This window comes from Actinopolyspora sabaoui (assembly GCF_051225635.1).
Lineage (GTDB): Bacteria > Actinomycetota > Actinomycetes > Mycobacteriales > Pseudonocardiaceae > Actinopolyspora.
This window is the reverse complement of record NZ_JBMIHH010000013.1, coordinates 1-56,449: the sequence shown is the minus strand read 5'-3', so window position 1 is coordinate 56,449 and position 56,449 is coordinate 1. Positions and strand designations below refer to the sequence as shown.

Here is a 56,449-nt window from a genome sequence, read left to right as displayed (position 1 = left end):
CTGTCGGCAGCCCCCTGTTGGTAGCCCCTGTTGGTAGCCCCTGTCGGCAGCCCCCTGTTGGCGTGATGGGCGTCGAGGGCTACCCTACTGCGCGGAAGCGTGGCAGAGCGGCCTAATGCACTCGCCTTGAAAGCGAGCGGTCCGAGAGGGCCCGGGGGTTCGAATCCCCCCGCTTCCGCCAGTGTGGGTGGCGGCACCCGGTTCGGGTAGCATAGTCGCGGCGGTGCGGCGTGTGTCGTACGACGAGCGTCCCGAACGCCCGCCTCGCCGCCGATCGGCCCCAGCAAGCTTCTCGTTGTACTTCTCCTCGTCGCTGCGGCTCCTCTTCGTTTCTCCGGCACGTGCCCGTGAAAAGCCACGGTTTCCCGATCACACTCGCTCGTTCGGAACGGTCCGGTCGCGCGTACGGCCGCCCACATTGTGATCAACTTTCGCCGATCGGGCGAGAACCGCTTTCAATCGAGAACTTGCTTCGCTCTTTCGGGTGAAAATTCAATCGAATCAAAGTGAAAAATTATTCGCGTAACCGCTTTCGAGATCGCCCCGCTCGGTCGTTTGGCCAGGTGATCGGCTTTTTGTCGGGAATTTCCCGCGATGCGTGAACAGTCGCCTGGCGATTGCTATACCTCGATGATCGGTTAGCGTTCGCTCGGAATCCGACCGTGCAGTCGAGTCGGTTTCACCACTGATCGTGCTCGCGGGGTCGGTGTAGACCACCTCCGAGGAGATCGGTGCGCACAGCGAAGGCAGCCACGGCCGCAAGGACGTTCGCAATGGAGTTCTCGGGAGTCGAGTTCCGTAGCGCGGGCGGCGGGACATCCAGGTCCCGCCGCACCGTCGTGATGGTGCTCGGCGTCCTGCTGGCCGTATCGGTCACCGGCTGTTCGGCGGCCACGTCCGAGTCGCGTCAGGTCGACGGAACCCCGTCGTCGACCCGGCGTGCGAAGGTGGATCTCTCCACGCTTCCGGACGCGACCACTTTCGGAACCACGTCCGACGCCCCTTCCGATCCGGCACCGCGCTCCGGTACCGACGGCGTGGTGCTGCGTGTGAAGCGGGACATCGCGGTACACGATTCCGTGGGTGGGGAAGCGATCGCGCGGCTACCGGCTACCCAGTTCGAATCGCCGACCTGGGTTCCGGTGGTCGCCGAACGCGACGGCTGGGCACGAGTTCTGTTGCCTTCGCGTCCGAACGGTTCGACCGGTTGGGTTCGGTTGGGAACCGAGAAAGTGCACAAAGCGCACTCCCCGTACGTCGTGAACGTCGACGTGGGGAACCGCCGGCTGGTGGTGCTCGAAAATGGTCGGGAACTCGGTTCCTGGAGCGTCGGGGTCGGTTCCGTGGATACGCCGACACCGAGGGGGCGCACTTTCATCCTCGCCTCCATCCGGGAGACGGTCAGCGATTTCAGCCCGATCATTCTGCCGCTCGGGACGCACTCCGAGACCTACACCACGTACGGCGGTGGTCCCGGAACCGTCGCGTTGCACGGCTGGCCGGAGCCCGAGGTCTTCGGTACGGCGAGCAGCGACGGATGTGTCCGAGTTCCCGGTGATGCGCTGCGGTTACTGCGGTCGCTGCCGTTGGGCACGCTTGTCCGGCTGCGCTGAGTGGGCGGGCGGTGAGGCGTTTTCATCGGCTCACCGTGCGAAATCCGCAGGTATTCGACGAAGGAAGTGTGACAGTGGCCAAGAAGACATACTTCGCGGGAAGCGTGGCCGCGACGGCGGGTCTGCTGCTCGCGGGCACCCCCGCGCTGGCTGACAGTGCCGACAACGACGGCATCAACATCGGCAACGACAACAACGCCAGCGTGCTGCCGGTACAGCTCTGCGGTAACAATGTCGCTGTGCTGGGTGTGGTCGCCAACGTCCTCTCGAGCCAGTCCACCGAGTGCGTCAACGCACCGGTGGTCGATCATCCCAAGACCGGCGACGAGGGGCCCGAGAAGCCGGAAGAGCCCAAGGAGCCGGAGAAGCCGGAAGAGCCCAAGGAGCCGGAGAAGCCGGAAGAGCCCAAGAAGCCGGAAGAGCCCAAGGAGCCCGAGAAGCCCGACAACCCGGAGAAGCCGGGCAAGCCCAAGGAGGAGCTGCCTTCGGCCCCCACTCCGGTGAGCCACGAGGGACACGCGGCCGTCACCGGCTGACGCTCATCGAACGGGACCCCGTGTTCGTTCCCGAAAGGCCCGCGCCTCCGAAGGGGTGCGACCGGCCCGGCCGGAGCGGTACGGGGTCCCGTTTCGTCGGGAGGGTGCGGATGCTGTCCGCGCTCACCCCCGGAACGAGGTGGCCGCCTTGAGCAGCGCGTCGTTCTCCTCGGGGGCGCCGATGGTGATGCGCACGCCGTCCCCGGCGAAGGCCCGTACCACCACCCGGTGCTCCGCGCAGTGCTCGTCGAAGGCCGTACTGCGCTCCCCGAGCGGCAACCACACGAAGTTCGCCTGGCTGGGAGGAACCTCGTAGCCGAGTTCGAGCAGCGCTTCGCGTACCCGCGTTCGTTCAGTGGCGATCTCGGCGCAGCGCCGCTCCAGTTCCGTGGTGGCGCTCAGCGAGGCCACCGCCGCCTGCTGGGCCACCGCGTTCACGCTGAACGGGATGTAGACCTTGCGCAGCGCCGTGATGATCTCGGGGGTGCCCACCGCGTAGCCCACACGCAGTCCCGCCAGGCCGTATGCCTTGGAGAAGGTCCGCAGCGATACCACGTTGTCCCACTGCCGAGTGAGTTCCACGCCGTCCGGCGCTTCGGGGTCGGTCACGAACTCCCGGTACGCCTCGTCCAGCACCACCACCACTTCTGGGGGAACGCGCCGCAGGAAAGCCTCCAGGGCCTCCCGCCGCAGCGAGGTCCCCGTCGGGTTGTTGGGAGTGCAGACGAATACCACCCGGGTAGCCGGGGTGATCGCGTTCAGTAGCCCTTCCAGGTCCAGCTCGTGTTCCGGAGTGAGCGGAACACGGACCTCCTCGGCACCCGCCACGCGGGTGAGGATCGGGTAGGCCTCGAACGAACGCCACGGGAAGACGACCTCGTCCCCGGGCTCGCAGGTGGCCTGCACGATCTGCTGACACAGCGCCACCGAACCACAGCCCACCGCGATACGGTCGGTGGTGACCTCCAGCCGCTCGGCCAACGTTGCCACGAGTTCGGTCGCGGCCATGTCGGGGTAGCGGTGCACCTCGTGCGCCGCTCGTGTGATGGCATCCACCACACTCGGCAGCGGTCCGGCGGAGACCTCGTTGCTGGCCAACTTGACCGAACCCGGCACCGTTCTGCCGGCGACATAAGCGGGCAGTTTCTCGAGGTCGGAACGGATGCGCACGCTCATTGACCACTCCTTGCTCTGCTTGTTGCGGCTCGTAGGGGCCGCGGGGCGACAGTATCCCGCCGTGTGTCCGCGGTAGAACCTTCGGTCGATTCGTTCATCGTTTCTACTCCGGAAAGAGCAATGATGGGATGACTCCTCCGAAGTAATGTCGACATTCCCACGGCTCTTTTCCGTCGCAGCACGTTGACGGGAGTTCACCCCCGCGTGGTTACCTGCGCGTATGATCCAAACCAGGACCGAGACGATCGCGCTCACCGATGACACCCGACTCAGGCTGACGGTCGCCGAACCAGACAACGTGGTTCGAGGTGGGGTCGTGGTCCTGCACGAGGCAAGAGGGGTCACGGACTACACGAGAATCCTGGTCGCAGCGCTCGCCGAGGAGGGCTGGCTCACGGTGGCGCCGCACCTGTACCACCGGGACGGCACCGACGAGCTCTCCCCCGAGGAAACCCCGCACCGGGTGGCGGAGCAGGTGAGCAGGCTCTCCGGTGAAGCCGTGCTCGCCGACACCGACGCCGCCTTCGTCTGGCTGGCGGATCGGGGCGTTTCCAGCGACCGGCAGGGCATCATCGGATTCGACATCGGTGGCAGCGCCGCTCTCATGGTGGCCTCCAGCAGGCGACTGGGAGCTGCTGTCACCGTGGGCGGTGACGGCATCGTCACCCCGCTTTCGGAGGGCTTTTCACCGCTGGTCGACATCGTGGGGGAGTTGAGCTGCCCGTGGCTCGGGTTGTACGGCGAACAGGACAACCGGACACCCGCCGCGGAGATCGACAAGCTGCGTGCCGCCGCGACCGCCGCCGAGTCCGTTACCGACGTGGTGCGCTACCCGAACGCCGATCACCGCTTCGACACCGATCCGGAGGCCGCGGCGGAGGCGTGGCAACGTGCCCGCAACTGGTTCGATCTGCACCTGCGCTGAGCGGAGCTCCGTTCTCCCGGGGGAGGATCCCTCCGGCGCGGGCGGTGACTTCGCGGGAAATTTCCGGTCGAACTGTGCGGGTGTCACCTGTGGCCCCGGGAGGTGGTGGTGGGTTAGGAAGCTGTTATGACTTCAAGCACCACACCCGAGCTGCTCTGGCAACCTTCACCCGAGTGGGTTCGGCAGACCCGCATCGGCAGGTTCCGCGACTGGCTGTGGAAACACCGGGAGCTGGACCTGCCCGACTACCGCGCGCTCTGGCGATGGTCGGTCGAGGACCTGGACGGGTTCTGGTCGGCCGTGGCCGAGTTCTTCGGGGTCTCCTTCCGCGAATCCCCGGAGCGGGTGCTGAGTGCCGAGACGATGCCGGGAGCCGAGTGGTTTCCCGGGGCACGGTTGAACTACGCGGAACACGCGCTGTGCGTGGGACCGGGCAAGGACGACGCGCGCACCGCCGTGATCTTCGAACGCGAGGACGGCCACGGCGAGACGATCACTTTCGGCGAGCTGCGCTCGCGAGTGGCCGTGGCCAGGGCGGGCCTGGTCGAGCTGGGAGTCCGCAGCGGTGACCGAGTGGCGGCGCTGGTGCCGAACAGCCCCGAGACCCTGGTGGCGTTCCTCGCGACCGCCAGCCTGGGCGCCGTCTGGTCCTCCTGCTCCCCGGACTTCGGGTTGCGCGCGGTGGCGGACCGCTTCGTGCAGATCGAACCCAAGGTGCTGCTGACCGTCAACGGGTACCGCTACGGCGGCAGGGAGTTCGACATCACCGGGACCGTCCACGAGCTCCGGGGACAGTTGCCCGGCCTCGGGGCCACGGTCTCGATCGACTACGTGACGGGTGCGGAGTCGCTGTCGGACACCGTCGACTGGCGGGACATGGTGGAACGACACGCCGGTGCGGAGCTCTCCTTTGAACCGGTGCCGTTCGACCACCCGCTGTGGGTGCTCTACTCCTCCGGGACCACCGGGCTGCCCAAGGGCATCGTGCACGGGCACGGCGGGATCCTCCTGGAGCACCTCAAGACGCTCGGGCTGCACTGCGATCTGGGGCCGGGGGACAGGTTCTGCTGGTTCACCACCACCGGGTGGATGATGTGGAACTTCCTGGTCGGCGGACTGCTGACCGGCTCGGCCGTCGTGCTGTTCGACGGAAGTCCCGTGCATCCCGCGACGGACACGCTGTGGGAACTGTCCGCGCGGCACGGCGTGAGCTACTTCGGCACTTCCGCGCCGTTCATCCAGACCTGCCGCAAGCGGGGGCTGCGTCCGGCCACGGACCACGATCTCTCCCGGCTGCGGACCGTCGGCTCCACCGGGGCACCGCTGACCGCCGACGGGTTCGGCTGGATCGCCGAGGAGGTCGGACACGACGTGCAGATCGCCAGTGTCTCCGGCGGCACCGATCTGTGTACCGCGTTCGTCGGGGCCTCGCCCGACGTGCCGGTGTGGTTGGGCGAGATCTCCTGTCCCATGCTGGGCGCCTCGGTCGCCGCCTACGACGAGCACGGGGACGAGAAGCACGACGAGGTCGGCGAGTTGGTGCTGACCAAGCCGATGCCGAGCATGCCGGTGTACTTCTGGAACGACCCGGACGGCAGCAGGCTGTTGGAGGCGTACTTCGACACTTATCCCGGAATCTGGCGGCACGGGGACTGGGTGCGGATCACCGACCGGGGATCACTGGTCATCTACGGGCGCAGTGACTCCACCCTCAACCGCGGTGGCATCCGCATGGGCACGGCGGAGTTCTACCGCGTGGTCGAGGGGTTCGACGAGGTGTCCGACTCGCTGGTCATCGACACTTCCGGTGCCGGGGAAACCGACGGGGAGCTGCTGTGCTTCCTGGTGCTGGCCGAAGGGGTCGAGCTGGAGACGCTGGAGCCGGCGCTGCGGGAGCGGTTGCGCAACGAACTCTCACCCCGACACGTGCCGAACCGCTTCGTGGTGATCGGTGAGGTACCGCACACCCTCAACGGCAAGAAGCTCGAAGTGCCCGTCAAGAAGATCCTGGCGGGGGCCGCGCCGGAGAGCGCGGTCAGCATGGACGCCTTGCGGAACCCCGGGTCACTGCGACCTTTCATCGAGATGACCAGCGGTTGAGGTGACACGCCCGCCGTGTGGCCGCGGGGGGTCGGTGCCGATGATGGTCAATACCGACCCCCGTTGTAACTCGGCTCGCGGGAGTGTGTATGGTTTACATCAGTGGCCGAGAGGAACTACCCGGAGGCTTCGCCTAGTCTGGTCTATGGCGCCGCACTGCTAATGCGGTAAGGGGCAACCCCCCTTCCCGGGTTCGAATCCCGGAGCCTCCGCCAGGACTCCCACCCCGGTGGGAGTTCACAACTGAACACGCGCCCGTAGCTCAACGGATAGAGCATCTGACTACGGATCAGAAGGTTTGGGGTTCGAATCCCTACGGGCGCACTCAAAGCCCCAGGTCGAAGGCCTGGGGCTTTTGATTTCTCGGGGTGGTTGCCAATTCGTCGCCAGCTTTCGCTAGCCCCGCGGGCCACCGGCTTCAAGACGTCGATGTTCGAACTGGATGCTTGACCATCATGCGGTCGTTGAGCGTCGTCGATGGGTGTGAGTGTCCCACCCCCTCACCGCTGTGATCCGGCGGGCACTCGACCCGTCCTCGTCGTCCGGAGCGCCAACCGGCGGCGGAAGGGTGAAACGTCCCCCACTACTTCATGTAGTTGTGCACCGGCCAGATCTGGGGCTGCGGAGGAGGTGGGACACCTGCCGCTTGGAAAGCGGGCCTGAGACGCTCTTCGACGAATCGATGCGCATCTTCTTCGGATTCCCACACTTCGATGACGAGCCAGCCGCCGTTGGGGCTCGGCCCGGCGGCATGAAAGATTCCACCCGCGGGTCGCTGCGTGAGCTCCAGGTGCTCGATTACCTTGTCGTAGATTTCCTGTGAACCTTCGGGATTGTCCACCATCATCGCCACAGCCATGATGCCCCCTTGTCAGCTTTCGCCGGAGGTGACTGCACCCCGGGGGCGAGTATGTGTCCGCCCGGTGCCGCACGCATCTCGATCGAGGTTCCCACCCATTCCCCACCCCCGGGCGCACTCAAAGCCCCAGATCGAAGTCCTGGGGCTTATGGTTTCGCGGGGCGGTCGTCGATTTACCGCCAACTTTCGCGAGCGCCGGGCCATCACCGAGTTCAGCGCTTCGGCACTCGCGCGGCAAGTGCGACCGCCTCCCGTGCGGCTGTGCTAGCCCGGGCAACCACCTCGCTGCGCCTCTTCGTGTGAAGCGCTCGGATTTTCGAGTGGTAGAGCGGTCGGTCCGGTGGGACCGTGCTGTCCGAAAGCTCTCCGAGACGGAGGTGGACGTCATGGAAATGCCCATCGTGAACGAGTGCGACGCCACGGACTGCGCTTACAACCAGCATCATGCCTGCCACGCCCTCGCGATCACCGTGGGAGAGCCGGCCAACCCACGGTGTGACACCTTCACCACCGCCACTTCTCCCGCGGGCGATCCCGGGACGGTCGGCCACGTCGGGGCCTGCAAGATGTCCGACTGCGGGCACAACGTCAATCTCGAATGCCAGGCCCCCGGTATCACGGTGGGTTACCAGGAGAACATCGTCGACTGCCTGACCTACGCACCCGCGTAAATTTCGTGGGAAATCGTCACCCCGTGGGGCCCGCGGTCCCCCGAGGCTCCGTCAATTTCCCGCGAAATCGCCGGGACCGCGGTGCTCCGAGGGGCGGTCAGGCCGCTCCTCAGCACACCGGCTTCGTCGGCCCCTCCGCTCCAAACCCGACTGATGCGGTGCGAAGCCGCGGCTGTACCGTCTGTCGTCGGTCGTATTCTTCGTTCCGGCCCGGCCGGGGGGAACAGTCTCGGCGTGGGGGAGAGTTGGTTTCGCTCGTGATCGCGGTGCTCGTGTTGCGTAAGGTCCGTTCCTACTGGACGCACCGCAGACGCGCGCGCAGCCTCTCCGAGGATCTCGTGCGGCCTCGCTGAGGACGAGGCCCGAAGACGGTGCCGCGCGTTTCGTGATCCTTCAACCGGTGTGCCTGGGTGATATCCCGGCTCGTCTTCCTCGGGGAATTCTCGGGAAGAATCGTTCGGCCGCGTATTTTTCGGGAGCGAATGCGCGTGACGAAAACGAGGATAGTCCGCGAATTCAGCGAAATTTCGGAACGTTTTTTCGGGTAAGATTTCGTGTGTCGGGCTCCCGGGAACGGAGCCCGACAACGAACATCGGTCAGCTCACTGGATGCCGACGTTGATGTTGCTCTTCTCGACCTCGATGTCCTGCTTCTTCCAGTTCCAGCTCCAGAGCCAGAGCTTCTTCTGCTTCTTGTCAACGTCGATCTTGCAGGACTTGTAGAAGCACTTGTAGGCGTCGGCCTTCTTGCCCTTGTGCTTGCCCTTGTGCTTGTCCTTGTCCTTGTGCTCGTCCTTCTGGCTGTGGCTGTGGTTGTGGTTGGCCTCCGGCCTCATGTCGTCGGCCGAGGCGACACCCGCACCGCCGATGGCCAGCGGCAGGGCCATGGCGCCGACAACTACTGCCCGCGTGAACGAACGCATGCTCGCGCCCTTTCCTTTCGGATTATGGGAATTCTTGTCGGCCGAGTCCGTATGAGTCGGTCCGTGGATCGATCCCATTGGTTCGCCGACAACTCATTTTTACCCCGGTGGCTTTCCCCGTGCCGGGCGACACGCGCGGCATTCACCGTATTGAGTGTTGTGGATTTTCTCGTGAGCCAACTCTCGGAAAAACGGTGGAACTCGATGAATCGATGATTGTTCACATTTCCGGTTGCGCTCGTACGGCGACAGCGGTTGCCTGGCCGACTCCCACTCCGGTGGCCGCGATTCCGAATCCGCCGCCGCGATGGTTCAGGTGTCGGCACAGGTCGACGACGACCCGCGACATGGACGCGCCGAGCGGATGCCCGTAGGCCAGTGCACCACCGTGCACATTCACTCGATCGTGGGGAGCTTCCGGGAGTTGCCGCAGTACCGCGAGCACCAGCGCGGCGAATGCCTCGTTGATCTCCCACAGGTCGACTTCCTCGGCGCTCATGTCCAGCCTGTCCAGCAACTTGCGTATCGCCGTAACGGTCGCGAGGACGAACCGCTGGGGTGCGCAGGCCACCGTCGCCGTTCCGACCAGCTCGCCGAGGGGTGTGACAGCCAATCGCTCGGCCTGTCGTTGGGAGCCGATGAGCGCCGCTACCGACCCGTCGCCGAGTGGCGCGGAATTGCCCACCGTTACGGTCCCGTCGGGCGAGAAGGCGGGTGGAAACTCCGCCAGCTTGGCCGCGCCGATCTCCGTGCTCAGTGGTTCGTCGCTGCGCATCGGGATGCCGCCCACGCCGCGGACGGGGAAGACGAAGCCGTCGTGCATTCCGGCGTCCCAGGCTGCCGCCGCGCGGCGGTGCGAGCGCAGTGCGTACTCGTCCATCGCGGCCCGGCCCACACCCAGTTCCGTGGCGATACGTTCGGCGATCAGCCCCAGCGGAGCCGTCCACTCGGGATTCATGCGTGGATTGACCAGCCGCCAACCGACAGCCGTCGAGACGGCCTCCAGGCGGTCGGGCAGCGCGCGTTCCGGGCGGGGGACGATGAACGGTGCCCGGCTCATGCCCTCCACGCCGCCCGCGACGACCAGTTCCGCGTCCTCGGTGCGTACCGCCCGTCCCGCCTGCACGAACGCCTCGCACCCCGATCCGCACAACCGGTTGACGGTCACGCCGGGCACGCTCTCGGGCAACCCGGCCAGCAATACGGCCATGCGCGCCACGTCGCGGTTCTCCTCCCCCGCTCCGTTGGTGTTGCCGTAGATCACCTCGTCGATCGTGCCGGGATCCAACGGACGTTCGTTCCGGTCGGCGTGTCGTCGCACCAGCTCGGCCAGCGGCATGGCGGCGAGGTCGTCCACTCGGATACCGGAGAGCTCGCCCCGGTACCTGCCGAACGGAGTTCGGGTGGCGTCGAGCAGCATCGCACGGGCCATGGGGCCATGATGCCGCAATCGGGGGTAATTACCTTAGTTCTTTCGGGTGAGTTCGGCGAATATCCGCCGGGCCCGCCGGCGTCGCCGCCACAGCCGGCGTGTCCGGATCGCCTGTTCACTCTTTTGAGGAGTTCTGCTCGTTTGTCGTCTCGGGCGCCGGGCGATGTTCGGCCACCGCCGTTTCCTCGGCCAGCGAAACCACGTGAGCCCCGCTCTCCCCGAGCTCACGCAGCCTGCGCAATGCGTGCCCGGCATCGAGTCGCACGGTCGTCCGCACCGGTTCGGTGCGCTCCGTGGGGTAGAACCCGGCACGTGCTCGGTGGCCGGAGCGCAGGGTGGCGTCCAGTGAGCCGGTGGAGGCCAGTGCTCCCCGCGCGGCTCCGAGTCGTCCCAGGGTGTCGTCCAGCGCGTCCAGCAGCGCCGCCCGGTTCCCCTCCGTCATGGCCCGCACCAGATCCGGGTCGGTGGCGATCACCCTCGTACCGTCCCGAAAGGAGCCCGCCGCCAGCGATTCGGCCAACGGTCCACCGTCACCACCCACGGAGGCGAGCACGGCAGCCAGCAGGTGGGGCAGATGCGATACCCGAGCCACCGCGGCGTCGTGCTCGGCGGGGGAGGCGGGCACCACCCGCGCACCGCAGTCCAGGGCCAACAGCGCGGCTTCCCGCCAGGCGTCGAGGCCGGTGTCACCGTCGATCGTCACCGCCCAGAGCGCCCCGTCGAACAGTTCCGCGCTGCCCGCCCCCCAGCCGGAGCGGTCGGTGCCCGCCATCGGGTGCCCGCCCGCGTAACGCGCGGCAGGCGCGGACTCCCGCACCGAGTCGTGGACCGGCTCCTGCACGCTGACCACGTCGGTCAGCCACGCCGTGGGCGCGTGTCGGTTCACCTGCCGCAGGACCGTGCCGACAGCGGGCAGCGGGATCGCCAGCACCACCAGCGCGTCTCGTTCCTCCGCACGCTCCAGTGCCTGCTCGGTGCTCGACAGCACCTCGTAGCCCGCCGCCCGAGCGGCGGCGGCGTCCTCCGCCGAAGTGGTCGCTCCCCAGGCCGGCCTGCCCGAGCGCGCCGTCGCCCGAAGCACGGATCCGCCGATCAGTCCCAGCCCGATCACACACACGGCTCGCATGGGCTCATCCTGCCCTACCCGCGACGACTCGTACCGGAGTGGTGACCCGGTGAACACACCGAGCGTGAATCATTGACTCGGTTGGTGAGCTGTTCGCAATCGTGCTTTCGGGTGGCGTTCGCACGCTTTACCGTGGCGTCATGACGCTCCAGGAGCCGGTCGCGGGGTTCGCAGTGGCCGCCGTTCGTGAGGACGGCCGGTGGCGATGCGACATGTTGGACGGTTCGGTACTGACCGGACTCGACGCGATCATCACCGCATTACGCGAACTGCGCTCCAGCGGAGCCGTGGTGGGCATGTGCAACGTGGATGACGAATTCTTCGTGCTGGTGCGTCCGGTACCGGGCGGGGTGGAGCTGGCGTTGTCCGACGCGGCAGCGGCACTCGACTACGACGTGGCCGCCGATGTGCTGGACCTGCTGCGTACGGAGCCACCCGACGAGGAGGACGAGGAGATCTGGCCGGAGGGCAACCTCGCGTTGCTCTCCGATCTGGGACTTCCGGAGGAGGAACTGCTGCTGATCACCGAAGAGGTCGACCTGTACCCGGACGAGCAGCTCGAGATGATCGCGCAGCGCTGCGGATTCGGTGAACAGTTCACCGCGGTGCTGGAGCGGTTGTAGTGGCCGGAGTGGTTGTGGGGGCCGGAGCGGTCGCGGTGCCCGGCGTCGAACGGAATGGCGGTTCGGGACGAGAGCCGGGCCGGCCGGAATGATCGAGGCTTCCGGGGATCGGGAACTGGTCCGTTCCGCGCTCGCCGTGGCGACGGACGCCACGGCGGCGGGGGACGTGCCGATCGGCGCGGTGGTGGCGGCCTCCGACGGTCGGATACTGGCGCGGGCGCACAACCGTCGTGAGGAGCTGTCCGATCCCACGGCCCATGCCGAGTTGCTGGCGTTGCGCGCCGCGGCGGCCGCTTACGGGGACGGTTGGCGGCTGGGGGGATGCACCCTGGCCGTGACCGTGGAGCCGTGCACTATGTGTGCCGGGGCGCTGGTGCTGTCCCGGGTTTCCAGGTTGGTCTTCGGCAGCTGGGAGCCCCGTACCGGGGCGGTCGGTTCGCTGTGGGACGTCGTCCGGGACGGCAGGCTCAACCATCGGCCCGAGGTCGTCGGCGGGGTGCTCGACAGCGAGTGTGCCGCGTTGCTGGCGGAGTTCTTCGGCGAGCACCGATTGTGACTTGAGTCACTATTGGGTGATTCGACGGAGTTGCCGGGTATGTAGCGGGAGCAGTCGGCAACAGGAGGTCGCGATGAGTACGTTCGACAAGGTCAAGCACCAGGCCCAGCAGCTCGCGGGCAAGGCCAAGGAGGCGACCGGCCGCGCGACCGGCAACCGGGACATGAAGGACGCGGGCAAGCGGGACCGCCTCGAGGGCGAGGCCAAGGAGTCCGGCCAGGACATGAAGGACCGTGCGGCGGGAGCGGCCGAGGACGTCAAGGACAAGCTGCGCGGTGACCAGGGCGGTAACCAGGGTGGAAACCGGGAAGGCGGCGAAGGCCAGCGCTGACGGAAACACCTTCGGGGTGGGGCCTCGGTTTCGGTCGCTCGTGGGGGCCACGGAAGAAGGGTGGAGCCGCCCGCTTCGAATCCTCCGGGTTCCCCCGCCCCAGGGCGCCAACGGCGCGCTGTGCGGGAGAAACCGACTTCCTCGACCCCCGTGCTCGATTCGTGAGGGCCGTTCGTTACGCTTGTTCGCGGTAGCGTGTCCGAGCGGCCTAAGGAGCGCGACTCGAAATCGCGTGAGGTGAGAGCCTCCGTGGGTTCGAATCCCACCGCTACCGCGCGTTGACGAGAGCGGCGCCGGATCCCCCGCGGGGCCCGGCGCCGCTTTCTCGTGCCCGGCCCATTTCGCTCCGGGGACTGCCCGGCGAGCGCCGGTTCGACCCTGCCGGTGTCGCGGAGCCCTGCTGGTGGCGGAGCCCTGCTGGTGGCGGAGCCCTGCCGGTGGCCGACCTGTGAGTGTCGGTCCTGCCTGCCGCAACCGGGTCAGCAGTTGGCGGGCTTCGACTCCACCCTGGTCTCCCAAGCGGGGTTTTCCTGCGGACCGTCCACCGTCACGTCGTTCACGTACCAGTAGTAGTGCCCGTAGTAGGGGTCACCGAAGTGCAGCTCGTAGGTCCCGGTGACTTTCTGCCGCATCGGAGCGGCGTAGATGTTCACGGCCTGGTCCGGTCCCAGCTCGTGGCGGATCTCGTCGGACTTGGTGGTGCTCCAGCTCCACTGCCGTTCGTAACTGGCCTCGAAGCCCGCCTCGAACACCTCGCCCAGCGTGACGCCGGCGCTGATGGTCACACTCACGTTGGTGGTGGTGCTCCTGCTCGACTGCCAGCCGATGATTCGGGTGGAGGTTCCCTCGGAGCAGTTCGTGGCCCCACCGACCAGTTCGTAGGCGCCGCGGTACGTTTCCGGCGGCCCGGACGGGTGAAACTCGCAGAGATCGGTGTTGCCGTTCTCGCACTGCTCCAGCAGCTGCCGCACGGTGGGTTCGGCTTCGGTCGTGGCACTCGCGGGCGCGGCCAGTCCGGTCATTGCCAGCGCGGCGGCGCTCAGGCCGACGGCCAGTCGATTACGCGACTTCATTCCTAGTCCTCGCTCAGCTCAGTCCGACGGTCACTGTTCGGTCGTTGATGTAGCTGCCCACGTCGGGGTGGTTCTCCTTGTAGGGGCCCGCGCGATCGCCGGAGTCCGGGTACAGCCAGACCCAACAGGTGGACCAGGCCTGTACCGAGGAGATCCGGTTCTGCCAGTAGTCGTCCAGATCGAGCCAGAAGTCCACTTTGTCGTTCTTGGGACACGGTTCCGGTACAGTGATCGTCAGCGAGGAGCCGCCGTACTCGGCGTCCTCGAAGACGGTGGCGCCGATGAGCTCACCGGTGGTGTCGGCGATTCGTTGCCCCTGCTGTCGGGCTTCGGCCAACGTCTCGTAGCAGGTGTGGTTCCGGGTGGAGACGTCCAGCACGCAGTGTTCGTCGGTTTCGGACACCTGGGCCGCCTGTGCGGTGGTCGCCGTCAATCCCGCGGCCATCGCGCAGCTCGTCAGAGCCACCGCGGCGGTCCTGGTGCGGAGCCGTCCGGTTCCGGTCTTGGCTCTTGCCAATTCCGTTCTCCTCTCCTCTTCCGGCGGGCGGGTTCGCCGCCTCGGCGGAATCGGTTTAGCGGATTGCACGCGCACTATCGGGGGACGCGGGAGACGAGATCCAGAGCCGCGAGGCGATTGCCTACGAATGCTGAAGTGCCGGGAGTAACGCGTTACGACTTTCGTGCTCGCGCCGTACCCCCGATGGGCCCAAGCGCCCTCCGGTGGTGCCTGCGAGGAGGTGGCAACGCGATCCGGGCAAAGCGGTAACGCTGTCGGGGAGAGCGGACGAGAGTCCGCCGACAGGGCGTCGAAAAGCCGTCGAGGGGGCGATCACGAACGCCGAGGCGGCAGCGCACCGCATGACGGCTCGGTGGGAAGGCCCGGAAACGAGAACAGCCCCGTGAACGAGAACGGGCCCCGGAAACGAGAACGGGTCGGACGAACGAAGACGGGCCCGCGAACGAGAACGGGCCGGGCGTGGAGTCCACGCCCGGCCCGTCGATCGGCGGAGGATGCGGGATTCGAACCCGCGAGGGCTGTTAACCCAACACGAATTCCAGTCGTGCGCCTTAGGCCGCTCGGCCAATCCTCCGCGAAAGAGTGTACGTGACGGGTTCCGCCGATCTCGCGACCCCCCTCCGGAACCGCTCGATCGGCGGGCAACGTCGCGCTGTCCCCCTGTGGCCCCGCTGCTACCCCCGGAGAGCCCCGCACTGTTCTCCGGGCGGCACCGCGCTTGTCCTCCGGGTCCCGCGCTGTGTCCCGGACGGTGCCGGGGGGTCGGTTCACCGTGGCGGCGGCCCGTTACACTGAACGCGGACTCCGCGCGGCGTCATCCTGTGAACTCCCCCAGGGCCGGAAGGCAGCAAGGGTAAGCGGGCTCTGGCGGGTGCGCGGGGTCCCCTTTTGTTTCGGGGGCCGGCCACAGAACTCGCGTAGCCGGTGGTTGACACCCACTTCGTCGTCCTCCCGCCACGCTGTGGCGCGCCTCGATCGGCGATCCACACCACCTTCCAGTGATGGTCGCTCCCGATGCCGAACTCGTCGGTGGTGGCACGTATCGTTGCCGGTGTGGCGCTCGCGCTCTATCGCAAGTATCGACCGGCGACCTTCGGCGAGGTCGTGGGACAGTCACACGTTACGCAACCGCTGCGAACCGCGCTGGCCGCACAGCGGATCAACCACGCCTACCTGTTCTCCGGGCCCCGTGGGTGCGGCAAGACCTCCAGTGCGCGGATCCTCGCGCGTTCGCTGAACTGCGCCCAGGGCCCCACGGACGAGCCGTGTGGCGAATGCGACTCCTGCGTCGCGTTGGCTCCGGACGGTGCGGGCAGCGTCGACGTGGTCGAAATGGACGCGGCCAGTCACGGTGGTGTGGACGACGCGCGTGAACTGCGCGATCGGGCGGTGTTCGCCCCGGCACAGTCGCGTTACCGGATCTTTGTCATCGACGAGGCCCACATGGTCACCCAGCAGGGGTTCAACGCCCTGCTCAAGATCGTGGAGGAGCCGCCCGAGCACCTCGTCTTCGTGTTCGCCACCACCGAGCCGGACAAGGTGCTGACCACCATCAGGTCCCGCACCCACCACTACCCGTTCCGGCTGATCCCCCCGGGCGAACTCCGCGAACTGCTGGAACGGATCTGCGCCGAGGAAGGCGTCAGCGTGGACCCGGCGGTGTATCCGCTGGCGATCAGCGCCGGGGGCGGTTCCGCCCGTGACGCGCTGAGCGTGCTGGACCAGCTGGTCGCCGGTGCCGGTGCGGAGGGGATCACCTACGAGCGGGCCGTGGCGCTGCTCGGGGTCACCGACGTGGCCCTGATAGACGCCATGGTGGACGCGTTGGCCGCGAATGATCCGGCCACCGTCTACGGCACGGTGGATCGGGTCGTGGAGGCAGGTCACGATCCCCGCAGGTTCGCCTCCGATCTGCTGGACCGGTTGCGCGACCTCGTACTGCTGCACTCGGTGCCGGACGCGGCCGAACGTGGTCTCATCCAGAACGCCGGTGACGGGATCGGCAGGATGCGCGAGCAGGCCGAGCAACTGGGGACGGCCACGCTGACCCGGTTCGCCGAGATCGTGCACTCCGGGCTGTCCGAGATGCGCGGTGCCACGGCGCCCCGTTTGCTGCTGGAGTTGCTGTGCGCTCGGATGATGCTGCCCGCCGCTTCCGGCGACGAGGCTGCGGTGCTGCAGCGCGTCGAGCGGGTCGAGCGGCGCATGACGGTGGCGCCGCCTGCTCCCGGCGGCGCGGAAGCCGATCCGGCGCCTCCCGCTCCGACATCACGGAGTGCCGTCCCGAGCGAGCCGGACGGCGGTGCGCGGTCGCCCGTCGCCGGTTCGGACCGTGCCGAGCCTGCCTCCTCCGCACGTAGTGGCGAGGCCGGGCGTAGTGGCGAGGCCGGGCGTAGTGGCGAGGTCGGGCGGCCCGCCGAACGGGCGGTGGCCGGTGATCCTGCCGAGCCATCCCCCGAGGGCCACACCCGAAGCGGGCAGCGGACACGGCAGAACTCGCCCGAACCGGTGGACGACTCACCGGCGGGGGGCGGCAGGCCCGCGGCCGAGCTGCGCCAGGTGTGGAACGACCTGCTGCGTGCCGTGGCGGAGCGCAACCGGCCGACCCAGGCGCTGCTGCTGAACGCCTCGCTGGTGGATCTGCGGGACAACACGCTGGTGCTGTCGATGCCGACCTCCGGACTGCGCAAGCAGTTCATGCAGGCTCGCCGCATCGACTACGTGCGGGAAGCGATGCGCGCGGTCGTCGGTGGCGACTGGGAGTTGGAGTGCCTCATCGAGGGTGAGGAGCAGTCCGCTCGGGCACCGGCCGCGACACCGCAGCGGCAGCCCGAACGAGGTGGGGCCGAGCAGGGCGGGGTCGCGGCTCCGCAGCCTGCCGCCCCGCGAGCTCCCGCCGCCGGAGCGGCTCCCGCTTCGGAGCAGGCCGCTGCTTCTGGGCAGGCCGTCGCCCCGAACGCACAATCGACCGCCCAGAGCGCGTCGGCGGAACGGTCCTCCGAGGCGGAGCGCGCGGCGGAAAAACTTGAGGTCGCTCCGCCTGTGGCTGCTCCCGACGCGGCGGCTCCGGCCGCCCCGGACTCCCCGGTTCCTTCCGAATCCCCCGTGGCACCCGAGTCCGCTGGGGCACCCGAGTCCGCTGGGGACCCCGAATCCGCCGCGGGACCCGAAACCCCTGCGGCAGCTGAGCCACCCGCCGCATCCGAACACCCCACCGGATCCGGGATGCCGGGCACCTCCGAGTCCTCGGAGCCTCCGGAACCACCCCTGCCTCCGGAACCACCCCTGCCTCCGGAGCCTCCTCCCGAATCGGAGCCCGAACCGCCCGAGTGGGAGGACACCGAGCTCGGGCCATCACCGGAGCCGGACTTCGCCGCTCCGCCCCGATCCGAATCCCTTGGGACCGAGTCCGCCGGTTCCGAAGCTTCGGGTTCCCGCTCCCCCGGCCGCGAAGCCCCGGGAGGTCCGGATTACCGGGCCACCGCCACCGCCGAAGCCGCACCGCGTGGCGGCTCGGTCGAACGCGATCCCGACGACGAGGCCGTCGAGTTGTTGGTGAGCGAGCTCGGTGCGCGCAGGCTCGACTAGTGGGTTCCGGCCCACCCGGCCGGGCGCCCGCCACCGTCGCGGATCGACGACTACGCTGGACGGCAGGGGAGATGCCTCGCTCGAACAGGTGAGTCCAGCCGGAACCGGGAGAGGAGCCACGGTGCAACCAGGCGGTCAGCAACCCGACATGCAGGAAATCATGAAGCAGGCGCAGGAGATGCAGCAGCAACTCATGAATGCGCAGGAGGAACTCGCCGAGGCGGAGGTGACCGGTACCGCCGGGGGCGGCATGGTCACAGCCACTGTTACCGGCGCGGGAGAGTTGCAGTCCATGAGCATCGATCCCAAGGTCGTCGATCCCACGGACACCGAGACGCTGTCGGACATGGTCGTCGCGGCCGTCCGGGACGCCAACCGCGCCGCGCAACAGATGCAGGCGGACAAGATGGGGCCGTTGACCAACGCGCTTGGTGGCCAGGGCGGCACGGACATGGGCGGACTCGGTCTGCCGGGGATGTGACGGTAGCCGCGTGTACGAGGGGCCAGTACAGGATCTGATCGACGAGCTCGGCAGGTTGCCGGGGATCGGTCCGAAGGGCGCGCAGCGCATCGCCTTTCACCTGCTCTCTGCCGAGCCCGCCGACGTCACCCGGTTGCAGGACGCGTTGCAGCGGGTGAAGGAAGGCGTGGTGTTCTGCGAGGTCTGTGGCAACGTCTCCGAGCAGACGCGCTGCAGGATCTGCCAGGACACCAGGCGTGACCCGCGGCTGGTGTGTGTGGTCGAGGAACCCAAGGACGTGCTGGCCGTCGAACGCACCCGCGAGTTCCGGGGGCGTTATCACGTGTTGGGTGGTGCGCTGGATCCGCTCTCCGGGGTCGGTCCGGACCAGTTGCGGATCCGCGATCTGGTCAGCCGCATCGGGACCGACGAGGTTAACGAGATCATCATCGCCACGGACCCCAACACCGAGGGGGAGGCGACGGCCACTTACCTCGTCCGGCTGCTGCAGGACTTCCCGGGGCTGAGCGTGACACGGCTCGCATCCGGTCTGCCGATGGGAGGCGATCTCGAGTTCGCGGACGAGCTCACCCTCGGCAGGGCGTTGTCCGGACGGCGATCCGTTTGAGCCGTTCGGGTCGTTTGAGCGCGGCCGTCGGAGCGGTCCTCCGGTGAGCCGCTCGGTGGCGGGATCCGCCGGCCGACCGGAGCGAGGTCACGGCGGTTCGGAGTGTCCCGCCGAGCGTTCCCGTACCGTGGCTCGCGGTTCGTCGGTCGTGCGGCTGCCGCGTGCGGCGGATCCCGAGACCGCGGACTCGTTGGCGTACCGCGTGGGGCGTGGCGCGCCCCGGCTGGGCCCGGTGCGGTTGGTCGCGGTGGACGGCCCTTCCGGCGCGGGGAAGTCCACGTTCGCCCGCGTGCTGCTGTCCGCCCTGTCCGCGGTGGGGCTCGACGCCGTGCTGCTCGGCACCGACGACTTCGCCACTTGGCGGGAACCGGTGGGTTGGTGGCCCAGGTTGCGCGATGGCGTGCTGGAGCCGTTGTCGCGGGGATGTGCGGGGCGCTATCAGCGCACCGAGTGGCCCGGAGGCGTGCCGGTGCCCGGGGCGTTCGTCGATGTCCCCGTGCCGGAGGTGCTGCTACTCGAAGGGGTGTCCTCGGGCAGACGTTCGGTCGCGCGCCACCTTTCGGCGCTGATCTGGATGGAGCCGCCCGACTCGGCCGTCCGGCTGGAGCGCGCGGTGGCACGGGACGGTGCCGAGACCCGTCCCGAACTCCTCCGCTGGCAGCGGTTCGAACGGGTTTGGTTCCGTTCGGATCGGACCGGACAGCGTGCCGACTTCGTGCTGCGGGGATGACGAACCGCCCCTCGGCTCCGGATGATCTTCGAAAATCCACTCGTTCGAGTGAGCCCAGTTGCGTAGTATTTCCGGCTTTGACCAGGATTTTCACAAATTTTTCCCAGATTTGCCGGACGTTAGCCCGAACGTTGTAGCCGAATCGTAATCCTGTGGCCCTGATCCAGACGCATTCCTCGGGTTACGGTCTCTCTCACTTTGCGAGACGTGAGTTGTCGAGGTGAGTGATGGGTGCAGCCGCCGGGCCGGGGTTCCGGTTATCGAGAGTGGGGCGCAGGCTTGTGACGGTCGGGCTGACCGCCGTGCTTGCCACGTCCCTGTCCGCGTGCGTGCAGTCGCAGCGCGGAGAGGACAGTGGACAGACCATGGTCTTCGGAGCGCCGGGTGCTCCGGCCCTGTTCGACCCGTTCTACGCCTCCGACGGCGAGACCTTCCGGGTCACCCGACAGATGATGGAGGGACTCGTCGGTTTCGAGTCGGGCGGAGTCGAGGTCGAGCCCGAACTGGCCACCGACTGGAAATCCTCGGATGACGGTACGAAGTGGACTTTCCAGCTCCGCGAAGGCGTGAAGTTCCACGACGGCACCGACTTCAACGCCGAGGCCGTCTGCGCCAACTTCGAACGCTGGTACAACCAGACCGGCACCGGGCAGAGCTCAGCGCTGTCGTACTACTGGATCGAGACCTTCGGTGGATTCGCCGGGGACGACGAGCCCTCGCTGTTCTCCTCCTGCGAGGCGCCGGACCCCACCACCGCGGTGATCAACCTGACCCGCGCGACCTCCAAGTTCCCCGCCGCGCTCGGGTTGGACTCGTTCAGCATGCAGTCGCCCACGGCGATGAAGAAGTACGAGGCCGACAAGGTCGAGGCCAAGGGCTCCGGTTTCGAGTACTCCGAGTACGCCAGGAAGCACCCCATCGGTACGGGTCCGTTCGAGTTCGACTCCTACGACCAGAACAACCAGTCCGTGGTGCTGCGCCGCAACGACGACTACTGGGGTGACAAGGCCAAGCTCGACCGGCTCATCTTCAAGGTGATCTCCGACGAGTCGGTTCGCAAGCAGGAACTGCTCTCCGGCGGGATCGACGGGTACGACTTCCCGAACCCGGCCGACCTGGACTCGCTGCGGCAGCAGGACTTCAACGTGCAGGTCCGCGAGCCGTTCAACGTGCTGTACCTGGGCATGTCGCAGAAGAAAAACCCGGCGCTGCGCAAGCTGAAGGTGCGCAAGGCGCTGGCCTACGCGGTCAATCGCGAGAACCTGGTCAACGCCAACCTGCCGGACGGGGCCGAGGTCGCCAACCTGTTCTATCCGTCCAGCGTGGACGGATACACCGAGGACGTGGCGAAGTACTCCTACGACCCGGAGAAGGCCAAGCGGCTCCTCGCCGAGGCGGGGCACTCCGACCTCACCATCGAGTTCTGGTGGCCCACCCAGGTGACGCGCCCCTACATGCCCGACCCGCGCGGCATCTTCAACTCGCTGGCCGGGGACATGCGCAAGGCGGGCATCAACGTCAAACCGGTCAGCAAACCCTGGAACGGCGGCTACATCTCCGACGTGAACAAGGGCGACGCCGAGGTCTTCCTGCTCGGCTGGACCGGTGACTACAACTCCCCGGACAACTTCATCGGCACCTTCTTCGGCTCGACGGAGAACCAGTTCTACACCAAACCCGCGCCCTGGGGCGAAAAGCTGGCCAACCGGCTGGACGCCGCGGACAAGGAACCGGATCCGACCAAACGGGAGCGGATGTACACCCAAATCAACCGGGACCTGAAGTCGAAGTACCTGCCCGCCGTGCCGCTGTCGCACTCGCCGCCCGCGATCGTGACGGCCCCGCACGTCAAGGGGCTGGTCACCTCGCCGCTGACAGCCGAGGAGTTCGCCTCGGTGAGCATCGAGAAGTAGTTCCCGGGCAGCGCCCAGGTTTTTCCGTCGAGAACGTAAGGATCCCGGTTTGCTTCGTTACACGGTCCGGCGACTCGGCCAGCTGTTGATCGTCACGGTCGTGCTGTCGGTCCTGCTGTTCGGATGGCTGCGGGCGCTGCCGGGTGGCCCGGTCTCCGCGCTCCTCGGTGAACGTGCCACCGAGGAGTCCCGAGCCCGACTGGTCGAGCAGCTCGGGCTCGACCAACCGCTGTACGTGCAGTACTGGAAGTTCGTGCAACGGGCGATCACGGGTGATTTCGGCGTCTCCACCGGGGTGCAGCCGGGCACCCCGGCCATGGAGGTCTTCCTGCAGCGCATGCCCGCCACGCTCGAACTCTCGGTGCTGGCGCTGCTGCTCGCGGTCGCCGTGGGCATCCCGCTGGGTTACTTCGCGGCCCGCAGGCAGGGCGGCTGGTTGGACAACCTCAGCATCACCTGGTCGCTGATCGGGGTCGCGGTGCCGGTGTTCTTCCTGGCCTTCCTGCTCAAGTACGTCTTCGCCATCGAGTTCGGCGTACTTCCCGCATCGGGAAGACAGGCGGCCGGAATCGACGCCACCCACGCCACCGGCTTCTTCGTCCTCGACGGGGTGCTCACCACGGAGTGGGACGCGGCGTGGAACGCCCTGATCCACCTGCTGCTGCCCGCGATCGCGCTGTCCACCATCCCGTTCGCGGTGATCTTCCGGCTCACCCGGGCATCGGTGCTCGACGTGGTCGAGGAGGACTACGTGCGCACCGCCCGCTCCAAGGGACTCGGGGCGATGGTGGTGCGCGGCAGGCACATCCTGCGCAACGCGATGCTTCCCGTGGTCACCACCATCGGGTTGCAGACCGGCGCGCTGCTCTCCGGGGCGGTGCTGACCGAGCAGGTCTTCAACATCCCCGGAATCGGACAGGCACTCTCGCTGGGTTTCCAACGGCAGGACTACGCCGTGCTGCAAGTGGTGATCCTCGCCACCGCGATGGTCTACGTGCTGGTCAACCTGCTCGTCGACCTCGCCTACGCGGCGATCGACCCGAGACTCCGGACACGCTGATCGAAGCGTGGTGCTCGCCACCGGGCCTGCCAACACGACGGAAAGTATCAGTGAGAGGTCGCGCACAGTGCTGGGTACACAACGCAAGGAGCGCATCGACGGGCTGGCCGAGTCCGGCGGCGACACCACCGCGGGTGTCAGCCTGGCGGCCTCGGCATGGCGACGGCTGCGTCGCAGCCCGACGTTTCTCGTGGGCGCGGGAATCATCTGCGCCTTCGTGCTGCTCGCCCTGGTGTCGCCGATGCTGGCGCAACACGATCCCGCCCTGCGGCTGCTGGAGGAGCAGGTCTCCCGCGCGGACAACGAGATCCCGGCCCCACAACCCGGTTTCCCCCTGGGCGGCGACCAGTACGGGCGGCCGTTGCTGTCCAGGGTGCTGCTCGGTTCGCAGCAGACACTGCTGGTCGCGCTGCTGGCCACGGTCATCGGCCTGGGCGGCGGTCTGACCCTGGGCATCCTGGCCGGGGCCTTCGGCGGCTGGGTCGACACCCTGGTGATGCGCGTGGTCGACGTGATGCTCTCGGTGCCCTCGCTGCTGCTGGCCGTTTCCATCGGGGCGCTGTTCCAGCAGCAGTCCCAGTTCACCGTGATCATCGCGGTCGCCACGGTGCAGATACCGATATTCGGCAGGCTGCTGCGCGGGACCATGCTCGCCCAGCGGGCGAGCGATCACGTACTGGCGGCCCGCGCGCTGGGGGTGCGCCAACGCTCCATCGTGTTCCGGCACATGCTTCCCAACGCGCTCGGACCGGTGATCGTGCAGGCCACGCTGATGCTCGCGGTGGCCATCATCGACGCCGCGGCGCTCTCCTTCCTCGGCCTGGGAGCGGCCGATACCTCGACACCCGAATGGGGGCAGATGCTCGGCTCGGCGCAGAACTTCTTCGACACCCACCCGCACCTGGCCTTCTGGCCCGCCGGCTGCATCATCGTCGTCGCGCTCGGTTTCACGCTCGTCGGTGAGTCGATGCGGGACGCCCTCGACCCGAAGAAGCGGCGGTGAACGGCGACATGGCATTGCTGGAAGTGCGCGATTTGTCCGTGCGGTTCGTCCGTAAGAGCGAACCGACGGTCCCGGCGGTGGACGGCGTCTCGTTCGACGTGCACCCCGGAAGTACCGTCGGGCTCGTCGGCGAATCCGGGTGCGGCAAGTCCGTCACCTCGCTCGCGATCATGGGGCTGCTCCCGCGGCGCGGAACCGAGGTGGCCGGCTCGGTGAACCTGGAAGGCAGCGAACTGCTGCGGCTGTCCCAGCGGGAGCTCGACCGGCGCAGGGGCAAGGACCTCGGCATGGTCTTCCAGGATCCGCTGACCTCCCTCAACCCCGTGGTGCCCATCGGGCTGCAGGTTTCCGAGGTCATCGAACGCCACCGCGGGCTCTCGCGTCGCGACGCCTCCCGCGAGGCCGCGAAGCTGCTGGACCGGGTCGGCATCCCGGACCCGGAGCGCAGGCTCAAGGAGTACTCGCACCAGCTCTCCGGAGGGATGCGGCAGCGCGCCTTGATAGCCATGGCGCTGGCCTGCGAACCCCGGCTGCTGATAGCCGACGAGCCCACCACCGCCCTCGACGTCACCATCCAGGCGCAGATCCTGACCCTGCTGAAGGAACTCGTCGCCGAGACCGGCACAGCGTTGATCATGATCACCCACGACCTCGGAGTGGTCGCGGGGATGTGCGACGAGGTCAACGTGCTCTACGCCGGGCGAATCGTGGAACGCGCCCAGCGGCACGAGCTGTTCTCCGGGCCGAGACATCCCTACACCGCCGGGTTGATGGCCTCGGTGCCGCGACTGGACTCCCCGCGAGGACAGCGGCTGGCGCCGATCGAGGGATCGGTGGCCGACAACATTCCCTGGGAAGGGGGCTGTGCCTTCAGCCCGCGCTGCGGCAACGCCCTGGCGGTGTGCGGCGAACGCGCGCCCGAACTCGAAACAGTCGAGCAGGACAGGCTGCTGCGCTGCCACAACCCGATCGGTGCCGCGGAACTGGAGCGTGCCCATGACTGATTCGAGCAGCACCATCACGGGTTCCGAGACCTCACCCGTCGGTACGGACCCCTCGGACCCGGCGGACACCCTGGTGGAGATCGACGACCTGCGGGTGCACTTCCCGATCAAGCGGGGAATCGTGCTGGACCGCACCGTGGGCCACGTCTACGCGGTGGACGGGGTTTCGCTGCGCGTCGGCCGCGGCGAGACCTACGGACTGGTGGGGGAGTCCGGCTGTGGCAAGTCCACACTGGGCAAAGCGGTACTGCGACTGGAGCATCCCACCGGCGGTTCGATCCGTTTCGACGGCACGGACATGGCCCAAATGTCGGGGGAACCGCTGCGACGGATGCGGCGGCGAATGCAGATGGTCTTCCAGGACACGCTGTCCTCACTGGACCCGAGGCAGTCCGTCGAGTCGCTGCTCGTGGAGGGGATGCGGGCACACGGGTTGGATCAGGGCGGGCAGCGCACCGAGCGCGAACTGCGTGAACTGCTCTCCTCCGTCGGGTTGCCCGCCTCGGCGCTGCGCAAGTACCCGCACGAGTTCTCGGGCGGTCAGCGGCAGCGCATCGGCATCGCCCGGGCACTGGCAGTGCGCCCGGACCTCGTGGTCGCGGACGAGCCGGTGTCCGCGCTGGACGTCTCGGTGCAGGCTCAGGTGCTGAACCTACTGGAGGACCTGCAGGAGGAGTTCGGCCTCACCTACCTGGTGATCGCGCACGACCTCGCCGTGGTGCGCCACGTGGCACGGCGTATCGGCGTGATGTATCTGGGGGGTTTGGTCGAGGAGTCCGACTCGGACGTGCTCTACGAACAACCGCTGCACCCCTACACCAGGGCGTTGCTCTCCGCGGTGCCGGTGCCGGAACCGGAGGTCGAGGATCAGCGGGAACGGATCCTGCTCTCCGGGGACCTGCCGTCACCCGCCTCGCCGCCCACCGGGTGCCGGTTCCACACCAGGTGCCCGTGGCGGCAGCCCACGCGCTGCGACTCCGAACGCCCCGAACTGCGCGACGTCGGAGGTGGGCACCGGGTGGCCTGTCACTACGCCGAAGAGATCCGCGACGGAATCATCACCCCGAACTCGGGGGAGTAGGGTATTTCGCTCGGTTCCCGTAGCTGGTTGCGTGGCGGAACCTCTCGCACGGCTCTCGCTGCGGCTCCGGCGACCTCGGGTAGCGACCTACACAACGTCGGGCCTTCCTCACGAGAGCCGCACGCGAGAACCAGCGGCGGTGCCGACCGCGTGCGTGGTCGGAGTTCGGCTTGCGATGGTGGTGGGGGGTCGGCCTCCGGGGTGGTGGGAGTTCGACACTGCGTCGAAGCGGCGCGGCGATTTCGTGGGAAATTGACGCCCACCCGGGCCGGGCCACTCCTTCGTGAGTGGGGTTCGGGATCGGAACGGCATCGATCATGCCCCCGTTGGGATGACGTACGTTGCTCGGACGTCTCGTACCGGATTGACTGTGCTGGTGCCGATCGACCCGAACGGAGGTGTGTGGTGTCCGAACTCTCGGAAAACGACCGGCTCGATCCGGAGGGGTTGAGTTGGAGCGTGCCGTGTCTGGACTCCGAGGACGACGGCGCCGGCGGGGAGGTGAAGGTGCTGGTGCTCGGTGACCGGGTCGCCTTGGTGCTACCGCCGGGCGAGACACTTGTATTCACACCGGACGAAGCCGGTGAGTTCGCCAGGCTGCTGAATACCTCGACCGGCCGGTGAACCGGGTTCCAAGGGCTCACCGGCCGGGCACTCGGAGTGTGAGTCGGCGGAACGCCCTGCCGAGCGAGCGTTCCTCACCCCCTCCCGGAGCGGGATGATCTCCTCAGCGGTTCGCCCGATTCACCGCCGAGACCACCGCGCGCAGTGAAGCGGTGACGGTGGAGGTGTCGATGGCGGCCCCCCACAGCACGGTCGGGCCGTCGGACTCACTGTCCACCGAGCACTCCAGATAGGCGGCGGCCTTGGCGTCGTCCCCCGCCGTCATCGCGTGCTCGTGGTAGTCGAGCACGCGCACGTGGTAGCCCACGGTGCTCAACGAGTCGACGAAAGCGGCGATGGGACCGTTGCCGGATCCGCTGATCTCGTGCTCGGTGCCCGCCACCCGAACAGTGGCATCGATGGTCTCGGAACCGGCCTCACCGCTGAGACGTTGCCGCACCAGCTCCAGTGGTGCGCTCGAGTCCAGGTACTCGTCGGCGAACACGCGCCATATCTCGTTCGGCTCGACCTCGCCGCCGTCCGAGTCGGTGCGCTGCTGGATCAGCTTGGACAGCTCGATCTGCATCTTGCGGGGCAGGTCGAGCTGGTACTCGGTCGTCATCACGTAGGCCACGCCGCCCTTGCCGGACTGCGAGTTGACCCGGATCACCGCCTCGTAGCTGCGTCCCACGTCCTTCGGGTCGATCGGCAGGTACGGGACTTCCCAGGGGTACTCGTTCTCGGCGACCCCGGCGCGTTCCGCGGCCTCGCGATGTGCCCGAAGCCCCTTGTTGATCGCGTCCTGGTGGCTGCCGGAGAAGGCCGTGTAGACCAGCTCGCCACCCCACGGCTGCCGTTCGGGAACCGGCAGTTGGTTGCAGTGCTCCACGGTGCGCTTGATGTAGTCGATGTCGGACAGATCCAGCTGCGGATCGACCCCCTGGCTGAACAGGTTCATCCCCAGCGCCACCAGGTCCACGTTGCCGGTGCGCTCGCCGTTGCCGAACAGGCAGCCCTCAATACGGTCGGCTCCCGCCTGGTACCCGAGCTCGGCGGCCGCTACGGCGCTGCCCCGGTCGTTGTGCGGGTGCAGCGAGAGGATCACCGAATCACGCCTGGACAGATTGCGGTGCATCCACTCGATCGAGTCGGCGTAGAGGTTCGGGGTCGCCATCTCGACGGTGGCGGGCAGATTGAGGATGACCGGGCGTTCCGGGGTGGGCTCCCAGATCTCGGTGACCGCGTCGCAGATCTCGGCGGCGTAGGAGAGCTCGGTGCCCGTGAAGGACTCGGGGGAGTACTGGAACCGGAAGTCGGTGTCCGGGTACTTGTCCGCGTACTCGCGCACCAGTTCCGCGCCCTGCGTGGCGATCTTGGTGATCCCCGTGCGCTCCTCGCCGAAGACCACACGCCGCTGCAGGATCGAGGTGGAGTTGTACAGGTGGATGATCGCGGAGTGCGCGCCCTCCAGCGCCTTGAAGGTGCGCTCGATCAGGTCCGGGCGCGCTTGGGTCAGCACCTGGATGCGTACGTCCTCCGGGATCGCCCCGTCCTCGATGATCTCGCGTACGAAGTCGAAGTCCGTCTGGCTCGCCGCGGGGAAACCGACCTCGAGCTCCTTGAAGCCCATAGCGACCAGCAGGTCGAACATCCGGCGTTTGCGCGCGGGCGACATCGGGTCGATCAGCGCCTGGTTACCGTCCCGCAGGTCGACCGCGGACCACAGCGGTGCTCGGGTGATGCGCTGGTCCGGCCAGGTGCGGTCCGGCAGCGACACGTTCTCCACCAGCTCGTCGAACGGCCGGTAACGGTGGAACGCCATCGAGCTGCCGCGCTGCGGATTCCAGGGCTTCTGGTCGGGCGGAGCGGGACGTGAGGGTCGACGCGGTCCGGATCCCGCGGTGGGTATGTCGTCCGTGGTGGAACGGGAATCGGAAGCGGAACCGTTACTCATCCTGGTGGACTCTCCTGCTCGTGCTCGGTTCGGGAACTCAATCGACCGGCACGCTTTACCTCCGCGACGAGGGGCCGGTCTAACTGACCCCGTCGCGGCGGCAAAGCAGGAGGTTGAAAGTCACGACGACAGCCTAACCGCACCCGGTGTCCGGAACGCAACCGCCTGTTCCGAATGCTGGACACACCGTAATCCTGGCCACACCGGATCGCCGCACCGTCGAATCGGTGCTCCGCGTCCGAGCCCCGAGCGGGCAAGGTGCTCGCCCGGCCCGCGAACGCTGCCGCGACGTGCCGATCACGACGGCCGATTCGGGGAATCTCTCGGGAACTGATCGCGAGTCCGCTGTTCCGATGCGGCAGGCTGGTGCCATGGCTGCGAAGAAGACCGGTTCCGGCTCGGCTCTGGCGACCCTGCTGCAGGGAGTCGGTTTCCTGCTCGCCGTGGTGTTGGTCGCCCACACCGTGTTCGTGTTGTTCGACTTCCAAGCGGAGGGGCAGCTCGCGCAATCGGTCGCGCGGGCCGCCGAGCCGCTCGCGTTGTTCTTCCCGGGACTGATCGACGCGCCGAGTCACGTACTGCAGGTGTTACTGGACTACGGGCTGGCCGCGATGTTCTGGATGCTGCTGGGGGGTCTGCTGGGGCGGATTTTCGGGTGAGATCCCGAGCACGGTGACAGCAGTTTGGGAAGTGCTGGAAGTGGTGGGAGAACGGCCTCCGAGGTTCGCTCCCGCACTCCGAGGGTGGGTGCGTGCTCACCCGGGTTCCGCTGTGCCGATGTTCGGCTACCCGCTGGTAATTTGATCGTGTCTCGTGCCACACTGCCGTCATGTCCGAAGACGTGGCGGATTCGACGCGCACTTCCGGAGCTGGTGGGCACCGCCGCCGGAAGTCCTTCGATTTCGCGCGGTTGTGGTCTCGCACGTGCGGTTCGCTCGCCACAGTGGTGCGTTGGGTCTGCTCGTTGGCGGCCGCGCTGCTCACCGCGCACGTGGTGCTGACGGTCGGGGGCGCCAATCCGGAGAACGCGCTGACGCGTTTCGTGGCGGAATGGGCACGGGCGGTGTCGTTCGGGTTCCGCGACCTGTTCCTCAAGCCCGAGCAGCCGAAGCTCGAAGTGCTGCTCAACTACGGCCTCGCGGCGATCTGCTGGCTCCTCGGCTCGGTGCTGGTGGTGCGCCTGCTGCGCACGCTGGGCGCCTCCCGCTGAACCGCCGTGGTTCGTCGCGAGGGGCACGGTGAGGCCCGGGAAAAGTCGTGCGTTCCCGAAGTATCAGGCTCGCTCACCAGGAGCCGGCCACTCGGAGCAGTTCCTGCCGTACCAACGTCACGTGGTGATTCTCCGTCGCGTCCGCCCGCTGGGCGAGAAACAGGGTGTTGACGGGAGGAGCCGTCGGTTCCGGAAGATCCACCAACTCTCCGGCGGCGAGTTCGGACTCGCACAGATAGCGGGGCAGCACCGTGAGTCCTGTTCCGGCCGCCACCGTCGCGAGCATCGCCCGCATGTCGGGCACGACCATCCCGGCCCGCTCGGGGGGCCGGGTGCCGAAGACGTGGCGCCAGTAGTGCCGCGTGAGGGCAAGATCCTCCGCATAGGCGACCAGGGGGATGCCGTGCAGTGGGGTGGGGTCGCCACCCCGCAGCCGCGCGCGGTCGAGGTGTGCCGCGGTTTCCGGTGCGCAGACCAGTACCAGCTCCTCATCCGCGAGTGGAACCGCGTTGACGGCCCGGCCACGGGGGCGGGCGACCGACAGCACCAGGTCGAACCTGCCGCTGCGCAGGCCGCCCAACAGCTCCTCCGCCAGTCCGAAGGTGGCCCTGAGTCGAACTCCGCTCCCCAGCATCGGTGCCAACGAGGGCAGCACCCGCACACTCAGCAGTTCGGCGGGGCCCGCCAGGTGCACCGGTTCGATCGGGGCGGGCGGTTCGTTCCGGTCCGGCTCGGTCACCGAGGCCAGCTCGTCGAGCGGACCCGCCACTTCCGAGGCCAGCTCCGCGGCCGCGGTGGTCGAGGCGACTCCGCGCGGCAGTCGTTCGAACAAGGGCGTACCGAGCCGCTGTTCCAGTGCTCGGATCCTCGTGGTCACTGTGGACTGCGACAGTCCCAGTAGTCTGGCCGCCGCCGTGAACGATCCGGCCCGGTGAACGGCCAGGAACGTCCGCAGCTGGGACAGTTCGAGTGGCGCCTCGCCCGGTTTCCGGGCCACGTCGAGCCGCCGGGACGAATCGCTACTCGACCGGTGGAACATGGCGCAGAGACTATTGCGCGTCAGGAGGAATTACTAACACCTTTCGGCGCCAGGCGTACCACGATTCGGGAGGCGGCGACATGCTTCTGGAGTGGGAGCCCGGTGTCGGGATGCTCCGGCGCGTCCCGTGGGCACAGCGGTGCGACCGGCAGCACACCGATCGGTACCGCGAGTACGGCGGTACCGATCGACCACCGATCAGAACGTTGGTTCCTGCCACGAGTCGCTGAACACGAATTCGGTGAGCGGTATGCGGCTACGGGGTGAGGACTCCTTCTCGCGGAGTCGCTCGGGCAGTTGTTCGGCGTCACCGGGGGCACCGACGGCGACCACGACCAACGGCTCGTAGTCCGCGGGAATGCCGAACGCCTCGCGGGCCGCGTCCCGGTCGAACCCGGCCATCTGGTGAGCCACCAGTCCCTCACTGACTGCCTGCAGCACCAGGTTCTCGGTGGCGAGCCCGAGGCCGTACTCCCCGTAGGGCAGCGGCTCGCCGTCGTCGTTGGTCAGTTTGACCACGCCGAGCACGAGGGCCGAGGCGTTGCCTGCCCAGCCGTGGTTACCCCTGGAGAGGGTGCCGTGCAGTTTGTCGAAGGTCGATTCCCCTCGACGGCCCGCGATGTAGCGGGCGGGTTGCGTGTTGCCCCAGGAGGGGGCCCAGCGTGCGGCTTCGAACAGGGCGGTGAACTGCTTGTCGGTCAGTTCGATCTCGGGGTCCAGTGCGCGCGGGCTCCATCGCTCGGCGAGCAACGGATGCAGTGGGACTGACGAGTCGGCGGGTTTCAAGGTGCCTCCGTGGCCTCTCGGCGCTCACGTGCCGAACTCGATTCTCCCCAACTCGTCGCCACCCGATATCGGGCACCCGCTGCCGGGACGTGCGAGAGTCCCCGCCATCCGGCCGCGGGGCGGCGTCAATTTCCCACGAAATCGCCGCGCCGCTTCGACGCAGAGCCGAGCTCCGACCACCCTCGCGGTCGGCACCGCCGCGGGTTCTCCGGTGCGGCTCTCGCGAGGACGCCGGAGACGTTGTGTAGGTCGCTACCCGAGGTCGCCGGACCCGCAGCGAGAGTCGTGCCGGAGGTTCCGCCACCAGCACCGCCACACCGAACGAGCCGACATCCCCTCATACGGCGTAGGGCCAGATGGTGAGGGCATACGCACTGAACCAACTCCCGAAGCACACGAACAGCCCCACACCGGCGATCATCACCGGTCGTCGCCGCTCCGCGAGTCCCATGGCCAGTGGGAGCAGCAGCGGGAAGGCGGGCAGCAGTGCCCGTGGTTTGGCGAACATCAGCCCGTCGGTCCCCAGCACGAACACCACGGTCAGCAGCGCGTACAAGCCCACCGGCCAGGCGATCCGTCGATCCAGGCAGCAGATCAGCAGCGCCACCGCGGCGAGCAGGATCCACGCGGCGAAGGTCACGAACGTTGACTCGTCCGTGAACAGGGCTTTTCCTATGAAGCGCGCGGTGGCGATCCCGCCGTCGGGTGAGGAGGACCAACCGTCCTGCCGCACTTCGAAGTAGCCGTCGAACTGGCCGGTGCGCAGCCCCACCCAACCCAGGTAGCCGAGCAGGCCGCACGGAGCCGCCAGCAGCGCGATCAGCGGGCGGTTGCCGTCGCGTCGGTGCAGCAGCGCCACGAGGGCGGCGATCATCACCACCGTGATCAGCGCCGCTCCGGTGTGTCGCACCGTCCCGGCCAGCGCGCAGGCCACACCTGCTTGGACCCACCGCCGTTCCAGCACGCCCAGCAGTGCCCAGACCGCCAGCGCGCAGAACAGCGACTCGCTGTAGGGCATGGACAGCACGATCGACATCGGGGCGGCCGCGAACAGCGCGACCAGCACCAGACCGGCTCGCTGCGAGCCGCTCACGGTTCGTCCCAGCCGGGCCAGCCCGTAGGCGCATGCGAGCCCCGCCGCGAGGTTCACCAGCATCGCCGCGGTGGGCGGGTCGAGGCCGGGCAGGAACGCCACTCCGTGGGTCAGCAGGGGGAATCCGGGGAAGAACGCCAGCACGGATTGGGGATCGGCGTCGCCGTTGCCGTTGAGCATCGTCTGCCCGGTGGGGGCGTACCCGTGCTCCGCGATCCACAGGTACCAGTCCGCGTCCCAGGAGAAGAGGCGCTCGGTGGGTGACTGGTCGTGAAGCCGGGACGACACGCCCAGCACCAGCAACCCGACCAGCCGGACTGTGATATACACCACAGCTGGTCCCGCTGTTCGCGCCGCAGAAGGGCCCTCGTCGTCGGCCACAAGCACTCGTGGTCGAATCCGAACGAGATCTTTCACTCTTCGCGCGGCGGAAATTTCCCTGCTTCGACGCGGCACTGTCCCGATCGTTTCGTCGGTCGCGGACAACTGGTGCACCTTCTTCGTCGAGCCTCGATTGTCGCGGGTGCCACGTCGTAGCCAGACTAGTCACGCCAAACGGCTATCGGGCCGCAGGGGGCTGGTTCTGTAGGCTGGGCAGGCAGCGGAACGGCCTGGTGAAGGCACCCGATGAAGGTTCGCGAGCGGTTCTTCGGACCTCGGGGGCGCGGCGAGGTGTCCGGATTCCTAACACACGGCACGATCGAGTGATCGCTGCCCGGGGAGCCGGACGGCGTCACGCTGCCGGCTGCCCGGCCGTCCACCCGGTGTCAGTGCGGGGCCTCTCGCACCCGGGGCGTCCGCGCGGCTCGAGGAGGTTTGTTCAGGTGGCACTCGTCGTCCAGAAGTACGGCGGTTCCTCGCTCGAGAGTGCCGATCGAATCAAACGGGTCGCCGAGCGCATCGTGGAGACCCGTAAGGCGGGTAACGATGTCGTCGTGGTGTGCTCCGCGATGGGGGACACCACCGACGAGTTGCTGGATCTGGCCAACCAGGTCAACCCGGCTCCCCCGGAGCGGGAGCTCGACATGCTGCTCACCGCGGGTGAGCGCATCTCCAACGCGCTCGTGGCCATGGCGATCGAATCTCTCGGCGAGCAGGCTCGTTCGTTCTCCGGTTCGCAGGCCGGGGTCATCACCACTTCGGCACACCAGAACGCCCGGATCATGGACGTCACCCCCGATCGGGTTCGACAGGCCCTGGACGAGGGTCGGATCGTGATGGTCGCGGGATTTCAGGGGGTCAGCCAGGACAGCAAGGACATCACCACGCTGGGGCGCGGCGGTTCGGACACCACGGCCGTCGCGGTGGCGGCGGCGATGCATGCCGACGTCTGCGAGATCTACACCGATGTGGACGGCGTCTACACCGCCGACCCCCGGATCGCGGGCGATGCCGAACACCTCGACCGCGTCACCTATGAGGAAATGCTCGAACTCGCGGCCACCGGTGCGAAGGTGCTGCATCTGCGCGCGGTGGAGTACGCGCGCAGATACGGCGTGCCACTGCACGTCCGCTCGTCCTACTCGGCCAACCCCGGAACGATCGTGTCCGGATCAGTGGAGGACCTCCCCATGGAACAGGCCATGATCACCGGCGTGGCGCACGACCGGTCGGAAGCCAAGGTCACCGTGCGCGGTGTTCCGGACACTCGCGGCGTGGCGGGGCGGATCTTCCGTGCCGTCGCCGATGCCGAGATCGACATCGACATGGTGCTGCAGAACGTTTCGGGTGTGGCTTCCGGCCTCACCGACCTCACTTTCACCGTGGCCAAGAGCAACGGTGCCGTGGCCGTCACCGAGCTGGAGAAGATCAAGGACGAGCTCGGGTTCCAGGAGGTCGTCTACGACGACGACGTCGGCAAGGTTTCGCTGGTCGGTGCGGGTATGCGTTCGCATCCCGGCGTGACCGCGCAGTTCTGCGAGGCGCTGGCCGAGGCGGGCGTGAACATCGAGATCATCAATACTTCCGAGATCCGCATTTCGGTGCTGGTCCGGGACGCGCAGCTGGATGACGCGGTGAGTGCGCTGCACACCTCCTTCGAGCTGGGCGGAGAAGAAGAGGCTGTTGTCTATGCGGGGAGTGGTCGCTGAATGAGTTCCGGACGTTTCCAGGCACCCACCGTCGCGATCGTGGGAGCCACCGGGGCGGTGGGCTCGGTCATGATCGAGATCATGAACTCGCGCGAGACCGTGCCGTGGGGCGAGGTACGGCTGATCGCCTCGCCGCGTTCCGCCGGAAAGAAGATCGAGGTCCGGGGCGTCGAGCACACCGTGGTCGGGCTCTCCCCCGAGGCCTTCGACGGTGTGGACATCGCGATGTTCGACGTGCCCGACGAGTTGTCCGCGGCGTGGGCGCCGGTGGCCGTCGAACGGGGTGCGGTCGCGGTCGACAATTCGGGGGCCTTTCGGATGGACCCCGAGGTGCCGCTGGTGGTTCCGGAGGTCAACGCGCACAAGGTGGACGAGCGCCCGAAGGGGATCATCGCCAACCCCAACTGCACGACGCTGTCCATGATGGCCGCCCTCGGGGAGTTGAACCGCGAGTTCGGCCTGCGTGAGTTGGTGGTTTCCTCGTACCAGGCCGCTTCGGGATCCGGGCAGGACGCCATCGACCGGCTGCGTGCCGAGATCGATGCCGTCGCGGGCAAGCAGCTCGGGGACCGTGCGGGGGACGTGGCCGAGGCGTTGGTCGCGGCGGGTCTCTCCGAGGAGACGCCGTTCAAGGCTCCGCTGGCGTTGAACGTCGTGCCGTGGTGCGGTTCCCGCAAGGAGGACGGCTGGACCTCGGAGGAGCTCAAGGTCCGCAACGAGTCGCGCAAGATCCTCGGGATCCCGGAGCTGAAGGTCTCCGCGACCTGCGTCCGGGTGCCGGTGGTGACCACGCACTCGCTGGCGGTGCACGCCACGTTCGACCGAGAGGTCGGCGTGTCGGACGCGCATCGGGTTTTCGAGCGGGCGTCCTCGGTGGTGCTGCAGGACGACCCCGACGGGCCGGACTTCCCGACTCCTGCCGGTGTCGTGGGTGGCGAGCCGACCTACGTGGGGCGCGTGCGCCAGGCTGTCGACTTTCCGAACACGCTGGACTTCTTCGTCTGCGGCGACAACCTGCGCAAGGGCGCGGCCCTGAACACCTACGAGATCGCGGAGACGCTGGCGTCTCCGGCGTGACCGCTTCACACTGATCCGGGACGGTGGCGATTTCGCGCGAAATTCACGCGGGGTCGCCACCCGAACGGATGGTCCTCCCGTCACAGGGGTACGGAGCCGGCCGATAGGTGTCGACACTGGAGGCATGACCGCGATGTCCTGGCCCGATCATTTGCTGAGCCTGGAAGAGTTCGAGCGGTTGCCGGAAGACGATTCGCGTCGTTACGAGCTCCAGGAGGGCGTCCTCCACGTGACTCCCAAAGCCGCGGGTATCCATCAGCGCGCCGTCAAGCGCCTCGCCTCGGTGCTCGATCGGCAGCTACCCCTGGAATGGGAGGCGATACCGGACGTGGAAGTGGTGATCGTCTCCTCCTGGCCGCCGGTGGTTCGAGTCCCGGACGTGGTCGTCGCCACCGCCGCCCGGATCGACCAGAACCCGAATCGGCTGTACGCCCAGGACCTCCTGCTCGCGGTCGAGGTGGTCTCCCCCGGTTCGTCGCAGACCGACCGGGTGGTCAAGCGTCACGAGTACGCCAAAGCCGGTATACCCGGGTACTGGGTACTTGATCTCGACGAGCCGGTCACCATCGCCGAGAACCGGCTGCACGACGGGGGTTACAAATCGCACTCCACCGAGGGCGGGGTGTTCCGCACCGGGGAGCCGTTCGAGTTCGAGGTGGAGCTGGAATCCCTCGTGCGACGTGGCGGCGCGGGCATCGGGTAGTCGACCGAGCCGCTCGGTGGCGATTTCGCGCGAAATTCACGCGGGGTCGCCCCCGGCCTGTTTCCGGCCGCGTGCCCGCCCCACCGCCACATGCCGGAAGCGAGCCCACTCCGCTGCGGTTGTGCCGTGTGTCTCGCTCGTCGGAACCAACTCCTTCGGGCGGATAGGTTGGGGGTATGAGCGCAGCCGAGAAGGATGCGGTCGTCCTCGGTCTCGATCTCGGTACCACAACCACCAAGGTCGTCGCCGCCGACCGCGACGGCACGGTGCTGCATCACGCCGAACGTGCGAACGCGATGCGCACCGAACAACCGGGTGAGGCAGTCCAGGACGCCGCGGCGGTACGTGATTCCGCGATCGCGGCACTGGCCGAGTGCGCGTCCCGGGTGCACGAGGCGGGACGTCCTGTTCGCGCGCTCTCGTTCAGCACGGCGATGCACACCCTGCTCGGGCTGGACTCGGCGGGTGATCCCGTAACTCCCGCGTTCAACTGGGCGGACAGCCGTTGCGCCGACATCGCGGAGAAATTCCGCGCGGAGTGGGCCACGGCCGCGGAGCTGCATCGTGCCACCGGAACACCGGTGCACCCGCAGTCGGTGATGGTCAAACTGGCCTGGCTGACCACGCAGCGCAGCGAGCTGAGCGAAGGGGTGGCGTACTGGTGCGCGTTGAAGGATTTCGTCTTCGCCGCGTTCACCGAGGAGTTCGTCACCGATCAGTCGCTGGCCTCGGGAACCGGGCTGCAGGACATGGCGACGTTGGACTGGCACGACTCCGCACTGCGCACGGCCGGAATCGAGGCGGCCCAGCTGCCCCGCATCGCCGCGCCGACCGACGCGTTCCCGCTGGGGGCGCGGGTGGCACGTGATACCGGGCTGCCCGAAGGGCTGCCAGTGGTGCTCGGTGCGGGCGACGGCCCGTTGGGCAATCTCGGGGTCGGCGCGATCAACACCGGAGTCGCCGGGCTCTCGCTCGGCACCAGCGGGGCGCTGCGTGTGGTGCGCGACGAGCCCGGTGTGGACGAGCGCTGCCGCACGTTCTGCTACTACCTGGCCGATGGTCTGTGGGTGGCGGGTGGTGCCGTCAGCAACGGGGCGGTGGTCGGCCAGTGGGCTGCCGAGTCGTTCGGCACTGATGTGGCGCGGCTGCTCGACGAGGCCGCCGAGGTGCCGATCGGAGCGCGCGGTCTGATCGCGTTGCCCTACCTGATGGGTGAACGTGCCCCCTGGTGGGAGCCCGGCCTGACCGGCTCGCTGATCGGGTTGCGGCGTATCCACGGGCGCGCCGAGATGACCCGCGCCCTGGTGGAGGGAGTCGCCCAGCAGCTCGCGCTGGTTCGGGACGCCGTGGTCGACACCGGCGCGCGGATGCACGCGGTGCGCGCCACCGGCGGCGGTTTCCGCAGCCGGATCTGGGCCGAGACGATCGCGGCGGCGCTCGGTATAGAGCTGGAGCTGGCGGAGGAAAGCGGTGGCTCGGCGGTGGGCGCGGTGCTGCTGGCCTGGCGCGCGTTGGGTGAGCTGGACTCGTTGGACGAGGCCGCCGATCTGATACGGCCCGCTCGAACCGTTCCGCCCGCTCCCGAGGCGGCCCGGATGATGCGTGCCCAGCGTCCCGGGTTGGAACGGTTGCACCGCGCGATAGCCGAGCTGACCCCGATCGCGTCCTAGACGTATTGAGGTCCGGAGCTTTGTTCACTCGGCAGAGCTCGGCCGACTCGGAACGGCTTTTCGCGAGCGCCCTTTTTCGTGAACGCCCCTTCTCGTGAACGCCCCGCCTGGAGTTCTCTCGGGACTTCCGGCGGGGCGTTTCTTCATTCGTAGCGGGGGTGTTCGCGTGTGCGACACCTCGGCATGCGAGTCGTGCGGTGGGCGCTGAGCGAACAATTCCGCTGTTCGACTACTTGCTGTTATCAGTTGTCGGAGCTTTGTGTCAACGATGTGAACACTGCTGAAAAAAAGTATGACTGAAGCGATACAGAGCACTAGCGGCCGGGGTGCTCGCCTTGTGAGGATTCTGGCCGTTCGGCATCCGTTCGGGTGATGCCCGGTATCGACAAAGGGGCAGATTCTTGCGAGGAGTAATCGCGGCGGCCGAGCCCGCCGCCCACTCCGCACTGGGGCCGGGGCTCACGCTGGCCGTGGCCGCGGGCGCTGTCGCGGTTTTGCTGTTGCTGATCGTCTTCCTCAAGTTGCAGCCGATGATCGCGCTGCTGGCCGTCAGCATCACCACCGCGCTGGTGTTGGGCATCCCGCTCGACGAGGTGATGAGCACCCTCAACGACGGTCTCGGGGGGACGCTCGCCGAAGTCGCCCTGATAGTCGGCTTCGGCGCGATGCTCGGACGGATGCTGGAGATATCCGGCGGGGCTTCGGTACTGGCCGAAGCACTGGTACGTCGGTTCGGTGAGCGCCGGGCACCGCTCGCGCTCGGGATAGCCGCACTGCTGTTCGGCTTCCCGATCTTCCTCGACGCCGGTGTGGTCATCTTCCTGCCCATCGTGTTCACCGTCGCCCGCAGGCTCGGTGGCTCGGTGCTGCGTTACGCGCTGCCGGTGGTGGGTGCCTTCGCCGTCATGCACGCCTTCGTCCCACCGCATCCCGGCCCGGTCTCGGCCGCGGGGCTCATCGGTGCCAACACCGGCCTGCTGCTGCTCATCGGGCTCGTGGTCGGCATTCCGACCTGGCTCATCTCCGGTTACGCGTTCGGACTCTGGAACGGCAGCCGGGTCTTCCTGCCCGTCCCCGAGGACTCCACCGCCACCGGGCAGGACACCGCGCCGGACAAGCCGAGGCCGAGCATGGCCGCCGTCGTCGGCCTCCTGCTGCTGCCGCTGGTGCTGATTTTCCTGCGCACCGGTCTGAACACGCTGGTCTCCGAGGATGTGGTCGACTCCAAGTCGCAGGTGGTGCAGGCCGCCATCCTCATCGGGCAGAGTCCGGTCGCCCTGGCCGTGGCGGTGCTGGTGGCCTCGGTCGTGCTCGGCCTCAAACGCGGCATGCGAGGCAAGGAGATCGAGAACGAGCTCACCGCCAGCCTCTCGACGATCGCCGCGGTCATCCTCATCACGGGTGCCGGTGGCATGTTCGGCGCGGTGCTGGCCAAGGCCGGGGTCGGCAACGCGTTGGCCGAAGGACTCAACAGCGCCGGGATCCCGCTGATCGTCGCCGCCTTCCTGATCGCCGTGGTGATGCGTGTGGCGCAGGGCTCCGCGACCGTGGCGCTGACCACCTCCGCCGGCTTCATCGCTCCCGCGGTCTCGGCCGCGTCCGGACTGACCTCCATCGACCTGTGCCTGATCGTCATCGCCATCGCCTCGGGTGCGACCGTGCTCTCGCACGTCAACGACTCCGGCTTCTGGCTGGTCGGCAGGCTGCTCGGCATGGACGTGCCGACCACGCTCAAGACGTGGACGGTGATGGAGACGCTGATCGGTGTGGTCGGGTTCCTGATCGCGTGGACACTCTCCATCTTCCTGTGATGGTTAGTGTGGCGACCCGGTTTGCTCGGGTGGTCGCTTGGCGGAACCTCGGGCACGGCTCTCGCTGCGGGGAGGCCCGACATCGGGTAGCGGCCTACACAGCGTCGGGCCTTCCTCGCGAGAGCCGCACGGGAGAACCCGCGGTCGGTCCTGCTGCGAGAGTGGTCGGAGCTCGGCCTGCGGGAGCGGTCGGAGCTCGGCCTGCGTCGAAGCGGCGCGGCGATTTCTTGGGAAATTGACGCCCACACTGCCGCGCCCCCCCGGCTGGCCTGGCGATTTCGTGGGAAATTGACGCTGGCTGGGACCCCACCGTGGTACGGGGATGTCAATTTCGCGAGAAATTGACGCCGCCCGGGGGTGGCTGCCGGGAACCCGAAGCAGCACCGGCCGCCGGACCGGCCCCAGCACTGGACCGGCCCCGAATGCTCCGTGAACCGTGGCGGATGTCGCGTCCGTCACGGTTCTCGCACGATCGGTGGTCGTTCTCCGAGTGTTTTCTTGACTTATTCCAATCTATGCGTGGCATACTGACGTCGCTATGACATCCAGTACGACATCCGGCGGACAGGCGGCGGACAGTACGCGGGAACGGTTGCGCGCCGCGGGGCTGCGCGCGACGGGCCCGCGGGTGGCCGTGCTCGGTTGGCTGTCCGATAACCCGCATTCCACCGCGGACCAGGTGGCGGGTGCCGTACGGCGGACTCTCGGCTCCGTTTCCACCCAGGCCGTCTACGACGTGCTGCACGCGTGCACTTCGGCCGGGCTGTTACGCAGGATTGAACCCGCCGGTCATCCGGCCAGGTTCGAATGTCGTACCGCCGACAACCATCATCATCTGGTGTGTCGGGCATGCGGCCGCGCCGAGGACGTGGACTGCGTCCACGGTTCGGCTCCGTGCCTGGTTCCCTCGTCGACAGCCGGCTACAGCATCGACGAGGCGGAGATCGTCTTCTGGGGTCTGTGCCCCGACTGCGCGTCCGCGGCCGAGTAGTCGACGGACATCGTAATCACCACACAAGGAGGGACGCTCGTGAGTTCGCCACGGCCCACGACGACCAACGCCGGTATCCCGGTGGCAAGCGACGACCACTCGCTGACAGCGGGCACCAACGGTCCCGCGCTGCTGCAGGACCACTACCTGATCGAGAAGAACGCCCAGTTCAACCGCGAACGGGTGCCCGAGCGCGTGGTGCACGCCAAGGGCGGCGGCGCTTTCGGTTTCTTCGAGACGACCGAGGACGTCAGCCAGTACACCAAGGCCGCGCTGTTCCAGCCGGGCGTGAAGACCGAGACCCTGATTCGGTTCTCCTCGGTCGCGGGTGAGCTGGGCTCCCCCGACACCTGGCGTGACCCGCGCGGGACCGCGATCAAGTTCTACACCTCCGAGGGCAACTACGACCTCGTTGGCAACAACACCCCGGTGTTCTTCATCAGGGACGCCATCAAGTTCCCGGACTTCATTCACTCCCAGAAGCGCCGGGCCGACAACCACCTGCGTGATCACGACATGCAGTGGGACTTCTGGAGCCAGTGCCCCGAATCGGCACACCAGGTGACCTGGCTGATGGGTGACCGGGGTATCCCGAAGACCTGGCGGAACATGAACCTCTACGGTTCGCACACCTACCTGTGGGAGAACGCCAAGGGCGAGAAGTTCTGGGTCAAGTACCACTTCAAGACCGACCAGGGCCACGACTTCCTCACTCAGGAGGAGGCCGACAGGCTGGCCGGTGAGGACAGTGACGCCCACATCCGTGACCTGTGGACCAGCATCAAGTCGGGCAACAACCCGAGCTGGACGCTGTACGTGCAGGTCATGCCGTACGAGGAGGCCGCGGACTACCGGTTCAACCCGTTCGACCTCACCAAGGTGTGGCCGCATGGCGACTACCCGCTGATCAAGGTCGGCCGGTTCGTGCTCGATCGCAACCCGGACAACTACTTCGCGCAGATCGAGCAGTCCGCCTTCGAGCCCGCGAACACCGTGCCCGGCATCGGCCTTTCCCCGGACAAGATGCTGCAGGGCCGGTCGTTCGCCTACCCGGATGCCCACCGGTACCGGATCGGCCCGAACTACATGGAGCTGCCGGTCAACCGTCCGGTCTCGGAGGTGAACTCCTACTCCAAGGACGGCCCGATGCGGTACAGCTACGGGCAGGACCCGGTGTACGCGCCGAACTCCTACGGTGGCCCGCACGCCGACACCCGCAACGGCAGCGAGGACACCGCCAGCGGAATCGAGCAGGAGGTCGTCCGCTCGGCGTACCAGCTGCACTCGGAGGACGACGACTTCGGCCAGGCCGGGACCATGGTCCGCGAGGTCTTCAGCGACGAGGAGCGGCAGCGCTTCGTGAACAATGTGGCCGGACACCTGTCCAAGGGAGTCAGCCAGCCGATCCTGGAGCGTGCGCTGCAGTACTGGCGCAACGTGGACAAGGACACCGGCGACAAGATCGCCGAGAAGGTCCAGGGCTGAGCTACTCCTTGATAGTCCGGTGACGTCGCCCGTCCGTCGGGCCCGTCCGTCGGGCCCGTCCGTCGGGCCCGTCCGTCGGGCCCGTCCCTCGGGCGACGTCCACCCCGACCGCTGACCGCGGCTACCACCACCGAACCGGGCCCGGCGGCCACCGCGTCGCCGGGCCCGGTCCTCGTGTGGAGACTCTCGTCGCACCCGGGAACTCTCGGATACGCGCCTGGAGCGGACCGAGTTTGGGGTAGATTGTCGCTCGATGCGGAATGATCGTACTGTTGTCGAGCGCGGTTCCCCGAATGCCCCGACTTCTCCGGAAAATGTGAGAACGAACACGAAGCGGGGAAATTATCGGGTGATTGTCCCGCTCGGGCTCATCACGTTGTCCGTTATCGCTCTCGGGTGGGAATTCTGGGTGTGGATCTCGGCTCAGGGCCACTGGCCGGATCACGCGGTCTATCGCTGGGCGGTCGAATCCTGGCTCAACGGCTGGGACGTGATGCCCTCCGAAGCCACCGTGACCAACGAGGATCCCCTGCCCTGGGTGTATCCGCCGTTCGCGCTGTTACCCCTCACCCCGCTGGCCGTGCTTCCGCTCAAGGTCGACATCGCGCTGCTCTACGCGTTGAACGCGGTGGCCCTGGTAACCACCCTCTACCTCGTGTTCCGACGGACCTGGCCCCGCGGTGATCCGCTGCTGTGTTTCGCCCTTTCCGTCGCGCTGGCCAGGTTCTCGCTGTTTCTCGAACCGGTTTTCGGATGTTTCGCGCAGGGACAGATCAATATCCTGCTCATGGGGGTTGTCGCGGCGGATTGTCTGGTGCGTAATCCGCGTTGGCCGCGGGGAATGCTGGTGGGAATCGCCGCCGCGATCAAACTCGTCCCCGGCGCTTTCCTGCTGTTCTTTCTGTTGCGCAAGAATTTTCGTGCGGCGGGCACGGTGCTGCTCACCGCGTTCCTGGCGACACTGCTCGGTTTTCTGGTGGACTTCGAGGCCTCGGTCAAGTACTGGTTCACACAGGGGCCCGCCGCCGCGGCCTTCGGTTCACCACTGCGCAGCAACCAGAGCGTACTGGCGGTGCTGAGCCGAACCGATCTCTCCGGTGCCGCGCAGGTGTCGTTGTGGGTACTGGGCAGTGCGTTACTGGGGGCCGCGACCGTCTACTGTGTCCGAAGGGCGTCCGACGCGCTGGCCGTGGCGATCATCGGGCTGGTGGCGTTACTGATCTCACCCACCTCCTGGTCCAATCACTGGGGCTGGCTCGCACCCGCACTGCTGTTCATGGTGCTGTACGGGCTGCGCAGCCGTAGCAAGCTCTGGTTGGGCACGGCGGCGGTCTCGATCAGCGTGACCCACTGGGCGCCATTCGTGGGATTGCCGCTGAACCGGCACCTGATGCTGCATCTCCCGCCGGTGGACCAGGTTCGCGCCGCCTCGTTCGTGATCCTGGGCGTGTCGCTGCTCGTGTTGACGACGTTCTCCCTGCTGCGGTCGTCCCGTGGCGTGCCGGAACGCGAAGCGAGCGGTCGCTACCTCGCTTCGCTGGTCGGTACCGGAGAACGGACCGGCTGACCCCGGCTCGCCTGCCCCGGAGCCGCGTCTCGACGGGGCCGGGCTAATGCCCGACATTCGCCGCCAGCAACCGCTCACAACTGCGCAACACCGTCCGCACCGCCTCCCGGTGGTCGCGGTCGCGCAGCGGATCGGCGGCCAGCACCCGCCACCGTCGGGCGGCCTCGCCCGCACGTTCGGCGAGATCCCGCGCACCTGCCCCGGCCGGGGCCGCCAGCCTCGCCATCGGCTGGTCCCCGTGCGCGCCGAGCAGTCGTTCCGCCTCCTCGCGGAGCCTGCCGGGCAGCGACAACTGTCCGGACCACAGGCCGGACAACACCCGTAGCTCGTCCCACTCGTGCGCGTTGCTCAGCAGGCGATCCAGCTCGCCCTGCAACTGCTTGTCACCGGAACGGGGGTTGGCCCGCAACGCCATGTCCACCGCGAGCAGAATCGAGCGCGCCCGCAGTGCCTCCTGGCGTTCGACGAACTGCAGGTGAACCGCTTCCTGCAGCTCACCGATCCTGCTCTCGGCGAGCAGCTGCCGCCGCAGCCTGCCGTGGTCGAGCCCGCCCCCCGCGAGAGCGGTCAGCGCGCTGTGCAGTCCGAACAGCCCGAAACGGCGCAGCAGTTCCCGCCGTGTGCCGGCATCGACGGATTCGGGGGTCTCGGAACCCGCGAACCGGTCGGCGGACAGCAGCAGTTCGTCCAGCTGCTCGCGGGGCAGCGCGGCCAGTCGGGACAGTGCCTCGAACTCGGACTGCCCGAGGGTGCTGCCGCCCTGCGCCAGCAGCCCGGCCACCGGCAGCACGTACTGCACGAAACTACGGATTTTGGGGTCGTCCCGGCACGCGTTCGCCACTCTTCCGGCCGCCTCGACGGATTCGTGGTCACCGCCCGCCACCTCGTCCGCCCGCGACAACGCGAGGATCGTGTTGATCGGCGCGCGCCGCGCCACCCGCAGTTCGTGTACCGATTCGAGGAACTGCAAGTCGATCTGTTGCGGCTGTCTGGTCAGGTAGAGCACCGAGTCGGCCTCGGAGAGTATCTGTGCCAGTGCCGACCTGCCGGTCTCCTTGACCGCCGTGGAGGCCACTCCCGGCGTCTCGATCAGGGTGATCGCCTGCAACCCGGGCGAGGGGGACTCGATGACCAGGCGCGCCACCTCGTCCGGACGCCAGCGTTGCAGGTCCCGGATGGTGGCGGGATCGAGCTCGTCGACCGGCACGTTCCGCTGCGCGCCGTGCGGGGTGTGCACCGTGATCCTGGGTTCGGGAGCGTAGCGGAACACCGTGTTGACCTGGGTGCGTTCCTCCGGGTCACTGGGAGCGAGTTCGGCCCCGACCAGTGCGTTGATCAGCGTTGACTTGCCGGATTTCACTCGCCCGGTCACCGCCATGCGCAGCGGTTCGGAGAGCCGCTCCAACCGGGCTCGTAGCCAACCCGCTGTGCGTGGTTCGTCCCGGTAGAAGGTCATGGTCCGCAGCAGCAGTTCCCTGGCCTGGGAGAGCAGCGCGGTGCTTGGGCCGGTGTCGCGTGCCGTGGTCATGCGGCCGCTATCCGGTTGGACGTCAACGCTGCCGCTCGTTTGCGCAGCGCGCCGAGCTCTTCCAACTTCTTCTTGATCTCCCTGGCACGGGCGTCGCGATCCACCGCGCTCTGTTCGGCCATCCGTTTGGTCTCCTGGATAGAGCGGCTGATCCGGATCTGTGCCTGTTCGGTGATTCGGTTGCAGTGGTCGTGCAGCGTCTGGTGCATGTTCCGAATGGCGTCGCGGGCCTCCTTGTTCACCTGGAAGACCACGTGCTCGACATAGCGCTGCACCGCTGCGCGTGCCTCGCTCTGCCTCCGTTTGAGCCGCGAGTCCTTCTCCTCGTTGAGGCTTTTGCTCCCCAGTAGCAGCCCGGCGGAGATGGAGATCACGTTCATCAGCGGCAGCCCGGCCATTCTCGTCATCAAGCCGAACATCAGTACCCCACCGTAGGAACCGCGCAGTCCGGTCAGTATCTGGTCTTTGCGCGGGTAGTCCGAGCTCTTCGGTGCCTTCGGGGCGGGGACTCGCGACAGCGGGTCCGGAACGGGGATGGGGTCGCTACTGGGCAGCGTACGTACCTGTTCCCGCAGCAGTTCGTCGGCCACCTGCTCGGTGATTCGCTCCCGCCGCCGGTCCAGCCAGTCGAAGGTCTGGGCGATCGCCGTGTTCAGGCTGTCACGGAGCCACTCCTCGAACTCGTCCCAGTTGGTGTTCGGGTCGGCCTCGTCCAGCGTCTCGTTCGCCTGGTGCAGTACCGCCCAGCTTCGTTCCCGGAAGTCGTACTCGATGTCGGAGTAGAGCTCCTGCACCCCGTCGGACAGGGTTTTCTGCCAGCGCCCGGACAGTCGTTTGAGGTCCTCGGCACGCCGTTGTGCCGTTTCCAGTTCCAGTAGCGTCTCGGTCGCGGTGCGCGGACTCTGGTTGCCGAGTTCCTCCCGCAGCTCGCCGGTGATCGTGTCGATCGAGTCCGCGACGTTGTGGGCGACCAGCTTGCGGGTCAGTTGTTCGTGCGCACCGGCCATCTCCTTGCGCAGGTAGTCCAGCAGCGCGGGGAATCCGGACTCGGTGTTGAGGTCCTTGTTCTTGTCGCGGGTGGCCAGCGCACGGATACGGGCTGACACGGGAAAGATCTTGCCCGCGATGCCCGCGTTGGACAGGTGCTTGCGGTTGAGTTCGACGATGTGTCGCCACTCCGGCACCACGTCGGTCTTGGGCTGTACCAGTGCCACGTTGGGGCATATCGCGGTGGCGCGTCGCAGGAAGTTCAGCTCGTTGGTGGTCAGTTCCTGGGTGGCGTCGGAGACCATGAGCAGCGCGTCCGCTTCGGCTACCGCTTCTTCGGTGACCGAGCCCAACGAGTTGGTGACTCCGCCCACGGCGGGCGTGTCCATCAGCGCGAGTCCGTTCTCCAGCAGGGCGCGGGGGACTCCGATCTCGGTTCGGTCCACCCGGTGTCCCGCCACCAGCGCGCGTTCCAGCTCCTCGCCCACCGACTCGATGGGCACGCGGGAGCGGTTGCCGCCCACCGGGCTCCGGGTCGTCTCCTGCTCGACGAGCTGCGCCGTCGGTTCCTCCGAGTATCTCACCAGGCTGGGCACGCTCGTGCTGACGTTCTCACCGCTGCCGCACACCGGGGCGTTGACCAGGGAGTTGACCAGTTCGCTCTTGCCTTGGTCGGGCTCGCCCACCACCAGGACGAGCTGGTCGGGATCGAGCACCCGGTTGCGGATCCGTCGTAGTCGGCTTCCCAGATCCGTTCGTCCGGCTTCGGCGCATTCCGCTTCCGCGCTGTCGAGGAGTTCCACGAGTGCCGTTTCGATCACGATGGGATTGTGCACGTGCACACGCTCGGAGGTGAAGGCGGACAGCGTAATCGCGTCGGTTCGTGGGGAGATGGGAGCGGAATCGCCGCCGCGAAGCGCGGACGCGGCGGCGATCGGTCCACCGGGGATCCGTGGAGAGAGGGGCATACGGATCCCCGGCGTGTCCGCCCGCTCAGGTAAGAGCACGTTCAACGGCAGCGCCGTCGTGTCACACGGGCGCCGTGGTCATCGGCGCCGACGCGTCACAGCAGGTCGAGCGGCAGATCCGAGGTGACGCCCCCGACAACGTCCTCGGCCTGGCCCACGGTGCCGCCGACGGCACCGGTCGCGCCGTCCAGGGTGCCCGCCGCGTCCTCGGAGGCCACGTCACCGGTGACGCCACCGGCAACGCCCTCGACCGTGCTCGTCACGTCGTCGACCGGGAGGTCGCCCGCGGTGCCCACCGCGGTGTCGGCGGCACCCACGGCCACGTCGACACCGGTGTCCACGGTGCCGTCCACCGTGTCGGTGACCTCGCCGACCGCGCCGTTGGCGGTGCCGCCGACGGTGTCCACCGTGTTGTCGACGGTGTTGTTCACGCCGCCGACCGTGTTGCCGACCGCGCCGACCGTGTTACCCACGGCGCCGACCGCGTTGCCCGCGACCTCGTTGCCGCTGGCGACATCGTGCACGCTGACCAGGTTCTGCGAGTCCTGGTTGTCGATGTCGATGTTCTGCTCCATCTCCTTGTCGGCGTCGCCGCCGGAGGAGTAGTTCGGGTTAGCGGAGTTGTCGTTGTCCAACAGGCTCATGTTCGTATCCGTCGCTTCCTGCGGCTCTGGAACTTGTGCGGGATCGAGTTGGTTGATCGCGACGTGCTGCGTGCTCGCGGCGAACGTGTCGATGCCGGGTTGCACCGTGCGTCCGTACTCGGTCACGAGCTCGGCGGGTGCGTAGTCCAGCACCAACGACGAGGCTTGCAGCACCTGTGTCGCGTTCAGTTCTCCGAGGCCGGCACTCTCCAGCGCGCCACGTGGATCGGCTTCGAAAGCCGAACGCGCTTCCGGATTGCCGACCAGACGTGTCAGGAACTCCTGCAGTGTCGGTTCTTCCGGCGTGGCCGTTGTTCGAGTGTCCGTCCCCGAGGTGGATAACCGGGCACCCTCCCGCCCGTCGGCCTGCTCCGGCTGTGCGTTCGGCATCGCTGGCGTTCTCCTGAACTCAAGCCGTAGGTCTTCTCAAGCCGGGCGAGGGATTCGGTGTCCCCGCTCCTGATTAAGAAGCTACGTGGTTGGCGGCCCCCACCCATCGGGAGCCACTCCTAGTTATTGATGAACCTGTTAGGGGGACTTTGATGTGTCACTCGTTAGGGGATCAATGGAGCGGGTCACATCTTTGCGTAATTGAGTCCACGCTAAGTTGGACCCGCGGGCTTACCTGACGAACCCCGCGCGATCGCCCTGTGGCAAAGCAAGTCCAACCAGGTAGGCCGGAAGGGATGGCATGCCTTACGTTCTCGGGGTTCACCTGGGTGCGACCAGTACTTCGGCGGCAGTCGTCGCGCGTGACGGTGGGCAGTGGGCACCCGCCGCGCCGTTCCCGTTGGGGCACTCCCGTGCGGTGGTCCCCACCGCGCTGGGGCGGTCGCCGGACGGCTCCCGTTTGGCGGGCGAGGCTGCCGCGAGCAGAGCCGCCGAATCTCCCGAATGGGTGAGTACCGATTTCGTCGCGGAACTCGGTCAGGACACCCCGCTGCCACTCGGAGGTGAACTCGTGGCCCCCCCGCGCCTGGCCGCGGGCATGGTGGAGTGGGTGGCCGACCAGGTGGCCAACCGGCGCGGCGCGCCTGCCGAGCACATCGCCGTGGCACACAGCGCCACCTGGGGAACGCACCGGATCCACCAGTTGCGACGTGCGCTGGCCGAACTCGGCCTCACCGATGTGACCCTGCTGCCGGAACCGCTCGCGGTGGCCACCGACTACATCGCCAGACAGCCGCTCCCCGCGGGCGCGTCGATAGTCGTCGGCAACGTGGGGGGCAGCGGTGCCGATGCCACCGTGCTGCGCAGACGCGAGTCGAACCGGAAGGACGAGGGAGCAGGGGAACACGGTACCGAACTGGAACTTCGCGGTGTCACGGTGCACGGGCCCCGCCCCGCGGGCCGTGATCTCGACGATCTGATCCTCGGGCAACTACGTGACGAGCTGGGTGGAGCGCTGTCCGAACTGGATCCCACTGATCCCCGCAATCGTGCGGCAGCCGCCCGAATACGGGAGGAGTGCACCCGCGCCAGGGAGGAACTGTCCACCAGGGACACGGCCGGGGTGAGCGTGGTGCTGCCCAGGTTCTCCCGGGAGATCCAGCTCGCACGGGTGCGCTACGAGCAGCTTGCCCGGCCGCACCTGGAACTGCTTCCCGAGAAGCTCTCGCAGGCGGTGCAGTCCGCCTCCCTCAGCCCGGGTGAGCCGGAAGCGGTGGTGCTGGCCGGTGGTCCGGCACGCACCCCGCTGCTGCGCGAGCTGGTGCAACAGCGCCTCCGCGAGCAGCTGTCGGGCAAGGACGCCGAGGCGGTCCCGGTCCGCGTCGACGGCTTCCCCGAACTGGTGGCGGCACGCGGAGCGGCGTGCCGCGCGGCCGAGGTGCTTGCCGCGGCCACTGACCGCGCCGCCGCGCGAGCCGAGACCAGTGTGCTGCTGCGAGTGGACGACTCCGTAGATCAGCAGGCCGTCGAGCACGGCTACGACCTGCTGGAAGAGCGGAGCGGTGCCGATTCCGAGGCCACTCCGGACCGTTCGGCCCGGCCGCTCCGGCCGCCGGTGGAAGTCGAACCGTTGCACATCGAACCTCCCCCGAAACGGAAAGCGTTTAAGATCGTCAAATTGTCGCTCGCGGCGATTCTGATCATTCTCGGGTTGGTAATGACCTTCGTACAGGGATTCGGCGGGCAACAGCCCGCGTTACCCGGCTTGCTGTGACAGGTCGAAATCCGGCCTGACCAAGGCGAAGCCGTTCCGTCGCGCCCACCGAACACCGCTCACCGATTGGGACCGCTCGTGAATCACCCCAGCGCCACACGGCCCGCGCCGGACTCTGGTTCGGCAGCCCGGTTATGGGAGGTCGCACAACACCGCGAGGCCACGCGCCTGCGGCAGGAAATAGCCGCCAACCCGAACAAACCCCTCACAGCCGTGGTGCGCGGTCCCGGCGGGTACGGCAAGACGAGCCTGCTGAACCTGCTCGCCCGCACCTACCGCGAAGCGGGCACCACGGTGCGCGAGTCGGCCGAGTTCGACGCGGCGGAGATCCGTTCCGGCGCTGCCGTGTTACTGCTCGACGATGCCCACCTACTGTCCGCCGCCACGCTGCGCGAGGTGGAGGCCCTGGCCGTCGCGGGGCCGGTACGCGTGATCCTGGCCTGCCGCTCCTGGCCCTTCCCCGCGGAACTGGCGCGACTCTGCGCGCGCTTCGCCACGGGCAGGCCGGTGGTGGAACTGGCCGAGCTCGGCGTCACCGAGATCTCCGAAGTGCTCCGCGGCGCCGCGGCCCCAGGCGACATCGAGACGGCGCAACGGCTGCGGATGTTCACCGGCGGAGTTCCGGCCCTGGTGGCGCGCGCGATCGAAACCCTGGAACCGCGCGAACTCGCCGCTGGTGGTGCCGAGCACCTGCCGCGACCCGCACTGGACAGATTCGACCACGAACTATCCGCACTGGACCGAACCGCGCGTGGCTGCCTCACCGCGCTCGCCGTCGGCGCCGAACCACATCCCGCGCTGCTGGCCACCGTGCTCGACGCGGAATCTCCCGAGATCACCACCGCCGTGGCGGCACTGCGTTCCGCCGGTATGCTGGACGACACCGACACGCCCCCGCCCATGGTCGCCCGTGCCGTGCTGGCGCTGACCGACTGGCAACAACGACTGGCGGTGCTGCGCGTGCTGCTGCGTGTCCGGCTGGACCGCGGCGGCCCCGTGCTGCCGTTACTGCGGCCGTTGCTGGGAACCGAGTCCGTGCTGCCGTGCGACGACACGCTGGCAGCCGCCTTCGACGCGGCGGGCGGCCAGGCGCTGAGCCGGTCCTCGGAAGTGGGCGAGTCCCCGGAAGTGGCGGTGCGGATGTTCGACGCGGCCGTGAGCACCGGGCTGCCCGCCTCCTCGGTCACCGCACGCAAGGCGTGGGCGGTCGCGTTGAGCGGACGATTCGACGAGGCGCTGCGCCTTGCCGACCGGGTGATAGCCGACGAGAGCGCTTCCGATCGGGCGACCGCCATCCAGGTGGCGGCGGCGGTACTGACACACCGGGGGCTGCCCGAACGAGCCGCGGAGTTGTGCCGCTGGTCCGCCCGCCACGTCCGCTGGCCGGGGGACAGTTCCTGCGCCGTGCTCGGGCTCATCTGCACCGGCAGACTCGACGAAGCCGTGGAACTGCTGCGTACGGAAGCCGAAGAACCCCCCACCTCGGTGTCCGGGGCGAGCACCCAGCTCGCCTCCGGATTGCACCAGTCGGTCGACGGCGCGGCTTCGGAGGCACTGAACACCCTGGTGCGAGCCGCCTCGCTCGCCGAACCCGTCGGTGGGGCACTGCTCACCCCGGACACCCCGGCAGCTGTCGCGGCCACCGTCGCGCTGCACTGCGGGGAGATCGACCTCGCCGACTCGGTGCTGCGGCGGGCCGTCACGGCCGACAGCGGCGGTCCGCTGTTCCGGACCAGGCACCGGTTGCTCGCCATCTGGTTGCCGCTGTTACGGGGCGACACCACGGCCGCCAAGCGGGAGCTCGGCGCGCTGCTGTCCGACTCGGACGAACTCAGCCCGCGTGATCGGCTGCACGCGGTGGCGATCGAGGCGGGTATCGCTAGCCGCGACAACGACATGGCGGCGTTGGGGCAGGCACGCACCAGGGCACGTCGCGCGATGGCCGAACACCCGGTGGACCTGTTCGCGTTGCTCCCCCTGGGGGAACTCGCCGTGGCCACCGCGAGGCTGCGGGACGGCGACTGGCTGCTGCCACAGCTGCGCCAGGCACACGAACTGCTGGCGGCGCTCGGCGAGCCCCCACTGTGGGCGGCTCCGCTGCGCTGGCGCGAGACGCAGGCCGCCATCGTGGTCGAGGAATACGACCGGGCGGCGGAACACACCGCGGTTCTCGACCGGATGGCGCGGCACAATCAGCTCGCCGCCGCGCTGGCAACGGCGGGAACGGTGTGGCTGCGGGTGCTCGAGAACGAGGTGGACCCGGCCGAGGTGGAAAGCGCGGCGCGGACGTTGCACGCGGTGGGACTCGCCTGGGACGGCGCCGGACTGGCCGGACAGGCGGCGATCCGCACCACCGACCGAAACGCGATGCCCGCCCTGCTGGAATGCGCGCGCGGGCTGAGTGGCAAGGGGAACCGTTCACAGCGGCAGTCGAGCGGAGCAGGCGGGGACATCGGCGCGGCGGCCGATGAGGCGCAACTGCTCAGCGACAGGGAACGGGAAGTGGCCGAACTGGTGCTCGGCGGGATGACCTACAAGCAGGTCGGCCAGCGGCTGTTCATCTCGGCCAAAACGGTCGAACACCACATCGGCCGGATCAAACAACGGCTGGACTGCTCCGACAGGCAGCAACTACTCGAGAAGCTCCGCTCCTTGCTGTGAGTGTTCGATGCCAGTTGCTCGGTCGATTGCGTGGCGGAACCTCTCGCACGGCTCTCGCTCCGGGGAGGCCCGACATCGGGTAGTTACTTTCCTGAGGGGTCGATGCCGGTTGCGTGTCTGGTCGGGTAGCCGTCACGTGAGTCGGCGCCTTGCGGCGTTGGGCCGGCTCTTGAGTAGCGACCTACGCGGCGAGCGGCCCGGCCTCGCAATGCATCCGACTCACGCACCGGGGACACGCGCGCTGCTTACCCGCATGGCCGCGTTTCGACAGCGGCCTCGGGCGCGGCGATTTCGCGGGAAATTGACACCCCCGAGCAGCGGGAAGGCCCCAACTCCGTCAATTTCCCGCGAAATCGCGGAAGCACCGGCGCCGACGAATAGCCACACTCCCACCACTTCCGCAGGCCGAACTCCCACCGCCCTCGCAGCAGGACCGACCGCGGGTTCTCCGGTGCGGCTCTCGCGAGGACGGCCCCGACGTTGTGTAGATCGACCCGAGGTCGGGGCACCCGCAGCGAGAGCCGTGCCAGAGGTTCCGCCAAGCGACCAGCTACGTAGGCCGAGCACGGGGGCTCTAACCCGCGGAGTGGAGGGAGAGGCCGGCTCGTAGTGCCCCTACGATCTCGAACATCGCCTCCCGCAGCCTGGCGCTGGCTCCGAACAGGTTCGCGAAACCGTGGATGAGGTCGGGGAATCTGCGGGCGATGAGCGGCACACCGGCCTCGGACAGCCGCCTGCCGTACTCCTCGCCCTCGTCCCGCAGCGGATCGAAGCCCGCCGTGATCAGCACCGTGGGTGCCAGTCCGGTGAGGTCCTCGGTGCGCAGTACCGAGAGCCGCTGGTCGCTCCGCGCGGAGATCTCGGGCTGGTACATGTCCATGAACCAGTCCATGTCCCCGTCGGTGAGCAGGAAGCCGTTCCCGAACAGCTCGCGGGAGCGGCGCCGGGTGGCGGCGTCCACGGCCGGATACAGCAGCAGTTGCAGCACGGGGCTCTTGAACCCGTTCGCGGTGGCGTGCTGCGAGACCACGGCCGCGAGATTGCCCCCCGCGCTGTCCCCGCCCACCGCGATCGAGTCGGCGCTGGAACCGAGGTCCTCGGCGTTCTCCAGCACGTACTGGTAGGCGTCGATCGCGTCCTCGGCCGCCGCGGGGAAGGGGTGCTCGGGCGCCAGTCGGTAGTCCACCGAGAGCACCCTGATGTCGGCGTGCTTGGCGAGGAACCGGCACAGCTCGTCGTGGGTGTCGAGATCCCCAACCACCCAACCGCCGCCGTGGTAGAAGACGAGCAACGTGCTCGGCTCGGTGCGGTCCTCCGGGCGGTACAGCCTGGCGGGCAGTTCTCCCGAACCCGCGGAGACGGTGCGTTTGCTCACCTGCACCCCGGTAACCCCCGCGCCGCGTACGAGCTCAATGCCCTGCGCCATACCCGCGCGGGCCTTCTCCGGGGTGTCGGCGGCCATGCGTTCCTGGCCTGCCAGGGCCTGCAGCCGTAGCAGTGCTTGTACCTCCAGCGCCAGCTCCTGGCCGTCGACCCGCGTGGGCGGACCGGCGATTCGCCGCAGCAGCGGGCGCGGCAGCCGGAGCAGACTCAGCAGCACGGCTGATTGGGCACGTCGTTGTACCGAGGCGGGGATGGCATCGAGAACCTTGGACACGGCTGGACCTTTCCACGGAACCGTTACTGTGTGATGTGCACTACGCGGAGGCTACCGATGGGTAGTGCGTGGTGCGAGACACGCGGTGGTCAATTGACCTCGACTGCACTTCAACTTTTACCGTTGCGGAGTTGGTCGCTCTCCGTGGGGCGACCGATCGTGTAAGGGTGCCTGCCCGTGTGGTGACATCAGGTAATTGATCGCGTGGTTCACTGGGCGGGTTATGCACCCGTGCGGGTGAGGAAGGATTGTGTCGATGGCGGTGACCGTAGTGGGGATCGGTGGTTCGGTCCGAGCCGACTCACAATCCGAACGTGCCCTGCAGGCCGTGTTGGCGGGCGCCAGGGACAGCGGCGCCAAGGTGCAGCTCCTGACCGGCGACGAACTGGTCATGCCGTTCTTCGACACATCGGTGTCGGAGCGGACCGCCAACGCCCAGGCGCTGGTGCGAGCTCTCCGCGATGCCGACGGGGTGGTGCTCGCTTCTCCCGGCTATCACGGCACCGTTTCCGGGCTGGTGAAAAACGCCCTCGACTACGCGGAGGACCTGCGCGAGGACGAGCGCCCGTATCTGCAGGGACGTGCCGTCGGCTGCGTCGGTATCGCGTACGGCTGGCAGGCGACCGTGACCACGTTGCAGGCGTTACGTTCGGTGGCCCACGCGCTGCGGGGGTGGCCGACCCCGTTGGGGGCGGCCGTGAACTCCGCCGAGACCGGGCTCGGGCCCGGTGGGGAGTGTGCCGACGCCAAGGTCGCCTCGACACTGCACACCATCGGAGTGCAGGTGGCGGAGTTCGCGCTGGGAAGCCGGCACGGGCACTGACTCCACGGGTGCTGCCTCCACGGGCACTGGCTCACACCGGTCCACGGTTCCGTGTGCCGCTCCCGCCAAAGGCTCCACGAGCCGTTTCGGAGCGGGCCCCTCCGGGTACGCCTCGCGCAGCCCCCCACATCCAATGCCGCACCGGGGGTTACGAGGAGGTACGACGAAATGGCCGAGAAGGGTCCGATCACCAGTCCGTTGGCCGATTCCGAGCGCGATATCACCGCCAAGTCTCTCCAGGCCACCCTGGTTGACCTCGTCGACCTGCATCTGGTTGCCAAACAGGCGCATTGGAACGTGGTGGGCAGTGATTTCCGCAGTGTTCACCTGCAGCTGGACGAGTTGGTCAGCAGCGCAAGGGAGTTCGCCGACAGCGTCGCCGAACGTGCGGCGACGATCGGTGTCCCACCCGACGCGCGGGCGGGCACTGTGGCCGAGAGCTCGGGTGTGCCCGAGTTCGACTCGGGGTGGCGCCAGGATCGCGACGTGATCGTGGCGATCGTCGAGATCCTCGGGAAGTTGATCCGGCGGTTGCGCGCGCGGATCGACGAGACCGACAAGACCGACCAGGTCACCCAGGACCTGCTGATCTCGATCGCCGCCAAGCTCGAGGAGGCGCATTGGATGTGGCAGGCCAAGCTTTCGAGTGGCTGAGCTTTCGAGTGGCTGAGCTCTCGGGCAGCTGATTTCCGTCGCACATCGTGTGTGGAGGCGATGACGGTGCGAAAGATCGCCGATTGCAGGGAAACCCCCAGCGTCATGAACTGCACGCTGACGATCACCGGTGAGGAGAACGAGGTGGTGCGGGCCGCTGCCGAGCACGCGGTCTCGGTCCACGGCCACGAGGACAGCGAACAGCTCCGCGAGATGATTCGCGGTTCGCTTCAGGACGAGCGGAGCTCCACCGGCACCGGCTGAGGTTCGGAGTGGTGCCGAGCCCGTGAACACCCCTGGGGAGGGGCCGGAGGCCCGTGCGGATCCGGTAGGGGACGGGTGGTGGCGTCGCCGTG

The 56,449-nt window shown here is 67.8% G+C and carries 48 protein-coding genes, 5 tRNA genes and 1 other RNA gene; 38 read left to right on the top strand and 16 right to left on the bottom strand.

Features of this window, described 5'->3' with window-relative positions; all coding sequences use genetic code 11:
* Nucleotides 1-93: 93 nt before the first annotated feature.
* The 3 genes from ACOQFL_RS20990 to ACOQFL_RS20980 all read left to right on the top strand — a co-directional run bounded on the left by ACOQFL_RS20990 (nt 94) and on the right by ACOQFL_RS20980 (nt 2,149).
* Nucleotides 94-181 (top strand) — tRNA-Ser (locus ACOQFL_RS20990).
* A 592-nt stretch (nt 182-773) separates the two neighbouring features.
* Nucleotides 774-1,613 carry a L,D-transpeptidase gene (locus ACOQFL_RS20985; RefSeq protein WP_435545913.1) on the top strand — a complete coding sequence of 280 codons (840 nt, stop codon included), beginning with the start codon at nt 774-776 and terminating at the stop codon, nt 1,611-1,613.
* 74 nt (nt 1,614-1,687) lie between these two features.
* Nucleotides 1,688-2,149 (top strand): hypothetical protein, encoded by a 462-nt coding sequence (locus ACOQFL_RS20980; RefSeq protein ID WP_435545912.1) that lies wholly within the window; start codon nt 1,688-1,690, stop codon nt 2,147-2,149.
* A gap of 123 nt (nt 2,150-2,272) precedes the next feature.
* On the opposite strand, the gene hisC is transcribed toward ACOQFL_RS20980, so the two are convergent.
* Nucleotides 2,273-3,325 (bottom strand): histidinol-phosphate transaminase, encoded by a 1,053-nt coding sequence (gene hisC, locus ACOQFL_RS20975; RefSeq protein ID WP_435545911.1) that lies wholly within the window; start codon nt 3,323-3,325, stop codon nt 2,273-2,275.
* Nucleotides 3,326-3,545: 220 nt separating this feature from the next.
* Between hisC and ACOQFL_RS20970 the strand changes: the two genes are divergently transcribed.
* The 4 genes from ACOQFL_RS20970 (at nt 3,546) to ACOQFL_RS20955 (ending at nt 6,674) form a co-directional block, all read left to right on the top strand.
* Entirely contained in the window at nt 3,546-4,250 is a 705-nt protein-coding gene (locus ACOQFL_RS20970; RefSeq protein ID WP_435545910.1) for a dienelactone hydrolase family protein, read from the top strand.
* A 126-nt stretch (nt 4,251-4,376) separates the two neighbouring features.
* Nucleotides 4,377-6,350 carry an acetoacetate--CoA ligase gene (locus tag ACOQFL_RS20965; RefSeq protein WP_435545909.1) on the top strand — a complete coding sequence of 658 codons (1,974 nt, stop codon included), beginning with the start codon at nt 4,377-4,379 and terminating at the stop codon, nt 6,348-6,350.
* A gap of 122 nt (nt 6,351-6,472) precedes the next feature.
* A tRNA-Ser gene (locus tag ACOQFL_RS20960) sits at nt 6,473-6,565 on the top strand.
* A gap of 36 nt (nt 6,566-6,601) precedes the next feature.
* Nucleotides 6,602-6,674: transfer RNA gene (locus tag ACOQFL_RS20955), tRNA-Arg, on the top strand.
* A 259-nt stretch (nt 6,675-6,933) separates the two neighbouring features.
* On the opposite strand, the gene ACOQFL_RS20950 is transcribed toward ACOQFL_RS20955, so the two are convergent.
* Nucleotides 6,934-7,209: a hypothetical protein gene (locus tag ACOQFL_RS20950; RefSeq protein WP_435545908.1), complete on the bottom strand. Its 276-nt coding sequence runs from the start codon at nt 7,207-7,209 to the stop codon at nt 6,934-6,936.
* A gap of 386 nt (nt 7,210-7,595) precedes the next feature.
* Between ACOQFL_RS20950 and ACOQFL_RS20945 the strand changes: the two genes are divergently transcribed.
* Nucleotides 7,596-7,880 (top strand): DUF1540 domain-containing protein, encoded by a 285-nt coding sequence (locus ACOQFL_RS20945; protein ID WP_435545907.1) that lies wholly within the window; start codon nt 7,596-7,598, stop codon nt 7,878-7,880.
* Between the two features lie 602 nt (nt 7,881-8,482).
* On the opposite strand, the gene ACOQFL_RS20940 is transcribed toward ACOQFL_RS20945, so the two are convergent.
* The 3 genes from ACOQFL_RS20940 to ACOQFL_RS20930 form a co-directional block, all read right to left on the bottom strand.
* Nucleotides 8,483-8,803 carry a hypothetical protein gene (locus ACOQFL_RS20940; RefSeq protein ID WP_435545906.1) on the bottom strand — a complete coding sequence of 107 codons (321 nt, stop codon included), beginning with the start codon at nt 8,801-8,803 and terminating at the stop codon, nt 8,483-8,485.
* A gap of 220 nt (nt 8,804-9,023) precedes the next feature.
* Nucleotides 9,024-10,235, bottom strand: coding sequence for a thiolase family protein (locus tag ACOQFL_RS20935; RefSeq protein ID WP_435545905.1), 1,212 nt, complete (start codon nt 10,233-10,235; stop codon nt 9,024-9,026).
* Between the two features lie 115 nt (nt 10,236-10,350).
* Nucleotides 10,351-11,361 carry a prephenate dehydrogenase gene (locus ACOQFL_RS20930; protein WP_435545904.1) on the bottom strand — a complete coding sequence of 337 codons (1,011 nt, stop codon included), beginning with the start codon at nt 11,359-11,361 and terminating at the stop codon, nt 10,351-10,353.
* Nucleotides 11,362-11,501: 140 nt separating this feature from the next.
* On the opposite strand from ACOQFL_RS20930, the gene ACOQFL_RS20925 reads away from it, so the two are divergent.
* The 4 genes from ACOQFL_RS20925 (at nt 11,502) to ACOQFL_RS20910 (ending at nt 13,145) form a co-directional block, all read left to right on the top strand.
* Nucleotides 11,502-11,984: a tRNA adenosine deaminase-associated protein gene (locus tag ACOQFL_RS20925; RefSeq protein ID WP_435545903.1), complete on the top strand. Its 483-nt coding sequence runs from the start codon at nt 11,502-11,504 to the stop codon at nt 11,982-11,984.
* 88 nt (nt 11,985-12,072) lie between these two features.
* Complete coding sequence (locus tag ACOQFL_RS20920; RefSeq protein ID WP_435545902.1) at nt 12,073-12,540, top strand: nucleoside deaminase; 468 nt, start codon at nt 12,073-12,075, stop codon at nt 12,538-12,540.
* Between the two features lie 73 nt (nt 12,541-12,613).
* Nucleotides 12,614-12,871 (top strand): CsbD family protein, encoded by a 258-nt coding sequence (locus tag ACOQFL_RS20915; RefSeq protein WP_435545901.1) that lies wholly within the window; start codon nt 12,614-12,616, stop codon nt 12,869-12,871.
* Nucleotides 12,872-13,060: 189 nt separating this feature from the next.
* Nucleotides 13,061-13,145: transfer RNA gene (locus tag ACOQFL_RS20910), tRNA-Ser, on the top strand.
* A gap of 205 nt (nt 13,146-13,350) precedes the next feature.
* Here the strand turns inward: ACOQFL_RS20910 and ACOQFL_RS20905 are convergent.
* From ACOQFL_RS20905 to ACOQFL_RS20895, 3 genes are all read right to left on the bottom strand, one after another.
* Nucleotides 13,351-13,944 carry a hypothetical protein gene (locus ACOQFL_RS20905; RefSeq protein ID WP_435545900.1) on the bottom strand — a complete coding sequence of 198 codons (594 nt, stop codon included), beginning with the start codon at nt 13,942-13,944 and terminating at the stop codon, nt 13,351-13,353.
* Nucleotides 13,945-13,957: 13 nt separating this feature from the next.
* The gene (locus ACOQFL_RS20900; protein ID WP_435545899.1) at nt 13,958-14,461 is read right to left on the bottom strand and encodes a hypothetical protein; all 504 of its coding nucleotides are present in this window, start codon (nt 14,459-14,461) and stop codon (nt 13,958-13,960) included.
* A 488-nt stretch (nt 14,462-14,949) separates the two neighbouring features.
* A tRNA-Ser gene (locus ACOQFL_RS20895) sits at nt 14,950-15,035 on the bottom strand.
* A 222-nt stretch (nt 15,036-15,257) separates the two neighbouring features.
* Here ACOQFL_RS20895 and ffs point away from each other — a divergent pair.
* The 11 genes from ffs (at nt 15,258) to ACOQFL_RS20840 (ending at nt 26,552) form a co-directional block, all read left to right on the top strand.
* Nucleotides 15,258-15,351, top strand: an RNA gene (ffs, locus tag ACOQFL_RS20890) — signal recognition particle sRNA small type.
* A gap of 163 nt (nt 15,352-15,514) precedes the next feature.
* Nucleotides 15,515-18,049, top strand: coding sequence for a DNA polymerase III subunit gamma and tau (locus tag ACOQFL_RS20885; RefSeq protein WP_435545972.1), 2,535 nt, complete (start codon nt 15,515-15,517; stop codon nt 18,047-18,049).
* Between the two features lie 148 nt (nt 18,050-18,197).
* On the top strand, nt 18,198-18,530 hold the full coding sequence (locus ACOQFL_RS20880; RefSeq protein WP_435545971.1) for a YbaB/EbfC family nucleoid-associated protein: 333 nt from the start codon (nt 18,198-18,200) through the stop codon (nt 18,528-18,530).
* A 10-nt stretch (nt 18,531-18,540) separates the two neighbouring features.
* Nucleotides 18,541-19,137, top strand: coding sequence for a recombination mediator RecR (gene recR, locus ACOQFL_RS20875; protein WP_435545898.1), 597 nt, complete (start codon nt 18,541-18,543; stop codon nt 19,135-19,137).
* 127 nt (nt 19,138-19,264) lie between these two features.
* A complete protein-coding gene (locus tag ACOQFL_RS20870) occupies nt 19,265-19,867 on the top strand; it encodes a uridine kinase family protein (RefSeq protein WP_435545897.1) in 603 nt (200 codons plus the stop codon).
* A gap of 227 nt (nt 19,868-20,094) precedes the next feature.
* Complete coding sequence (locus ACOQFL_RS20865) at nt 20,095-21,780, top strand: ABC transporter substrate-binding protein (RefSeq protein ID WP_435545896.1); 1,686 nt, start codon at nt 20,095-20,097, stop codon at nt 21,778-21,780.
* Nucleotides 21,781-21,829: 49 nt separating this feature from the next.
* Nucleotides 21,830-22,840, top strand: coding sequence for an ABC transporter permease (locus ACOQFL_RS20860; RefSeq protein WP_435545895.1), 1,011 nt, complete (start codon nt 21,830-21,832; stop codon nt 22,838-22,840).
* Nucleotides 22,841-22,907: 67 nt separating this feature from the next.
* Nucleotides 22,908-23,843: an ABC transporter permease gene (locus ACOQFL_RS20855; protein ID WP_435545894.1), complete on the top strand. Its 936-nt coding sequence runs from the start codon at nt 22,908-22,910 to the stop codon at nt 23,841-23,843.
* Nucleotides 23,844-23,851: 8 nt separating this feature from the next.
* The gene (locus ACOQFL_RS20850) at nt 23,852-24,847 is read left to right on the top strand and encodes an ABC transporter ATP-binding protein (protein ID WP_435545970.1); all 996 of its coding nucleotides are present in this window, start codon (nt 23,852-23,854) and stop codon (nt 24,845-24,847) included.
* Entirely contained in the window at nt 24,840-25,928 is a 1,089-nt protein-coding gene (locus ACOQFL_RS20845) for an ABC transporter ATP-binding protein (protein WP_435545893.1), read from the top strand. Before ACOQFL_RS20850 ends, ACOQFL_RS20845 begins: the two co-directional genes overlap by 8 nt.
* Before the next feature lie 405 nt (nt 25,929-26,333).
* Complete coding sequence (locus ACOQFL_RS20840; RefSeq protein ID WP_435545892.1) at nt 26,334-26,552, top strand: hypothetical protein; 219 nt, start codon at nt 26,334-26,336, stop codon at nt 26,550-26,552.
* Nucleotides 26,553-26,655: 103 nt separating this feature from the next.
* Here the strand turns inward: ACOQFL_RS20840 and leuA are convergent, their stop codons facing one another.
* A complete protein-coding gene (leuA, locus tag ACOQFL_RS20835; RefSeq protein WP_435545891.1) occupies nt 26,656-28,485 on the bottom strand; it encodes a 2-isopropylmalate synthase in 1,830 nt (609 codons plus the stop codon).
* Nucleotides 28,486-28,856: 371 nt separating this feature from the next.
* Between leuA and ACOQFL_RS20830 the strand changes: the two genes are divergently transcribed.
* Nucleotides 28,857-29,144 carry a hypothetical protein gene (locus tag ACOQFL_RS20830; protein WP_435545890.1) on the top strand — a complete coding sequence of 96 codons (288 nt, stop codon included), beginning with the start codon at nt 28,857-28,859 and terminating at the stop codon, nt 29,142-29,144.
* 170 nt (nt 29,145-29,314) lie between these two features.
* On the top strand, nt 29,315-29,695 hold the full coding sequence (locus ACOQFL_RS20825) for a hypothetical protein (protein WP_435545889.1): 381 nt from the start codon (nt 29,315-29,317) through the stop codon (nt 29,693-29,695).
* 73 nt (nt 29,696-29,768) lie between these two features.
* Here the strand turns inward: ACOQFL_RS20825 and ACOQFL_RS20820 are convergent, their stop codons facing one another.
* The 3 genes from ACOQFL_RS20820 to ACOQFL_RS20810 all read right to left on the bottom strand — a co-directional run bounded on the left by ACOQFL_RS20820 (nt 29,769) and on the right by ACOQFL_RS20810 (nt 32,946).
* Entirely contained in the window at nt 29,769-30,734 is a 966-nt protein-coding gene (locus ACOQFL_RS20820) for a LysR family transcriptional regulator (RefSeq protein WP_435545888.1), read from the bottom strand.
* A gap of 198 nt (nt 30,735-30,932) precedes the next feature.
* Nucleotides 30,933-31,520, bottom strand: coding sequence for a nitroreductase family protein (locus ACOQFL_RS20815; protein ID WP_435545887.1), 588 nt, complete (start codon nt 31,518-31,520; stop codon nt 30,933-30,935).
* Nucleotides 31,521-31,857: 337 nt separating this feature from the next.
* Nucleotides 31,858-32,946 (bottom strand): hypothetical protein, encoded by a 1,089-nt coding sequence (locus tag ACOQFL_RS20810; protein WP_435545886.1) that lies wholly within the window; start codon nt 32,944-32,946, stop codon nt 31,858-31,860.
* A 491-nt stretch (nt 32,947-33,437) separates the two neighbouring features.
* Here ACOQFL_RS20810 and ACOQFL_RS20805 point away from each other — a divergent pair, with 491 nt between their 5' ends.
* The 8 genes from ACOQFL_RS20805 (at nt 33,438) to ACOQFL_RS20770 (ending at nt 44,007) form a co-directional block, all read left to right on the top strand.
* Nucleotides 33,438-34,703 (top strand): aspartate kinase, encoded by a 1,266-nt coding sequence (locus tag ACOQFL_RS20805; protein ID WP_435545885.1) that lies wholly within the window; start codon nt 33,438-33,440, stop codon nt 34,701-34,703.
* Entirely contained in the window at nt 34,704-35,780 is a 1,077-nt protein-coding gene (locus ACOQFL_RS20800) for an aspartate-semialdehyde dehydrogenase (protein WP_435545884.1), read from the top strand. It abuts the gene before it with no gap.
* A 124-nt stretch (nt 35,781-35,904) separates the two neighbouring features.
* Nucleotides 35,905-36,483 carry a Uma2 family endonuclease gene (locus ACOQFL_RS20795; RefSeq protein ID WP_435545883.1) on the top strand — a complete coding sequence of 193 codons (579 nt, stop codon included), beginning with the start codon at nt 35,905-35,907 and terminating at the stop codon, nt 36,481-36,483.
* A 176-nt stretch (nt 36,484-36,659) separates the two neighbouring features.
* Nucleotides 36,660-38,153 carry a gluconokinase gene (locus tag ACOQFL_RS20790; protein ID WP_435545882.1) on the top strand — a complete coding sequence of 498 codons (1,494 nt, stop codon included), beginning with the start codon at nt 36,660-36,662 and terminating at the stop codon, nt 38,151-38,153.
* 401 nt (nt 38,154-38,554) lie between these two features.
* Nucleotides 38,555-39,964 (top strand): GntP family permease, encoded by a 1,410-nt coding sequence (locus ACOQFL_RS20785; RefSeq protein WP_435545881.1) that lies wholly within the window; start codon nt 38,555-38,557, stop codon nt 39,962-39,964.
* 538 nt (nt 39,965-40,502) lie between these two features.
* Nucleotides 40,503-40,955 (top strand): Fur family transcriptional regulator, encoded by a 453-nt coding sequence (locus ACOQFL_RS20780; RefSeq protein WP_435545880.1) that lies wholly within the window; start codon nt 40,503-40,505, stop codon nt 40,953-40,955.
* A 39-nt stretch (nt 40,956-40,994) separates the two neighbouring features.
* Nucleotides 40,995-42,440 carry a catalase gene (locus ACOQFL_RS20775; protein ID WP_435545879.1) on the top strand — a complete coding sequence of 482 codons (1,446 nt, stop codon included), beginning with the start codon at nt 40,995-40,997 and terminating at the stop codon, nt 42,438-42,440.
* Between the two features lie 349 nt (nt 42,441-42,789).
* Complete coding sequence (locus tag ACOQFL_RS20770; RefSeq protein WP_435545878.1) at nt 42,790-44,007, top strand: glycosyltransferase family 87 protein; 1,218 nt, start codon at nt 42,790-42,792, stop codon at nt 44,005-44,007.
* 43 nt (nt 44,008-44,050) lie between these two features.
* Here ACOQFL_RS20770 and ACOQFL_RS20765 read toward each other — a convergent pair whose 3' ends face one another.
* The 3 genes from ACOQFL_RS20765 to ACOQFL_RS20755 all read right to left on the bottom strand — a co-directional run bounded on the left by ACOQFL_RS20765 (nt 44,051) and on the right by ACOQFL_RS20755 (nt 48,524).
* Entirely contained in the window at nt 44,051-45,535 is a 1,485-nt protein-coding gene (locus tag ACOQFL_RS20765) for a dynamin family protein (protein ID WP_435545877.1), read from the bottom strand.
* Nucleotides 45,532-47,343 (bottom strand): dynamin family protein, encoded by a 1,812-nt coding sequence (locus ACOQFL_RS20760; protein ID WP_435545876.1) that lies wholly within the window; start codon nt 47,341-47,343, stop codon nt 45,532-45,534. Before ACOQFL_RS20760 ends, ACOQFL_RS20765 begins: the two co-directional genes overlap by 4 nt.
* A gap of 242 nt (nt 47,344-47,585) precedes the next feature.
* Nucleotides 47,586-48,524, bottom strand: coding sequence for an IniB N-terminal domain-containing protein (locus ACOQFL_RS20755; RefSeq protein WP_435545875.1), 939 nt, complete (start codon nt 48,522-48,524; stop codon nt 47,586-47,588).
* A gap of 301 nt (nt 48,525-48,825) precedes the next feature.
* Between ACOQFL_RS20755 and ACOQFL_RS20750 the strand changes: the two genes are divergently transcribed.
* Both ACOQFL_RS20750 and ACOQFL_RS20745 read left to right on the top strand, forming a co-directional pair.
* Entirely contained in the window at nt 48,826-50,298 is a 1,473-nt protein-coding gene (locus ACOQFL_RS20750; protein ID WP_435545874.1) for an Hsp70 family protein, read from the top strand.
* A 78-nt stretch (nt 50,299-50,376) separates the two neighbouring features.
* Nucleotides 50,377-52,959 carry a helix-turn-helix transcriptional regulator gene (locus ACOQFL_RS20745; RefSeq protein ID WP_435545873.1) on the top strand — a complete coding sequence of 861 codons (2,583 nt, stop codon included), beginning with the start codon at nt 50,377-50,379 and terminating at the stop codon, nt 52,957-52,959.
* Between the two features lie 574 nt (nt 52,960-53,533).
* Here ACOQFL_RS20745 and ACOQFL_RS20740 read toward each other — a convergent pair.
* Nucleotides 53,534-54,616 (bottom strand): alpha/beta hydrolase, encoded by a 1,083-nt coding sequence (locus ACOQFL_RS20740; protein ID WP_435545872.1) that lies wholly within the window; start codon nt 54,614-54,616, stop codon nt 53,534-53,536.
* 256 nt (nt 54,617-54,872) lie between these two features.
* Between ACOQFL_RS20740 and ACOQFL_RS20735 the strand changes: the two genes are divergently transcribed.
* The 3 genes from ACOQFL_RS20735 to ACOQFL_RS20725 all read left to right on the top strand — a co-directional run bounded on the left by ACOQFL_RS20735 (nt 54,873) and on the right by ACOQFL_RS20725 (nt 56,357).
* The gene (locus ACOQFL_RS20735; protein ID WP_435545871.1) at nt 54,873-55,439 is read left to right on the top strand and encodes an NADPH-dependent FMN reductase; all 567 of its coding nucleotides are present in this window, start codon (nt 54,873-54,875) and stop codon (nt 55,437-55,439) included.
* A 168-nt stretch (nt 55,440-55,607) separates the two neighbouring features.
* Nucleotides 55,608-56,093, top strand: coding sequence for a Dps family protein (locus tag ACOQFL_RS20730; RefSeq protein WP_435545870.1), 486 nt, complete (start codon nt 55,608-55,610; stop codon nt 56,091-56,093).
* Between the two features lie 60 nt (nt 56,094-56,153).
* Nucleotides 56,154-56,357: a DUF1059 domain-containing protein gene (locus tag ACOQFL_RS20725; RefSeq protein WP_435545869.1), complete on the top strand. Its 204-nt coding sequence runs from the start codon at nt 56,154-56,156 to the stop codon at nt 56,355-56,357.
* Nucleotides 56,358-56,449: the final 92 nt, after the last annotated feature.

Excerpts from the sequence above, each read along its gene's own strand:
- ACOQFL_RS20985 (WP_435545913.1), top strand. The coding sequence starts at position 774 with ATGGAGTTCTCGGGAGTCGAGTTCCGTAGCGCGGGCGGCGGGACATCC.
- hisC (WP_435545911.1), bottom strand. The coding sequence starts at position 3,325 with ATGAGCGTGCGCATCCGTTCCGACCTCGAGAAACTGCCCGCTTATGTC.
- ACOQFL_RS20970 (WP_435545910.1), top strand. The coding sequence starts at position 3,546 with ATGATCCAAACCAGGACCGAGACGATCGCGCTCACCGATGACACCCGA.
- ACOQFL_RS20965 (WP_435545909.1), top strand. The coding sequence starts at position 4,377 with ATGACTTCAAGCACCACACCCGAGCTGCTCTGGCAACCTTCACCCGAG.
- ACOQFL_RS20950 (WP_435545908.1), bottom strand. The coding sequence starts at position 7,209 with ATGGCTGTGGCGATGATGGTGGACAATCCCGAAGGTTCACAGGAAATC.
- ACOQFL_RS20945 (WP_435545907.1), top strand. The coding sequence starts at position 7,596 with ATGGAAATGCCCATCGTGAACGAGTGCGACGCCACGGACTGCGCTTAC.
- ACOQFL_RS20940 (WP_435545906.1), bottom strand. The coding sequence starts at position 8,803 with ATGCGTTCGTTCACGCGGGCAGTAGTTGTCGGCGCCATGGCCCTGCCG.
- ACOQFL_RS20935 (WP_435545905.1), bottom strand. The coding sequence starts at position 10,235 with ATGGCCCGTGCGATGCTGCTCGACGCCACCCGAACTCCGTTCGGCAGG.
- ACOQFL_RS20930 (WP_435545904.1), bottom strand. The coding sequence starts at position 11,361 with ATGCGAGCCGTGTGTGTGATCGGGCTGGGACTGATCGGCGGATCCGTG.
- ACOQFL_RS20925 (WP_435545903.1), top strand. The coding sequence starts at position 11,502 with ATGACGCTCCAGGAGCCGGTCGCGGGGTTCGCAGTGGCCGCCGTTCGT.
- ACOQFL_RS20920 (WP_435545902.1), top strand. The coding sequence starts at position 12,073 with ATGATCGAGGCTTCCGGGGATCGGGAACTGGTCCGTTCCGCGCTCGCC.
- ACOQFL_RS20915 (WP_435545901.1), top strand. The coding sequence starts at position 12,614 with ATGAGTACGTTCGACAAGGTCAAGCACCAGGCCCAGCAGCTCGCGGGC.
- ACOQFL_RS20905 (WP_435545900.1), bottom strand. The coding sequence starts at position 13,944 with ATGAAGTCGCGTAATCGACTGGCCGTCGGCCTGAGCGCCGCCGCGCTG.
- ACOQFL_RS20880 (WP_435545971.1), top strand. The coding sequence starts at position 18,198 with ATGCAGGAAATCATGAAGCAGGCGCAGGAGATGCAGCAGCAACTCATG.
- ACOQFL_RS20865 (WP_435545896.1), top strand. The coding sequence starts at position 20,095 with ATGGGTGCAGCCGCCGGGCCGGGGTTCCGGTTATCGAGAGTGGGGCGC.
- ACOQFL_RS20850 (WP_435545970.1), top strand. The coding sequence starts at position 23,852 with ATGGCATTGCTGGAAGTGCGCGATTTGTCCGTGCGGTTCGTCCGTAAG.
- ACOQFL_RS20845 (WP_435545893.1), top strand. The coding sequence starts at position 24,840 with ATGACTGATTCGAGCAGCACCATCACGGGTTCCGAGACCTCACCCGTC.
- leuA (WP_435545891.1), bottom strand. The coding sequence starts at position 28,485 with ATGAGTAACGGTTCCGCTTCCGATTCCCGTTCCACCACGGACGACATA.
- ACOQFL_RS20830 (WP_435545890.1), top strand. The coding sequence starts at position 28,857 with ATGGCTGCGAAGAAGACCGGTTCCGGCTCGGCTCTGGCGACCCTGCTG.
- ACOQFL_RS20825 (WP_435545889.1), top strand. The coding sequence starts at position 29,315 with ATGTCCGAAGACGTGGCGGATTCGACGCGCACTTCCGGAGCTGGTGGG.
- ACOQFL_RS20820 (WP_435545888.1), bottom strand. The coding sequence starts at position 30,734 with ATGTTCCACCGGTCGAGTAGCGATTCGTCCCGGCGGCTCGACGTGGCC.
- ACOQFL_RS20800 (WP_435545884.1), top strand. The coding sequence starts at position 34,704 with ATGAGTTCCGGACGTTTCCAGGCACCCACCGTCGCGATCGTGGGAGCC.
- ACOQFL_RS20795 (WP_435545883.1), top strand. The coding sequence starts at position 35,905 with ATGACCGCGATGTCCTGGCCCGATCATTTGCTGAGCCTGGAAGAGTTC.
- ACOQFL_RS20790 (WP_435545882.1), top strand. The coding sequence starts at position 36,660 with ATGAGCGCAGCCGAGAAGGATGCGGTCGTCCTCGGTCTCGATCTCGGT.
- ACOQFL_RS20780 (WP_435545880.1), top strand. The coding sequence starts at position 40,503 with ATGACATCCAGTACGACATCCGGCGGACAGGCGGCGGACAGTACGCGG.
- ACOQFL_RS20765 (WP_435545877.1), bottom strand. The coding sequence starts at position 45,535 with ATGACCACGGCACGCGACACCGGCCCAAGCACCGCGCTGCTCTCCCAG.
- ACOQFL_RS20755 (WP_435545875.1), bottom strand. The coding sequence starts at position 48,524 with ATGCCGAACGCACAGCCGGAGCAGGCCGACGGGCGGGAGGGTGCCCGG.
- ACOQFL_RS20750 (WP_435545874.1), top strand. The coding sequence starts at position 48,826 with ATGCCTTACGTTCTCGGGGTTCACCTGGGTGCGACCAGTACTTCGGCG.
- ACOQFL_RS20735 (WP_435545871.1), top strand. The coding sequence starts at position 54,873 with ATGGCGGTGACCGTAGTGGGGATCGGTGGTTCGGTCCGAGCCGACTCA.
- ACOQFL_RS20730 (WP_435545870.1), top strand. The coding sequence starts at position 55,608 with ATGGCCGAGAAGGGTCCGATCACCAGTCCGTTGGCCGATTCCGAGCGC.
- ACOQFL_RS20725 (WP_435545869.1), top strand. The coding sequence starts at position 56,154 with ATGACGGTGCGAAAGATCGCCGATTGCAGGGAAACCCCCAGCGTCATG.